The following is a 41,799-nucleotide window of genomic DNA, read 5'->3' on the forward strand; positions in this document are numbered from 1 at the left end:
TTCAGCTGACTGATACTAATAGGTCGAGGGCTTGACCAATAAAAAGACGATCAACAAAAATTCATGTGCAATTTTCAGAGAACAATCTGAAATCTGGTGATGATGGCATAGAGGAAACACTCCTTCCCATTCCGAACAGGACAGTTAAGCTCTATAGCGCCAATGGTACTGCACGGGAGACTGTGTGGGAGAGTAGGACGTTGCCAGGTGAGTAATGAAAGAGATAGTTTAATTACTATCTCTTTTTTCTTTATTTAAAAATAAATTCTTTATGCCGCCAGATAAGATTTTGCAGTGTTTTATTCCTATTAATTTTGCGTATAAAAAAATAATTGGACTTCTTAATCTACCTCTAGAACAGCCAATTACTATAGGAAGCTTTCCGTTATTTGATAGAAGTAATAGATTTGCTTTTATATAATTTCTATTTCTATATAAACTTATTAATATTATAGGTATAGCTAATGGATAAAAACGTTTTATTCTCATATGATTATATTCATTTATTACTGGAATGTTATATTGAAATAATTTCATATTATTAAATTCAGATCTTGTTCTTACGTCTATAGTAATTTCATTAGTTATATCTTTAAATTTAATAAACATCTAAATTGTCTCCTTGAATTGAAATTATATTTTGTTTTAGTTTATTATATTCTTTAAAGTATATTGAATAATAAAAATACTAATAAATATTTATAAGCAAGTATTATTTTTATATGTGAAAGATAGAAGTAATTATTATTAAAGCAATAGAAGAAATTTATAGGTTTTTAATGCTTAATATTTGATTTATAATATTCTTTTAGGAGGAGAGAAAAATATGTGTAGATCGATAGATAATTTAAAAGGAAAAGTTGTTAAACATTTTAAGGGAAAATTATATTTAGTGATGGATGTTGCAAAACATTCTGAAACAATGGAAGAATTAGTTGTGTATAAAGCTTTATATGGTGAATTTGGGATATTTGTTAGACCATTAGATATGTTTTTAAGTGAAGTAGATAGAAATAAATATCCTGATTGCAAACAAAAATATAGATTCCAAGAAATTAATGATGAGGATATCAATAAGATAAAAGAAAGTTTAATTTAATACATTATTATTAATAAATCGTTTATATAATTAACTAATAATATAATATTTAATAAAGTGTTGATAATGTAAAAATACAGTATTATATTTGTTTTTTAATTCTAAAAGGATTTTTTGCGTGGTATCATATAAGATAAGTAGAAGAAATCAAATGATTAGGAGGTAACAATGGGAAAGGAATATACTTTTGATCATTGTAATCAAGGAAAACCAATATGTGCGAGAAATATATCAATATTTTCTTCACTATCTGATTTAGAGTTAGCAAATATAATTAAATTAGTAATTAAACGAGAATATATAAAAGGTGAGGTACTTTGCAGAGAAGGTGAAGTGTCTGATAACCTATTTCTTATAAGAGATGGAAAAATTAAAATTTCAAAGGTAACTAAAAGTGGTAAGGAACAAATATTACATATTTTAACTAAAGGAGACTTCTTTGGTGAGGCAAATTTATTTGATGATAAAGAAAGTACTTTTACAGCAACTGCAATAAGTAATGCAAAAGTAGGTACATTATCAAAATCTAATTTAGAGCAAATATTAAAGATGAATCCTCAAATATCAATGAAAATTTTAAAAGAGTTATCTCATAAGCTTGCAGAAACAGAAGAGTTAGCAAAGTTTCTTGCAACTAAAGATGTAGATGCTAGAATAGCAAGTATGCTTTTAGAGTTTTCTAATAAATTCGGGAAATTAGTTGATGGAAAAATGCATATTGATCTTCCTTTAAATAGAGAAGATATGGCTAATTATTGTGGGGTTACTAGAGAAACTATAAGTAGAAAGTTATCTAAATTCGAGAATGAAAATATAATTGAATTAAAAGGAAATAAAGTAGTAATAATAAAAGACATGGATTTAATTAAAGATTTGTCTGAATAAAATATAATTATATTTATATAATGAAGTTAGTTTTAATGAACTAGCTTTTTTTTATTGCAATTATTTATTTTAAAAATAAAAGTTTTTGATTTAAATCATATTACTTTAATAAGATTTAAATTAAAATTAGGTTAGTTTGAAGCGAGAGATATTTATAAATAGTGAGGAGAGATTTTTATGAGTAAATTAAATAAAGAACAAAAATTAGGAGAAATAGTAGCTGAATTCCCAGGAGCTGCAAGAATTTTTAATGAAAAAGGAATAGATTACTGCTGTCATGGAGATGTAACTCTTGAAAAGGCATTAGTAGATAAGGATATAGAAGTAGCAAGTTTTGTAGATAGAATAAATAAAGAATATGATGAATTTTTAAATTCAAAGGAAGAATATATTGATTGGAGAAAAGAAGATCCAAATAAGTTAATAGACAATATAGTTAATGTACATCATGCTTTTACATTTAGAGAACTTTTAGAAATAGATCAATTATTATTAAAGATATTAAAAGTACATTATCATCATAGTGGAGAAGAATTAAAGACAGTTCATAGATTATTTGGAGCATTAAAGGTAGAGCTTGAAGAACATCTGATAAAAGAAGAAGAAGAATTATTCCCAATGATAAGAGAATACACTAAGAATCCATCTAAGGAATTAAGAGATTCAATCATGAAATTCATTGGTGTAACTGAAAATGAACATACAGGGGCTGGTCATATACTTCAAGATCTTTATAGAGAAACAAATGGATATAAGACACCAGAATGGGCTTGTACAACATTTAAATTAGTGTATAAGAAATTAGATGCATTAGAAAAAGATTTATTTGTTCATATACACAAAGAAAATAGCATTTTATTTAAAGAATTTTAATTTTAAGAGGTATTAAATATGAAGCAAGAAAGAATTGATGAATTAACAAACGTATTAAGAAAGTTAAATACAGCTAATATATCACCTGAGTTAAGAAGAGAAGCGCTAGAAATAGTTAAAAATATAGACCCTGTGGAATTATCTATAGCTGAACAAAAGCTAGTTGATGAAGGAATGAATCCTAATGATTTAAGACATTTATGTGATATACACATGGAAGTTTTAAAGGATGAACTTGAAAAAATAAAAAATAGCTTAGAAGTTGGACATGTTGTTAATACACTTATAGTAGAACATGATAAAATATTAGAATTTTTAACTAGATTAGAAGAGTTAAATAGTGAAGTTCAAAAGTTAGATTCTCTAAAGGGTAATGAACAATATATTGATGAATTAAAGGCTACTATAGATAATATAATAGCAGCTGAACCACATCATAAGAGAGAAGAAGATGTTTTATTCAAAGAATTAGAAAACAATGAAATTACTGGTCCAACTAGAATTATGAGAATGGAACATGATGATTTAAGAGCTAAGAAAAGAGAAATTAGAGAATTATTAAATTGTATAGAATACGTTCCATTTGATGATTTTCAAGAAAGGCTACAAGATTTAACATCTTATTTAATATTTAATTTAAGAGACCATATATTTAAAGAAAACACAATTTTATATCCTACAGCATTAGAAAGCTTAAAAGATATAGAACTTTGGGAAGATATGAAAAAAAGATGCGATGAAATAGGATATTGTAGCTTTACTCCAAAAGAAATAATTTAGTAAATATGGAAATTAAAGATGATTTGTAATAGAATTTTTAATAAACATTAAACAGTAACAAATGTTACAGAAGAATTTATGTTATGAGAGTATACTGAGTATTGTAAGCAAGTGCTTACAAAATCTAAAGATAAAAACATAAATATAAGAATATAAAAATCATCTATAATTATAAATTTTAATAATTGAATATAGGAGGAATTTAAAATGTCAATGTTTTGTTATCAATGCCAAGAAACTGCAGGATGCAAAGGTTGTACTGTAGTAGGTGTTTGTGGTAAAAATGAAGAAGTAGCAAAGATTCAAGACCTTTTAATTTTTGTAACAAAAGGATTAGCTACAGTATCAAATGAAGGTAGAAAAGTAGGAGTTATCGATAAGAGAGTTGATAGATACATAACAGAAAACCTATTTGTAACAATAACAAATGCTAACTTCGATTTTAAAGCAATCGAAAATAGAGTTAAAGAAACTTTAGTTTTAAGAGAAGAATTAAAGAAAAAGGTACAAGCTGCTGGCGGAAACCCTGTAGGAGATGACTTCCATGGATGTGCAACTTGGACTGCAACTACAGAAGAAGAAATGATGGAAAAGGCTTCAAGCGTAGGAGTTCTTTCAACAGAAAACGAAGATATAAGAAGCTTAAGAGAACTTATAGTATACGGATTAAAAGGTATGTCAGCATACATGAAGCATGCTATGAACTTAGGGTATAATAATGAAGATATACACGGATTTATGGCAAAAGCTTTAGTTCAAACTTTAAATGATTCATTAACTGCTGATGAATTAACAGCATTAGCTTTAGAAACTGGTAAGTTTGGTGTTGATGGTATGAGTTTATTAGATTCAGCAAACACAGGAACTTATGGACATCCAGAAATAACTAAAGTTGATATCGGAGTTAGAAACAATCCTGGTATATTAATCTCAGGACACGACTTAAGAGATTTACAAATGTTATTAGAACAAACTAAGGGAACTGGAGTAGATGTTTATACTCACGGTGAAATGTTAGCTGGACAATACTACCCAGAATTTAAGAAATATGATCACTTTGCAGGAAACTACGGAAACGCTTGGTGGTTACAAAACAAAGAATTTGAATCATTTAATGGACCAATCCTTATGACAACTAACTGTATTACACCAGTTAAGGATTCATACAAAGATAGAATGTTCACAACTGGAACAGTTGGATATGAAGGATGTGCTCATATAGAAGCGGATGAAAATGGAAACAAGGACTTCTCACAAATAATAGAACTTGCTAAGAAGTGCCAAGCTCCAACTCAAATAGAAGAAGGAGAAATTGTTGGTGGATTCGCTCACAACCAAGTTTTAGCTTTAGCTGATCAAGTTGTTGATGCTGTTAAGAGCGGAGCAATAAAGAGATTCTTCGTAATGGCAGGATGTGATGGTAGAGCTAAATCAAGAAACTACTACACTGAATTTGCAGAAAAATTACCAAAGGATACTGTAATTCTTACTGCAGGATGTGCTAAATACAAATATAACAAATTAGATCTTGGTGATATCAATGGAATTCCAAGAGTATTAGATGCAGGACAATGTAATGACTCATACTCATTAGTAGTAATAGCATTAAAACTTGCTGAAGTATTTGGATTAGACGATATAAATAAATTACCATTATCATTCAATATAGCTTGGTATGAACAAAAAGCTGTAATAGTATTATTATCATTATTACACTTAGGTGTTAAGAACATACACTTAGGACCAACTCTACCAGCATTCCTTTCACCAAACGTAGCTAAAGTATTAGTTGAAAACTTCGGTATTGGTGGAATCACAAACGTAGAAGATGACATGAAAATGTTCTTTGAAATGTAATTTAAACTAAATTATTCATCTAAACAACCGTATAGACATATAAATATAGATTATGAGATAGCATGTTTAACATGCTATCTTTTTTATAACCTATATTTATTATTTTCACATTCAAGGAGGAAACATCTAAATATTTTAGCCATAATTTTGTTTTTATTAAATATCATTTCAGGATGCCATTGAATACCAAGTTTAAAAGAACCATCTATATTTTCAACTGCTTCTATAACATTATCATCAGATATTGCAGCTACTTTAAGACCTTTACCTAATTTTTTTATACATTGATGGTGATAAGAATTTACTAAAATATTTTTTCCAACTATTTTAATTAAATTTGTATCTTCTTTTATAGTTACTTTATGAGTAACTTCATATTCTAATGCATTTTGATTATGCTTAATAAAACTTCCTTGTATTAGTGAAATATCTTGATATAGTGTTCCACCATGAGCAACGTTTAATATCTGGTTTCCTCTACAAATACCAAGAATAGGCTTATCTAACTTTTCAAATTCTTTTATTAGGTTAATTTCAAATTCATCTCTTTCGTTAAGAGTTTTTCCAAGTTTTAAGCTAGGATTTTCAAAGTAATTTAGAGGATTTATATCATAACCACCAGAAAGTAATAAACCATCTAAAAGTCTAGCATAATTTTTTATTATTTCTATATTATTGGTTATTGGAAGAACAAAAGGTATACCATCTGAATAAATAATAGCATTAATGTAGTTTTCATTTAGTGAAATAATTCTTCTACCTAAAAACCTTTCTGAGCTATCAAGTGTAAGAGATGCAGATATACCTATAATTGGTCTAATATTCATTTTATACTCCTCCTTAGTTAGTGATAGTCACTATATTTATATGCTAAATAAAGTGGTTATGATAAAGCTAGATGTTATATAAGTAAAATACGTATAAAAAAATAAATATATAAAAAAATATTCGAATAATACTTGATTTAAATTAAATATTATATTAAAATTTCCATATAAGGGTTATAAAAACGAGAAATATCGAATATTAACTTAAGATAAGCTTCTTATGTTAGGAGGATTTTGAATGAATTATGATGTAATAATAGTAGGAGCAGGACCAGCGGGTATTTTTACTGCACTAGAATTAAATAAGAGAGAACCAAATAAGAGGGTACTAATAATAGAAGCAGGTACAAGTATAGATAAAAGACATTGTCCTAAGAAAAAAACTAATAAATGTGTTTCATGTAAACCATACTGTCATATAACAACAGGTTTTTCAGGGGCTGGGGCATTCTCTGATGGGAAGTTATCATTAAATTATGAAGTAGGCGGAGATTTACCAGAACTTATAGGTAGCAAAGTAGTTCAAGAATACATAGATTATACAGATAAGATATATCTTGAATTTGGTGCAGATAGCAGAGTAGAGGGGCTAGATAATTTAGAAGCTGTAAAAGAAATTAGAAGAAAAGCTATTGAAGCAAATCTAAAGCTTGTTGATTGTCCTATAAGACATTTAGGAACAGAGAAGGCACAAGAGATTTACTTAAAGATACAGCAACACTTATTAGATAATGGAATAGAAATGAAATTTAATACTTTAGTAGAAGATTTAATAATAGAGAATGGAAGAATTAAAGGTGTTAAAATATTAGATTCAATAACTAAGAAGGAATGTGAAGAGCTTTATTCAGATTCTGTTGTTGTTGCAACGGGAAGAAAAGGTGCTGATTGGCTTAATGATATGTGTATAAATCATAATATAGAACATAAAGCAGGTACTGTAGATATTGGTGTTCGTGTTGAGCTTAGAAATGAAGTTATGGAAAGTGTAAACAAGACTTTATATGAATCAAAGCTTATTGGTTATCCAGCTCCATTTAAGGATAAAGTAAGAACATTCTGTCAAAATCCAGGGGGATTTGTTTCACAAGAAAATTATGATAACAATATGGCAATAGTAAATGGACATTCATATAAAGATATAAAGTCAGATAATACTAATCTTGCTATACTTAGTTCACATAACTTTGAAGAGCCTTTTAATCAACCTATAGAGTATGGAAAAAAGGTTGCAGAGCTTGTAAATATGCTTGGTAATGGAAGTATATTAGTTCAAAGATATGGTGACATATTAGCAGGAAAGAGAACTTGGCAAAAAGAGCTTGATAGATCAAATGTAAAGCATACTCTTCCAGATGCAGTAGCAGGTGATTTAACATCAGCTATGCCATATAGAACAATGACTAATATAATAAACTTTATAGAGGCATTAAATGTAGTAGTTCCTGGTTTTGCAAGTGAAGAGACACTTTTATATGGACCAGAAATTAAATTTTATAGTAATAAGGTTATAATAGATAAGAATTTTGAGACAAGCATTAATGGGTTATACTGTCTAGGAGATTCTAGTGGTTGGACTAGAGGTCTTATGATGGCTTCAGCTATGGGTGTAATGATGGGAGAAAAGTTAGCATAAAAAATATATAGTATTGAGAATATTATTTGAAAAGATTTAGAATTATTTTCTAAGTCTTTTTATTTGTAAAAATATAAGAGATAAAAGAACTGCGCTAAAGTTATTTAATAAGTGTAACTTTAGCGCAGTCTTTTTTAAGCATGTAATTTAGGGATTAAATCTATATAAATTTATATTTAATAAAGGGGGCACAAATTTATATATTTTTTTGTTCCGTTCTATGGTTTAATCATAATACTATGAAATATTAAATGCAAAGAATGTAAATTTTAAAAAAGTAAATATTAAAGATAAAAAAATAAATAATATAAAGGAAATAGATTGATTAAATAATAAAATATCAAGAAAATACTATATTTATTAAATGCGATTGTTATAAAAGCTTTGTAAGTAAAAGCTTTGTTACATATTTTGAATTTATTTTAAGAAAAAAATTTAAACATAGATTGAGATATAGCCCTTAAGTTAGTATTTAAGCCAATTTTATCAATAATAAGTATTATTAATTTTTGAATGCAAATAATAGTTTAGCCATATATGTAACATAAAATATTTATATTTTAAGCAAAAAAATACCAATTAGGCTTATGGAGTTTAAAAAATTAAATTTTTAAAATAACAAATGTATATTTATTATAACTTTAATAAATATAAGAAAATGCATATCAAGCAATAGAATTTTATTTTATATATAGGATAAACTAAGCAATGAGATATTAGACAAATATATATAAATAATACAAATATAAATAAAAATTTATATAATATCTTTATTTTATTAACAATTTAATTATTATACTTTGTTATAATTGTATAATTATACAGATAAATTTATAAAATTAATGAGGAAATATAAATGAAAAAGAAGAAATTAAGCTTCCCAACAGCATTTACGGTATTATTTATTGTATTAATTCTATCAGCAGTTTTAACTTATATAGTTCCTGCTGGGTCATATGCTAAGCTAGCTTATAATAAAGAAGATAATAACTTCACGATAACTATGCCTGATGGGAAAACAAGTGCTAAACCAGCAACACAACAAACTTTAGATCAATTAGGAATAAAAATAGGGCTAAATAAATTTGTTGATGAAAGTATAAATAAGCCTGTAGCTATACCAAATACATATGAAAGGGTAAAACAAAAGCCACAGGGTATAAAAGAGGTTATAGAAGCACCAATACAAGGTACATATGACACTATCGATATAATAATGTTTATATTAATTATAGGTGGAGTAATCGGAATTTTAAATGCAACAGGAACATTTAATGCAGGTATTGCTAGCCTTTCAAAAGCTACTAAAGGAAAAGAATATATATTAATTATATTATTAAATGTTTTAATAGTAATTGGTGGTACAACTTTTGGTCTTGCAGAAGAAACTATAGCACTTTATCCTATATTAATGCCGATATTCTTAATTGCAGGATATGATGCGATAGTGTGTATAGCAACTATATATATGGGTTCATCTATAGGAAGTATGTTCTCAACAGTAAACCCATTTTCATCAGTTATAGCATCAAATTCAGCAGGTATTAATTTTACAGAAGGATTATCATTTAGAATAATTGGATTAGTAATAGCAACAATTATAACTTTAGTTTACATAATCAAATATGCTAATAAAGTAAAGAATGACCCAAGTAAATCACTTATATATGATCAAAAGCAAGAAATTGAAAAGAGATTTTTAAATGAATCAATAAAAGATGTTCCTAAATTTACATTTAGATTAAAATTAATGCTTATTATATTTGCATTAGCTTTTGTTGTAATGGTATACGGTGTTTCAATGAAGGGATGGTGGTTCACAGAAATGACTGCATTATTCCTTATTGTTGGTATAATACTTGGATTTATATCAGATTTAAATGAGAAAGAATTTGTAAATAATTTTGTAGCTGGAGCAGGTGACTTAGTAGGAGTTGCACTTGTAATAGGAGTTGCAAGATCTATAAATTTAATTCTTGAAAATGGTCAAATTTCAGATACTTTACTTAATTATTTCTCATTATTAGTTAATAATATGAATGGTTCAATATTTATAATACTAATGCTTGTAATATTTATTATATTAGGATTCTTTATTCCATCTTCTTCAGGTCTTGCAGTATTATCTATTCCTATTATGGCACCACTTGCAGATACAGTAGGACTTCCAAGAGATGTAATAGTAAGTGCATATCAATTTGGTCAAGGATTAATATCATTTATAACTCCAACAGGTCTTATATTAGCAACATTAGCTATGGTTGATGTTACTTATAATAAGTGGCTTAAATTTATAATGCCATTAATGATTATTGTAGCAGTATTTGCAGCAGCATTATTGTTAGTTCAAGTACATTTTTAAAAAAACAAAAACTCATCATCTTATTTTTAAGATGATGAGTTTTTATTTTAAGCTTTTTTACTCTTAACTATTATATTTAAGAATGAAGCTGAAACAATTACTATGTATCCAATTACTGAAAAAATATCTGGAATTTCATTAAATAATATAAATCCATATACAGCAGCTATTATTAGAGAAATATAATCAAACATAGATATTTCAGATGCTGGAGCATTTCTATAGGCAAGAGTTAAAAATACTTGTCCAAGAACAAAACAAAGACCAGCAATTATAAGATATATTATATTTGATAGAGTAAGTGCCGATGTATTAAAAAACATAAATGGAGCACAAACTATTGTTGCAATTCCTGTAAAAGATAAAATAACAGTAAAGAAATCTTCTTTATCTCCAATAACTCTAATCATAGTATATGCAAGACCAGCGGAAGCTGCAGCTACTATTCCCATAAGTGATGGGATTACTGAAGAATTAAAATGAGGTTTAATTACTAATAAACTACCACAAAAAGCTAAAAGCAAGAATATTAATTGCTTTCCTGTAATCTTTTCCTTTAAATAAAGGAATGAGAAAATTATTGTAAAGAATGGGCTTAATTTATTTAACATGGTTGCATCAGATAATAATAAATGATCTAAAGAAAAATAAAATGCACATATAGATATAGTACCCATTAAGCCTCTTAAAAATAGGTATTTTCTATTGCCTTTATGTCCTAAAAATAATGCCTTTCTTTTAATTATAATTATGCAAACTATTACTGTTGCAACAACATTTGTTAAGAATGTCTTTTGATAAGGAGTAACTCCAGAGGCTAGTTTACCAAATACATTCATAGTAGTAAAAAAGAAAGCGGATAATACCATAAATAATATAGCTTTTCCTTTATTACTAAGTAATTTAGACAAATCACATGACCTCCTAACTAAAAATATTTTCAGTTTTATATAAATTATACATTTGTATAAAGCTAAAACTAAATAATATTGTACATTAATAATAAAGAAAAGTTAAGTAGGTGTAGAAATACAAATAAATAGTATAAAAAATATAAAATTATATATAAATTAAAAGAAAAATAAAAAATAAATAAATATAAATCTAAAAATATAAATATACAAAAATATTTTATTTCTTATATCTTTTCATGTTATTAAACTGATATAGACTTTCTTTAACCTTAATACCAAAAAAATTAAAATTTAAAATAAAAAGTAAAATAAGTAATTTGATTTAAAATTGTACTTTTAAAAAAATTTTTGTTTACATTTTATTAACTATTGACATAATTTATTAAATAATGGAAAATAGTTAATAGCTAAAAATTAGAATATTTTGGTTAACTTAAGCAGATGGGCGGCTAGACTACCCATTTGCTTTTTTATTTATAAAGGGAGGGAAAATATGAAAGAAATAATTAGAGATAAGAAATTTATTAAAACTATGCTAACTCTAGCATTACCAATAACTTTACAAAGTTTTATTACATCTTCATTAAATTTAGTTGATAACTTAATGATTGGTAAGCTAGGAGAAGAGGCTATTGCATCAGTTGGACTTGCTAACCAATATTTCTTTATTTTTATGTTAGTTTTAACTGGGATCAATGCTGGTGCTAGTGTATTTATGGCACAATATTGGGGAAAAAGAGATGAAAAAAACATAAAAAGTATGCTAGGACTTAATATATTTGTTAGTTTTATAGCAACTATAATATTTGGAGTAGGAGCATTCTTTTTTGCAGATAAAATAATGATGATTTTATCAAAAGATCCAAATGTTATAGCTCTTGGTTCATCATATCTTAAGATAGTATCAATTAGTTACATATTTACTAATCTAACTATGGCATTTTCATCAGCTTTAAGAAGTACAGAACAACCTAGAATAACTATGTATGCAAGTTTAATTGGGGTTTTAAGTAATGCATTTTTAAACTGGGTATTTATTTTTGGAAATTTAGGAATGCCGAGTATGGGGGTAAACGGGGCAGCACTTGCAACTATGTTAGCTCGTGGAATAGAGATGACATTTATAATAAGCATTATCTATATACAAAAAAATAAGGTTGCAGCAAAACTAAAAGAAATGATTGATTTTGATAAGAATTTTATTAAAAGATACTTTAGCGCAGCAACTCCAACAATATTAAATGAACTTATTTGGTCTTGTGGAATGACTGCATTTTCAATCGCTTATGCACAAATTGGGACAAGCGCTGTAGCAACTATGCAGATAGCAACAACTTTAAATAATATGTTTATGGTTCTTTGTATAGGACTTGCAACAGCTGCATCAATTATGGTTGGAAATAAAATTGGAGCAGGAGAAAACGAAGTTGCAATTGATTATTCTAAAAAGCTTGGATTATTATCACCAATAATAGGGTTATCTATAGGTCTAGCAATATGGTTGTCAGCTAAATTTATAATTGCACCATTTAATGTAAGTATGGAAACTTATAATGATACAATGAAAATACTTTATATTATGGGGTTATTTTGTCCAATAAGATTCTTTAATGTAGTGATGATAGTTGGAGTATTTAGAGGTGGTGGAGATACTACTTATTCAATGTTAGTACAAGCAGGAACGATTTGGGGATTTGCAGTACCAATAGCATTTTTAGGTGCTACTATTTTAAATTTACCTGTAACATTTGTATATTTCTTAATTTGCTTAGAAGAAATAGTTAAAATAATATTTGAATTTACAAGATTAAAATCAGGAAAATGGGTTAGAGTATTAGTTTAATAGAATTTATTTTGTAAATTATAAAAAGAGTAGTATCTTAATTAAGGTACTACTCTTTATTATATTGAATTTTATTATATAAACATTTAATAATTATATATACCATTTGGTGTTGAAATTACTATTTTAGCACCAGGTTCTACTTGTTGTAAAAATTCTTTCATAAATGATGGTGGTATTTCTACACAACCGGCTGTACTATGACTACTACCAGCTATACAGTGAAAATGTATTCCCCAACCTCTATAGGCTGTTTTTCTATTCATATTAAAGTTTATTGCTATTCCATATTTATATGCTCCAGGCTTATCGATTATAGCCTCTCCTCCATCAGTAGACCAGCTTTTGCCTGTAACACGTCTATCTTGCAATGTATTAAAGTACTTTGAGTTAGAATCACCTACCCACCAGTGATTAGGAGTTAATTGTGTATATTGCATTTTAGTTCCTGGATTAGGGGCCACACCAAATAACTGACCAAAGTCATAAACTCCAGTTGGTGTTGTACGATCACCTTCTCTTCTTGTGGTTGGATTACCTAATCCGTTATATCCTATATAACCATTAACATCAAATACCTTACTCCATTTACCCTTAGAATCTTTTTGGTGAAATTGAACTACTGCATTAGTACCAGTTGCTTGGACAGTGACCAATTGATTTGTTTGTTTAGATACTTTAAGTTTAGATACCCAATCAGTTTGATTTATATTAGAATTATTTTTTATAGTTGTATCTGTTTTAACGGTGTTATGCACTTCAGTGGTATTATATATTTTATTTGAAGTTAAGTATCTACTTGCAACATATCCTTCTGAATTTCCATATTTGATTTTAGACCAATCTCCTGTTTCTTGTAAAATTTCTACCTTTGTTCCATTAGGTAATATAGCTTTTATCCCATAATTTGTTCCTTTACCACTTCTGACATTAAGGTTACTTGCTGTTACATAAGCTACTTTTATTGGGGTTGGTTTTGAAGTCTTTTTGGAAGTTGTATTTATATTATTCTTATTAGTTAATTTTATAGAATTCTTGTTTGTATTCTTTGTAGTTACTATATTAGTTTTAGTCGTTTTTTCTTGAATTGGATTTGAGTTAGGTGAAATTTTTAGATATTGTTTTGAAACATACCCTTTTTTGCCGTTATATTCTATGTATGCCCAATCTCCATTTAATGTAATTACTTTAACTTTGCTACCTTTTTTTATAGTTCCTATAATTGAACTTTTTACAGAAGCAGTTTTTCTAAAATTCAAGTTGCTTGCCGTTACAGTTGCATTATAGTTACTTGTATTTGAAGTATTTTCTTTAGTTTGTACTCTATTAGGTGTTATTCTTTTAGATTGTACTTTTTTTGTTTGGATACTTTTAGATTTTATGTTTTTTGTTGTTGAGGTACAATTTAATATTGATATGTAATCATTAGAAACATAGCCTATTTTTTTATTAAGTTTAATTTGACTCCATTTTGAATTGCTTTTTAATACTTCTAATTTCTGTCCTTTTCTTACAGTACCAATTATTTTTGATGATGTATTTTGTTTTTCTCTAATATTTAATACGCTAGCAGTTACTACTACCTTAGATGAAGCGTGGGCTACTATATCTTTAGAAGAGAGTAACGTGGATCCTAAAATTGTAGAAATAGATAGAGATAAGGTTATTAAACCTTTTAATAATTTTGATTTCATAATATTACTCCTTTATCTTAAGTTAATAATTGTAAGTTTATACATATAATATATTACATAACCAAGTAATTCCTTAAATAGAATTTTTAATAAATTAATTTTAAATTCACAATTTATTAAAATAAAGTTAATATATGGTTATATCTATAGTCCTGTTTAATATTTTTTTATAATAAGATAAAGAAATTAGATTTTAAATGATATTATAAAAATTTTCTTATAAATGAATAAATAAAAGAATTTTAGGCAAATATAATAATGTAATCAAGGAGTGAGAACTTGGACAATTGATTACAGGACACAGCTTATTTATTGGAAATAAGCCGTGTCTTTTCTTTTGTTTAGATTTTTATTGTTTAACGCATTTAAAGAATACGCCATCTTGAAGATATACAAGGTATCCATTTTGAATATATAGTTCATCAAAATCACTATTAGGATTAGTTGAGCTATTTATGTCTAAAGCTGTTATAGTATCTCCACTTAATCCTGTACCTTGTAATGAATTTAATTTATATCCATTGCAGAAAGATGTTTTAGAAATATTAGTTATCAAATATTTAGGATTTTCTATAGTAAAGTTAAATGAATTATTAGTATAACTATTTTTTCCTAAAACCAATGTTTTATTAAGTGGACTTGTATTGTTTGTACTTATTCTTGTATAACCAATAACCTCACTTATAACCCATGTTCCATAATAATCTTGCATATCATCAGTAGAAGATTGTTTATTATTTTGAGTTACTCTATCTTTAACTACTTTATTTTTACTAGGAGTACTGGTTTTTTTAGCTATTTCAGCTTGCTCTTTAGTTGGTGTAGTAGTTGGTTTTACTGCAGTTTTCTTATTGTTGCTTAGATTTGAAGTATTTGAACTTGAAGTAGTTGAGCTTGAGCTAATTGAATCTGTATTTTTAGATAAATTAGTATAACTTTTTTTAGAAGAAGTATCATCTGTTGATTTTTCTTCATTTATATCATTATTAGATATAGTTTCTTTTTTCGCAGAATTACTAGTAGTTGTATTATTTTCGTAATTATCTGTTTTATTTTTGTTATTTATAGAACTATCATCTTGTGATTTCTTATCATTAGAGTTATTTTTAGTTTGATCCTTTTTTATATTATCTTTAGAATCATTTGATTTAGAGTTATCTGATTTAGAATTGTTTTTTTCTGAATCATCACTTTTAGAAGTATCAACTTTATTATTTTGTTTTTTATTATCAGTAGTAGAATTATTAGCATTATCATTAATGTTACTATTTGATGAATCATCTTTTATTTGATATTGTTCAATTTGTGCATTATTAGAATCAACATCTGATGATTTACTTGCACAACCTGATACAGTCAGCATACTTCCTAAAATAAGTACCCCTATAATTAATTTATTCATAAATTTTATACCTCCATTATAAGAATAAATGCAAATACATTATAAATTATAAATATGAAAATATTTACCAAATGAATTGAATAAAGTGTAAAAAAATAATAATTTATTAAAATTTTGATTAATTAAAAAAGAAGGAAAAAATCCCTTCTTTTATTGTTGATCTTTAGGCAATTTTGAGACTATTATATCTCTAACTGTACTGTGTAATTCTGATATTTCTTCTTTTGAAAGCTTAGTTACATCGATAGGTTCATGTATATATACTTCTACATCAGATGCTTTGATTTTTCCACCATTAGCATCTAATAATTTATATGAACCATTTATAGTAACAGGTATTATTTTAACCTTTGATTTTAAAGCTAATTTAAAGCTACCTGCTTTGAAACTAGCTGTAGATTTTCCTTTGCTTCTAGTGCCTTCAGGGAAAATAAACATTGAATATCCAGACTTAAGAATTTGAATACCTTGTACAATTGCTTCAGCTGATTTTCTAATATTTTCTCTATCCATAAATACACAATGCATATATTTCATCCACATACTAACAAAAGGCCATTTTTCTAATTCTTTTTTTGCTATAAATCCTTGAGGTACATCTATTGTACTCATTATTAATGGTATATCAAAGTAACTTTGATGATTTGAAACAAATAAAACTGCCTCATCTCTTATAATATTTTCTCTTCCATGTACATTAATCTTAGCACCGCTAAACCACATAACATATTTTGCCCATGAATGAGTTATCTTAAAAATCGCATTAGTTCTTTCTTTATCTTTTCCTCTGATTTCTAAATATTTTATTCTGATTAGTGCAATAGGAGAAATAATTAAACTAAGAATTACTCCAGGATAAAAAAGTATTGATCTTAACATAATACAAATCCTTTCTAAACTTTAAATAAATTACATAGAAAAGTATATTATAAATTGTAAAAATTTAAAAGAACTAAAGAAAATAGAAATACATATATTTTAATTAAGATATAAAAAGTAGGTGATCTTATGAGTGATTTTTTAACAAATAAGCTTAATGTAGTTTTTATGGAAGGAGTTACATTAGATGAACCTATAATACCAAGATGTTATACACTTACACATTCAGATGAAACAGGAGATATGTTTTTAGATATAGGCCTAAAATTTGCATACAATAAAATAGGACCACTTAGGGATGAAGTCTTAGCTGAATGGACTAAAATAGGAAATAAATATATTTTAAAAATAGATTTATATATTGATCCTCCTTTAGGTCAATCTACTAGTGCAGAGAAGAGAAATGAGGTGTTTAGAAAACATCTTAAATCAGCAATAAAAAGCATTATTTATGGAGATAAGAGATTTTTTTATAAATATAGAGAATTAAAAGAATCTCCTATTATAGTATATTTTAATTCAAAACAAGATGCTTTTAATAAGATAGAATTCTGGGGAAAGGTTAAAGATTATATTGATAATTATATAGAAGATAAAAATAATATGAGTAAAAGAGATAATGATATTAGAGATGAAGTTTATAAAAATAACTATAAAGAGGCTATTATAGCGCTTTTAATACCTTATATAAATAGAGCTATATATTATGAAACAAAAAATAGAATTAACTTTACAAGAGAGGACGTAGACTTAGTAAGCGTAGAAAAATCAATTAGTAGCAGAAATAAAGATGATTACAATATAAGTATTCATGCATATTGCAAAGATGAGGGATATTTTAAAATAGATTTTATAATTATATCTAATAGAGTAGAGATAAAAAAAGTAGAAAAAATATAATGCTTTTGGGTAATAATACTTAATAAGATAGAGGTGAAAGAAATGAAAAAATCTTTTTCAATATTATTTATTAGTATTATTACCATTTTATTTTTAGGAATATTTATTTCTTCAAAAGAAAATTATTCAAAATTAAATAGAGAAGATGTATTAAAGTGTATAAATAGTGATTTAATAACTGTTAGTAATTTTAATAATAGCATACTAGTTAAACCAAAAGAGAGGGAAGCTATGGTTGGATATATATTTTATCCGCAAAATAATGTAGATGAAAATTCTTATATTCCTGTTATGGCTGAGATAGCGCAAAGAGGATTTAATGTATATATAATGAAAACACCACTTCATTTAAATTTAAATACAAATAAATTAGGAGAACAGATAATATATTGTAATCAACAGATACAAAAATGGATTGTATCAGGAGTGGAAGAAGGAGAGAAATCAGCTGAGGATTTTTATAATAGAATTAAAAAAAATAAAGATATTCAACTTGTATTATGTGGTAATACTGTATTAAACTTTAATATAGAGGATTATTATTGTAATAGATATTATAAGGAAGACATTTTAAAAAATAGTAAAGAGCTAATTAAAATGTTAACTGAATTAAAAGAATAAGAATAAATTTATTATATATTTTCAAAAATTTAAGATTAAATTAAGATTAGTAAATTAAACTATTATTTATAAAACATAGCTTATTAAAGGAGTTAGCAAATGGAATATATGCAAACTTATAATAGAGAAAAAGATAAAGAAAAGGATATATTAGGATTAACAGAACAAGAAGTAAAAGAAAGGGTTTTAAGAGGAGAAATAAACAAAATCCCTAAAGCTCCATCAAAAACTTTTCTTCAGATTTTAAGATCTAATTTTTTTACTAGATTTAATGCTTTAAATGTTATACTTGCAGTTGCAGTTATCATTGCAGGATCACCTAAGAATGCTATATTTGCAGGTGTAATAATAGTCAATAGTTTAATTGGAGTTATCCAAGAAGTAAAAGCAAAAAATATAATAGAAAAATTATCAGTAATTAGTGAAGCAAATTGTACTGTAATTAGAAATGGAGCTAAAAAAAGGATAGGTATAGAAGAGATTGTAAAAGATGATATAGTCTACATTACAACCGGAGATCAAATTTTGGCAGATGGTATTTTGGTTAATGGGAATGAACTTGAAATAGATGAATCAATGCTTACAGGGGAATCAGATCCTATTTATAAGAAAAAAGAGGATGATATTTTTTCGGGTAGTTTTGTTGTAGCTGGAGAAGGATATATGAAAGTTACAAAGGTTGGAGCTAATACATATTCTTCAAAACTTGCAGATGAAGCAAGAAAATTTAAAGTAACAAATTCAGAATTACAAAATTCACTAGATAAGATATTAAAGATATTACTTTTCTTAATAGTTCCTATAGGAATAATACTTGCAGTAACTCAACTTGTATTTATAAAATCTAGTTGGCAAGATGCTGTAATTGGTATTGTATCAGGAATAATAGGTATGGTACCAGAAGGTTTAGTATTGCTTACAAGTGCAACATTTATAGTTGCAATAATAAAGCTATCTGAATATGATACTTTGGTTCAAGAACTATCAGCAACTGAGGTATTAGCAAGAGTAGATGTATTATGTGTGGATAAAACAGGAACAATAACAGAGGGAGCTTTAAAGTTAATAGATGTATTAAATTTATCAGGTTATGAAGATAAACAAATTGATGATATATTGGCATCTATAGCACATAATTTACCTAGTAAAAATCCAACACAACAAGCAGTTTTAGATAAATATACGAAAGATTCAAATATTGAAATAGTAGAAAAAATCCCTTTTTCATCAAAGAGAAAATGGGGTGGAATAGTAACTAAAGATAGAGGAACTTGGGTGTTTGGTGCTCCAGAAATAATAATGGGAGATAAATATCTAGAAGTTAAAGATAAGGTTGAAAATGAGGCTAAAAAAGGCAGAAGAGTTCTTATGCTTGCCAAATCAGACCTTAATTCATTAAAAGAAGAAAAACTTATACATATGGAAAAAGTGGCATTAGTTTTAATTGAAGATGTCATAAGAGAAGATGCTCCAAAAACTTTAGAATTCTTTAAAAATGAAGGTGTTAAGGTTAAGGTAATATCAGGAGATAATCCAGTAACAGTTTCTTCAGTAGCAAAGAGAGCTGGTGTAGAAGGAGCAGAAAATTATATAGATGCAAGACAGCTTCCAAGTGATATAGAAGAACTTAAAAAGGAAGTTGAAAAATATAGTGTGTTTGGAAGAGTTACTCCTCATCAAAAGAAATCACTTGTAGTTGCGCTTCAACAGAATAACCATACTGTTGCAATGACTGGTGATGGTGTTAATGATGTCTTAGCACTTAAAGAAGCAGATTGTGGGATAGCTATGGCAAATGGATCAGATGCAACAAAAGCAGTAGCACAACTTGTTCTTATGAAGTCAAACTTTAGTGCATTACCTAAGGTAGTTGCAGAAGGAAGACAACAAATAAATAACTTAGAAAGAGTAGCACAATTATTCTTAACAAAAACAACATATTCAATAATACTTGCAGTTGTATTTTCAATATTATTACTTCCATTTCCAATACAACCAATTCAACTTTCGTTAGTAGGGTCTTGTGCAATAGGAATACCAGCATTATTCTTAGCATTATTACCTAATACTCAAAGAGTTAAACATGGTTTCCTTGGAAGAATACTAACGGCAAGTATACCAAATGGTGTTTTGATATCCATATTTGTTTCAGCTACTTTTGTAATATCATATAAGTATGCAGGTACTCCAATTGAAACAGCAAGAACTCTTGCAGTTCTTATGCTTGCAGGAGTAAGTATGGTAATATTATTTAAAGTTGCATTACCTCTTACACCATTTAAGGTAGGCTTAGTATTTGCTATGATGGGAGTAGTTTTATTAGGGTTTATAACTCCGATAGGAAGATATATTTTCACTCTAAGTAAACTTACATTAATGCAATGGGGATTATCAATAATTACGATAGTTGCATCAGCACCCGTTTTAGCTATTGTAGTAAAATTAATTAGAGTTAGAAGAAATGTTGAACAATAAAATAATTTATATTTAAGAGGAGTAATTTTATACTCCTCTTTTATTTGGAATTATTTTACATAAAATAATTGACAGATATAATATATTATAATAAAATTAACTTGTTACGCTCTCATAGTTTAATGGATAGAATAGTCCCCTCCTAAGGGATAGATACAGGTTCGATTCCTGTTGGGAGTGCCACACAAAAAAACGACTTAAACATTAGTTTAAGTCGTTTTTTGTTTTACCTAAAGATTTATTTTAAATTTATCATGTATTTTAAAGAAATGATAAATTTAGCAAATAGATTACTTGTTTATTATTATTATGGAGCTTTCATATGTTAAATTTTAAACAATGAACTTAATTTTAGGATATAAATTTTTAGATAGATATATAAGAAAATTTCAAATTAAAACAAAATTATAAATTTTATTAAGTTAAAAAGTTATCAATATTTCTATGAAAAAAAGAATTTATAAATTAATAAATAAAGTACAAAATAAAGATTTTATATTCCATATTATTTAACTTTGTAAATTTAGCATGAATTCGTATTTAAAATACATTTTTTCGTATTATTGACTAAAAAATACTATGGAATTAAACTGAGTATGTGATGTGTGAAGAGAAAAAATAAATATTAATAATTTTTAGTTAAAAAGGAGGAATTTATATGGTAGCACCATTACAAGGTATTAAAGTTATCGATTGGACCCAAGTACAATCAGGTCCAGCATGTACTCAATTATTAGCATGGTTAGGAGCAGATGTTATTAAAATTGAACGTCCAGGAATAGGAGACCCAACACGTAGTGAACTTCTTGATATTCCAGATCAAGATGGATTATATTTTTTACAACTTAATAGTAATAAAAGATCAATAGAATTAGACCTTAAAACTGAAGAAGGAAAAGAAATTTTAAGAAAGCTTTTAAAGGATGCAGATATATTTGTTGAAAATGTGCATCCAGGAGCAGCAGATAAGTTAGGATTTTCTTGGGAAGAAGTGCATAAATTAAATCCTCGTCTTATTTACGGAACTATAAAAGGATTTAACCCAGATTCACCTTATGTAAATGTTAAGGCATTTGAACCAGTTGCACAATGTGCTGGTGGAGCTGCCGCTACAACTGGATGGTGGGATGGAGAAAAAAATATTCCAACTCAATCAGGTGCAGCACTTGGTGATAGTAACACAGGAATGCATTTAGTGATAGGTTTACTTGCAGCTTTAATGCAAAGAGAAAAAACTGGAGAAGGATGTTATGTATATCAATCAATGCAAGAAGCAGTTTTAAATTTATGTAGAGTAAAACTTCGTGATCAATTAATTTTAGAAAACACAGGTACTCTTAAACATTTCCCAGGATATCCTGAAGCAAAGATTGGAAACACAGTACCTCGTTATGGTAATGCTGAAGGTGGTCAAGTACTTGGATGGTGTTATAAGTGTAAAAATTGGGAAAATGATCCTAATGATTATGTTTATATTGTTATTCAAAATGAAGATAAACCATTTGTAGAAGCTTGCAAAGGCCTTGGAAAAGAAGAATGGATAACAGATCCTAAGTTCAATACTCCAGCAGCTCGTAACTTAGTTAAACAAGAAATTTATAAGGAAATTGAAAAATATACAATAACTAAGACTAAAGATGAAGTTGTAGAAGAATTAAGCAAATATGGAGTTCCTTGTGGACCAGTATTAAGTATGTATGAAATAGAAAGAGATGAATCTCTTCGTAAAGCAGGAACTATTGTAGAAGTAGATCAACCAGGTCGTGGAAAATATCTAACAATTGGTTGTCCACCTAAATTCTCAAACTTTACTCCAAATATAAAGAAAGCACCTCTTCTTGGTGAACATACAGATGAAATCTTAAAAGAACTTGGATATTCTGATGAAGATATAGTTAATTTCCATAGAAATCATGTTGTATGTAAGTAATTAATTTTAAGATAATTAACTGATTTAGAAAGATAAAAGGATTTGAATTTGGAGGTTATATAAATGAGTGAAAATAGTAATTTAACAGATGGAATGCATATTTTAGTTGAGGCTTTAAAAAAGAATGATATTGACACTATATATGGTTTAGTAGGTATTCCAGTAACAGATTTTGCAAGACAAGCTCAAAAAGAGGGTATTCGTTATATTGGATTTAAACATGAACAATCAGCGGGAAATGCAGCTGCTATAGCTGGATATCTAACTAAGAAGCCAGGAATTTGTTTAACTGTTTCAGCACCAGGATTTTTAAATGGATTAACTGCTCTTGCAAATGCAACAGTTAATGGATTCCCAATGATTCAAATAAGTGGTTCAAGTGATAGAGCTATAATTGATTTACAACAAGGTGATTATGAAGAATTAGACCAAATGAATATAGCTAAGCCTTTTGTAAAGGCATCATATAGAATTAATAAGCCAGAAGATATAGGAATTGGTTTAGCTAGAGCTATTCGTGCTGCAACATCAGGACGTCCAGGTGGAGTTTATTTAGATGTAACAACTGAATTACTTTCAAGTGTTATGGATAAGGATGAAGCAGAAAAGACATTATTTAAGGTTGAAGATATTGCACCTGCATCTATTCCTTCAACAGAGTCAGTTGATAAAGCTCTAAAATTACTTGCTAATGCAAAGAAACCTTTAATTATTTTAGGAAAAGGTGCAGCATACGCACAAGCTGATAAAGATATAAAAGACTTTGTAGAAAAGACAGGAATTCCTTTCTTACCAATGTCTATGGCGAAAGGTTTAATTCCTGATAATCACCCACAATGTGCAGCGGCTTCTCGTTCATTTGTATTAGAAAATGCAGATGTTGTAGTATTATTAGGCGCTCGTTTAAATTGGTTATTGCAACATGGTAAAGGAAAACGTTGGAACCCAGATGTTCGCTTTATTCAATTTGAAATAGATCCAAAAGAAATAGATAGCAACCGTCCAATTGAAGCTCCAGTAGTTGGAGATATAGTCTCTAGCATGAAGGTTGTTATGCAAAGATTACCAGAATTTAATATAAAGGCTGATAAGACTTGGATAAATGATATTCAAGAAACTAAGCAAAAGAATATAGAAAAGATGTCAGTAAAACTAAATACACAAACACAACCAATGAATTTCTTCAATGCTTTAAATGCTATTAAAGAAGTTGTTGATGAAAATAAGGATATCTATCTTACAAATGATGGAGCTAATACATTAGATGACACAAGAAATGTTGTAGATATGTATTACCCTCGTAGACGTCTAGATTGCGGAACTTGGGGAGTAATGGGGGTAGCATTAGGATTCTCTATAGGTGCTGCTGTTACAAGTGGAAAGCCAGTACTTGCAATAGAAGGAGATAGTGCATTTAGTTTTAATGGTATGGAAGTTAGTACTATATGCGAATACAATCTTCCAGTTACAGTTGTTGTATTTAATAATGGAGGAATTTATCGTGGAGACCATGTAAACTTAGGAGGTGGTTCAGATCCTTCACCAACAACACTTATTGCTTCAGCAAGATTTGATAAACTAGGAGAAGCTTTCGGTGCTAATGCTTATAATGTTAAAACACCTGAAGAATTAAAAGAAGCAGTTAAAAAAGGAATAAAATCATTAAAACCAACTGTCATTAACTGTATAATAGATACAGCAACAGGAACAGAAAGTGGTCATATTACATCTTTAAATCCTAAAAAAATGAATTAAAAATGGGTATTTTATAATTGGATGGAGTTGATAGTATGTTATATATAATGATTGAAGATATACTGCCCATTTTCGTGATTATGTTTTTAGGATTTTATTCAGGGAAGAGAAAAGTATTTACACAAGATAATGGTAGGGCATTTAATAAATTAGTTCTTAATTTCGCATTACCAGCAGATTTATTTGTATCAATAGTAAAAGCAAATAGACAAATGCTATTTGGAGATATTAAATTAACAATTATAAGTGTAGTTGTTATTGTAGGAGTTTTCATGTGGTCATTTTTTGGATGTTATAAATTCTTTAAGCATACCAGAGGAGAAGCTGCAATATGCGCATTAATTGCTGGTTCCCCAACTGTTGGATTCTTAGGATTTGCCGTCTTAGAACCAATATTTGGAGATTCAGCAAGCACTGGATTAGTAGTTGCAATAGTATCAATTGTTGTTAATGCTATAACTATTCCTATTGGATTATATTTACTTAACCCTGCAGGAAAAAAAGGAGCTGCAACAGATACAACAACTACACAATCAAGCAAAAATATTAGAAATGAAAATGAAATAGAAAGAGACTTTGATATATTTGAAGCATATGTAAAAAGATTTGAAAAGAATCCGCTTATAGGTGCTATAACTCAACCAGTTGCATGGGCACCTATATTAGCTGTAATTATTGTTTTACTTGGAATTAAATTCCCACCAATACTTTACCCAAGTTTTACACTTATAGGTAAAGCAACATCAGGGGTTGCGGTATTTGCAGCAGGACTAACTTTATCTGGATTAAAATTTGAATTCGATAAAGAAATTATATACAATACTTTTGTTAAATTAGTGCTTATGCCAGGAATATTATTAGTTGTAGGATTACTTGTAAAATTAAATCCAATTCAACTTCAAATGCTTGTTCTTGTTGGAGCTTTACCTCCTGCATTCTCAGGTATTATAATGAGTAGCCGTTATCAATTATACGTTCGTACAGGTACATCTTCATTAACTGTAAGTATGTTATTATTTATAATAGCTGCACCATTCTGGATTTGGTTAACAAGATTAGTTTCATAAAATATTATGTTATAGATTAAGTTAGTAAATTTAAATATACTAAAGTAAATTTAAATAAAGAGAGTGGAATTCTTATAAGAATTCCACTCTCTTTATTTGTATGTTTGTTCATTATTGTTGAATTTTTAGCATAAATTCTTAATAGATATTAGTTTAAATTTTATAAGTTAAATTAAAGCGAGGATATGTATGGGAATTCAATCTAAAATAATAAAAAAATTAATAAAAATAAAGGTGTATAAGTGTTTAAAAGATGAAATAATAATTGAAATGAAGTGTTTAAAGATGCTATCTGAAGAGCATAGATGTTATCAAGTATTTTTAGAACAAGCTCTTAAGAAATTAAATGGAGTAAAAGGCTTAGATGTTGATATAGTAAAAGGTCTTATAACAATAAAATATGATTCTAATAAGCAAAGTGAAGAGAATGTAATAAAATGGGCTTATAAAGTAAAAGATATTGGAATAGAAAATTTTGATTTAATAAAAGATCAAGGTAAAAGCAATTTGGATAATGTAATTAAAGTCATAGAAGATAAGCTTGATAAAGAACTTAAAGCATATTAAAGATATAGTTTATAAACCGTATAACAAAATTTTTATTATATATAATAAGATATGATGATATATATTTTTTTTAGTATATGATATAATTGAAAATAATATAATAAAATAACTAAATTTGTGAATTATGGGAGAGTGATAATTGTTGGACTCTAGTTATACGGGACAGGTAATTTTATTATTAGTGCTTCTTGTCTTGTCATCATTTTTTTCTATGTCAGAAACAGCACTTATGTCATTAAGTAAGATTAGAATAAGGCATATGGTTGAAGAAGGTGTAAAGGGAGCTAAACTCGTAGAAAAGTTGATAGAAGATCCAAATAAGCTTTTAGGAGCTATTTTAATAGGAAATAATATAGTAAATATAGGTGCATCATCTATAGCAACATCACTTGCTGTTAAGTTATCTGGAGGAAGTGATAGTGCAGTTATAGTTGTAACTGCAATAATGACAGTTTTAATCCTTATCTTTGGTGAAATTACACCTAAGTCTATAGCAAAGCAAAAGTCAGAGCAAGTTTCTTTAAAAGTTAGTAAACCTATAAAGTTATGCGTATTTATATTTAAGCCTTTTGTAGCAGTATTTACTATTATTTCATCAGTGTTTATTAGATTGTTTGGTGGTGATCCAAAAGCTACTGAACCATTTATAACAGAAGAAGAACTTAAGACTATGGTGGGTGTAAGTGAAGAAGAAGGTGTACTTGAAGATGTTGAAAAAGAAATGATCTTTAATGTTTTTGATTTTGCAGACCTTCAAGTTAAAGATGTAATGGTTCAAAGAGTAGATGTTACAGCAGTTGAGGTAAATGATTCATATGAAGACTTACTTAAGATTATAAAAGAAGACCAATATTCAAGAATTCCAGTTTATGATGACACAATAGATGATATAGTTGGGATACTTAATGTAAAAGATCTTATAATAGAAGGAGATAAGGGCGGAGATTTTAAGGTAACTGAATATATGCGTGAGCCTTTATATACATTCGAATTTAAAAAGATTACTGAACTTTTCAATGAGATGAAAAAGACTAGAAATCATATGGCAGTTGTACTTGATGAATATGGTGGAACTGTAGGTATAGTAACAATTGAAGACTTAGTTGAAGAGATTGTTGGAGATATTCAAGATGAATACGATAAAGAAAGAGATATGATTGAAGTTATAAAGGAAGATGAATATGTAGTTGAAGGAAGTGCAAGACTAGATGATGTAAGCGATCTTATAGGAGTTAACATGGAATCAGAAGAATTTGATTCTGTTGGAGGACTTATAATAGGTGCACTTGGAAGAATTCCTGAAAACAATGAAGAAGTAGTAATTGATAGAATTAAATTTGTTGTTGAAGAAGTTGAAAAAAATAGAATAATGAAAGTAAGAATATATACTTAAATTTAAAGGACGGCAAGGTGCTGTCCTTTAATTCTGTAATTTTATATTTAAAGTGGTGGTATTATGAATTACATAGATTTAGCAATAGATGAAGGAAAAAAGGCTTTAAAAATTGGAGAAATACCAGTTGGAGCAGTTATTGTAAAGAATAATAAGATTATTGGAAGAGGATATAATTTAAAAGAAAATAAAAAAAGTGTTATTGGACATGCAGAGATAATGGCTATAGAAGAGGCTTGTAATACAATTGGTGATTGGAGATTAAATGGTGCTGAAATGTATGTAACTCTAGAGCCTTGCCCAATGTGTACAAGTGCAATAATACAAAGTAGAATATCAAAACTTCATATAGGCACTTTTAATAAAGATATGGGCGCTTGTGGATCTGTTATTGATATTGCTAATAATAGATATTTAAACTCTCATATAAATATAAATTGGCTTTATAATGAGGAATGTAGCAAACTTATAACAGATTTTTTTAAAAAAAGAAGAAATGAGAAAAAGAGTATAAAAAGATAGTGGATAAACAATTGTTATATAATGTATTATAGAAAATATAAGGAGGTGTTGATATGAATAATCCAGTAGCATTTGATCTTTTTGGATTTGAGGTTATGTGGTATGGAATTTTAATAGGGTTTGGAATAGTTTTAGCATTTATATTAGCTTATAAAAATGCTAAGAAAAAAGGATTGAATTTTGATGTATTAATAGATATTTTCTTAGTTTCTTTTCCTTGTGCAATAATAGGGGCTAGAGCTTATTATGTAATATTTGAATGGAGTAATTATAAAGATGATTTATTAAGTATATTTAATATAAGACAAGGTGGCCTTGCTATTCATGGAGGTCTTATAGGAGCATTTTTAGCTGCATTTATATATACAAGAATTAAAAAAATAAAATTCTTAGCATATGCAGATTTAGTTGCACCATCAATCATATTAGCTCAAGCAGTTGGAAGATGGGGAAACTTTATGAATAGTGAAGCTCATGGTGATGTTGTATCTAAGGAATTTATATTAAAGTTTCCTAAGTTTATTCAAGATGGAATGTATATAAATGGACAATACTATAATCCAACATTTTTATATGAATCAATATGGGATATTTTAGTTTGTATAATATTAGTTGCTATATTATATAAAGTTAAAAAAGGATATGAAGGAGTAGTAATAAGTTCTTATATGATATTATATTCAATAGGAAGATTCTTTATTGAAGGACTTAGAACAGATAGTCTTATGTTTTTAGGGCTTAGAATGGCTCAACTTATCTCACTTGCAGGGATAATACTTGGTGTAATATTTATATTCATTATAGTAAAAAAGAATAAAAATAAAATTTAATTTCATAAAGCTCCTAAATATCTATAACTAGGTATTTAGGAGTTGTTTCATTATAATATAAATAAGAGGTGATTGTATGAAGGGAAATAAGTTTACATATGCACTAAGTATTATTGAAATAATTGGACTTATATCAATGATTTTTATACATAATAATGTGATTAGAATTGCTATATTTATATTTTTAATGCCAATAAGCTTAATAAATGCACAAATAAAGAAACAAATGTATTCAGATAATAAAAAACCTAAGGATGAGAACAATAAAAATTCAACTGATTTTAAAAAAGAGTAGCTTTAATAAGTTATTCTTTTTTTATTTAATTAGGATTTTATAAGTAGAAGATATTTAATTTGTATAATATATATTTTGTTAACTTAATGTTAATAAATATGAGTGTGGAAGTGTTTTAAAGTAGTAATATAGTATAATTTTTTTATAATATAGAAAAAAATAATTAGGGGATGAAAAGATGAAAAATAAAAAAATATCAAAACTATTGCTTATAAGTGGTGTAATATGCTCTTCTTTAGTTCTATCACCTATATCAGCAAGTTTTGCTACTTCACACACAAATAATAAGGCAAATGTTACTCAACAAGTTAAGAAAAATACTATAGGAACAGTTAGAGTAAAAACTGCACTTAATGTAAGAAGTAAAGCAACAACTAAATCAAGTGTTATAGGAACTTTAAGAAATAATGAAAAAGTAACTATACTAGGAATTCAAGGAAGCTTTTATAAAATTAGATACAAAGGAAAAACAGGTTATGTATCAAAAGAGTATGTATCAGTAGCTAATAATAAGTCAAATGCGAATAAAAAGACTAATTCTACTAAAAAAGTAGCTCCAAAGAAAGTTGTAAAAAAGAATAATAATAACAAACCTAAACAAGATGACAAAAAGATAACTTCAACACTTACAATTGGTACTGTAAATGTTAGTAGTTATTTAAATATAAGAAATGGAGCATCACCTGAAGCTGGTATTACAGGTTCTTTAGGAAAGAATCAAAAAGTAAGCATTATAGGACAATTAGGTAATTTCTTTAAAATAGATCTTAATGGAAAATTTGGGTACATATCAAAAGATTTTGTTTTATTAAAAAATAAATCTAATAATCCAATGAAAATGGTAAGAGTTAATGCAAAATCAGGTTTAAATATGAGAGCAGTAGCTAGTGCTAAAGGAAAAGTATTAAAAACTATTCCAGATAACGTAACATTGTCTGTTAAAGATAGTTCAAATAAATGGTTAAAAGTTAGTTATAACGGACATACTGGATGGATATCTAGTGATTATGCAACTGAATTATAATATTAAAGAGAATAATCCTTGAGGGTTATTCTCTTTAATATATATTATTGTATTTAAGTTTATATTTTTCTGGTAAGAATTAATTAATATCTTATTGAATTTAAAAAATATATATGGTATTATTGTGTTAGTATTCTGAATACATACGTTTTAGGATTAAAGAAAGGATACAACACATGTTTAATTGTGTTCCTTACTCATCAAAAAATCATGTGTATTTATGGTAGAATCAAGATATATAAAAGACATATGGAGAGATGTCCGAGTGGTCGAAGGAGCACGCTTGGAACGCGTGTGTAGGGGAAACTCTACCGTGGGTTCAAATCCCACTCTCTCCGCCAGAACCGTGCTAGATGGGGAGTTAGCGGTGCCCTGTAACCTGCAATCCGCTATAGCAGGATCGAATTCCTCGGGGAGGCTTTAGTTTGTATGGCCTGCCCTATGTAAGTGGTGTTGATGGCTGGGTCCCACGCAACGGGAGCCCATGAACCTTGTCAGGTCCGGAAGGAAGCAGCAATAAGTGGTCCCTTTCGTGTGCCGTGGATCAATCTGGCCTGAGCTAACTGCATAGGTAACGCATATAACCTACTGTCGAAGCGAGGTGCACGGTTTTTTAATGCTAATTTTGAATATTAAAGTACATATTCAATGAAATAATTATTTTGGTTACTCTTCAATAGGATTAACAATATAGGACAAAACAATAGGATAAGAAAGAGAGGGAGCTTTATAAATTAAAGAACCCTCTTTTTCTTTGTAAAAATAAAATAAATCTACACAAAATATAAGTTTATATTTTGTGTAGATTTATTTAAATTAGAAATATTTATATAAATTCTACTATCTTATCAAGTGATTGTCTTGTTTTTTCATGTTTAGGCCCATTTTTTCTATATCCGAATGCAACCATACAAGAAACACCAAAATGATTTTTATCTAAGATGCCTTTATCTTCAAGTAATTTTTCTACTTTATCTCTATCAAATCCTTCTATAGGGCATGAATCTATTCCTATTTGAGCAGCTGCTGTCATCATATTTGCAAGCGCTATATAAGTTTGTTTGCATCCCCAATCAAACACCGCTCTATCACTTTCTAATAATTTAAATTGTTCTTCTTGGAAGTCTTTATAGAATTTAGTCTTAATTTCAATTATATTATCAGATAATTTTTGAACATTTTTCATGAAGTCTGATATATATTTAGAATCATATTTTAAATCATTTATATTTCTAGATAATATTATTAAAAAATGACTTGCTGTAGATAATTGAGTTTGAGCACCCCAACAAAGAGGTTTAAGTTCTTCTCTTAATTTCATATCATTTATAACTAAAAACTTCCATGGTTCAAAACCACATGAACTAGGTGAAAGTCTAGCTGTTTCAAGTATAAATTTAAAATCATCATCAGATATCTTTTTTGATGAATCAAATTCCTTACAAGCAAATCTAAAGTTGTAAGCTTTTAAAATCTCATCTTTTATATTTTCCATAGTTTTACCACCTTTTAAATCAGTATTATTTATTATGTATCATAATATTATGTTCAAATTATTACAAGCAAATACTATTTTATAAAATATAAAATAAGTATTTAATTTAATACTAAAGGTTAAAAATTAAATGATAATATAAAGAAAGTTACATCATTATATTGGTTTTTATATAAAAATAAAAAAAGCTATCTCATAAATGAGATAGCTTAAGTTTGTTTTCTAATAAGATCTATGAATTCAAAAATTAATCCACTTTTTTCATCAGTTTTTTCATCAGACTTGTGGATAATTTCCCAATCATTCATATTAATCTGTGGAAAGAATGTATCAGCATCAAAATCTTTTTGTACTTTTGTTAAATATAATTTATCTGCATAAGGCATAAATAAATTATAAATTTCTCCTCCACCTATTATAAATACCTCTTCACTAGAATTTTTATAATTCTTTATAACTTCATCTATATCATGAATTATAGATACTTTATCAGAATCTACATTAAAGTTATTATCTCTAGTAAGAATTATGTGATGTCTATTTGGAAGTATTCCAGGAAGTGATTCAAATGTCTTTCTTCCCATAATCATTTTATGACCAGAAGTTATTTCTTTAAATCTCTTAAGGTCTTCTGAAATATGCCATAAAAGTGAATTATTTTTACCTATTGCATTATTGTTAGAAGTTGCAACTATCATTGATATCATTAAACTGATACCTCCATTTTTATTGCTGGATGATGTTTATAATTTTCTAATTTAATATCATCTGGTGTAAAATCATAAAAATCTTTAATTTCTGGATTTATCCAAAGCTTTGGAGCATCATAAGCCTCATCTTTTCTTGTTAATTGAAGTTTCATTCCTTCAACTTGGTTTTCATAGATATGAGCATTATTTATAACATGAGTGAATAATCCAGGTTTTAATCCTGTTACTTGTGATATAAGATGAACAAGAACTGCATATTGAGTAGTGTTAAATGGTACACCAAGTGGAATATCTCCTGAACGTTGTACAAGCATGCAGTTTAATCTACCATCTGTTACATCCCACATAGTTAGGAAACAACATGGATGAAGAGCACCTGTATCTAAATATGGTATTTGCCATAAATTAATCATCATTCTTCTATCTTGTGGATTATTTTTAAGTGTATCTATTAATTTATCTAATTGATCGAACTTTTTTACAACCCATCCATAAGATGTTCCTATTGTTCCATCTTCCATCATCCATTCATTCCAGATATTAACGTTCTGTTCTTGTAATTTTTTCACACTATTTGATTGATCTTTATATATCCATAAAAGTTCCTTAACAGCAGTTTTAAATGCAACAAATTTAGTTGTTAATATAGGAAATTCTTTTTCTAAGTCAAATTGCATTATTTGATGTGGAATTTTATATGTAGCAACTCCAGTTCTATTTTGGTCATAGTATCCATGATCTAAAATCTTTTCTACAATATTAAGATATTGTTTATCGTATAAACTCATTTAAAAATCTCCTCTCATTTTATATCATATTATTCTATCATATTATTTGTATGAAATAATTAAAAAATAAAAATTGTAAAAATATATAAGCATGAATTATTATCAGTGAAAGAGCTATTAAAGCTATTATTATATGAAATCTTTGAAAAAACTTAGATATAATCAACAAGAATTTTCTAACACTTGATAATGTATTACTTTTTAAAAATTTACTTTGAGCTTCGTTAACAATATCTATATGAATTTTATTTAATCCTTTATTTAATGTGCTTATTCCTTTTTGATTTAGGTTTTTAATTATAAATCTAAGGATAAATAGACCAATTGCTAATAATAATCCTATTTCAGCTATTGTTGCAATTGATTTTGAAAAATGTTTTAATGTTCTATGATCAAAGTTTATTAAGTAATTATTTGAAATTGAGTAATAAATAAATATAGCAGAGCATAGTGCAATTATGAGTCCTACTACAAAAAATATAAGATGGCTTTTTGCATAGGAAGTAATTTCTTTTTCACGTAAATCACCTCAAGTATTTTTATATGACTTATATTATCATTAAGTTATATGATTTTATTGTATGTAAACTGAATTTAAGGAAATATTATATTATTTAACATAAATAACATAATATTTTGTTGAAAAACTTAATAAAGGACAATAATTACTAATAGCTGTTTATCCGTAGTTTTATTAATATATTTATTGTATAATTAATTTACATTTACTTTAGAAAAAAGAGGTGAGAAAACCTTGGCATATACAGCGTTATATAGAGAATTTAGACCTAAAACATTTAAAGATGTAGTAGGTCAAGAACATATAACTACAACACTAAAAAATCAAATATTAAATGAAAGAATAGCACATGCATATCTTTTCTGTGGTACTAGAGGAACTGGTAAAACATCAACAGCTAAAGTATTTGCAAAAGCTTTAAATTGTCTTGATTTAAAAGATGGAGAGCCATGTAATGAATGTGATATGTGCAAAAAAATAAATGAAGGTCTTGCAATAGACGTTACAGAATTGGATGCAGCTTCAAATAATGGGGTAGATAAAATAAGGGATATTATAGATGATTCAAAGTATCCTCCTCAAGAAGCTAAATATAAAGTTTATATAATGGATGAAGTTCACATGCTTTCAACAGGAGCAGTTAATGCATTTTTAAAAACTTTAGAAGAGCCTCCAGCAAATGTAATATTTATTTTAGCAACAACAGATCCACAAAAACTTCCTATAACTATACTTTCAAGATGTCAAAGATTTGATTTTAAAAGAATTAATAATAAAGAAATCACAGCAAGGCTTAGAGAAGTTGTTGAAAATAAAGGAGTTTTTGCAGAAGATAAGAGTTTAGAGCTTATTGCAAGAGTATCAGATGGAGCAATGAGAGATTCACTTAGTATATTAGATCAAGCTATTGCAATGGGTGATGGAAATGTAGATTATGATGAACTAGTATCAATGCTTGGTTTAGTTACAAATGAATATCTATTTGAAATAACTTCAGCAACGATTGAAAGAAACATTGAAGAAGCCATGACTATAATTGATAAGATAGTTTATGCAGGTAAAGATATGTTTTTATTTATAAAGGATTTAATAGCTCATTATAGAAATCTTCTTATGGTTAAGGTTACAAATAATCCAGAAGAGGTTCTTGATATGTCTCTTGAAAATATCTCATTAATAAAAGAGCAAGCAGATAGAATAAGAGTTGAAGAAATAATGAGAAGTATAAGGATTCTTCAAGAAGCAGAAGCAAATGCTAAAATGTCAAAACAAGCAAGACTTTATTTAGAACTTGCGATAATTAAAATATGTAAAATTGAATATGATACATCAAATGAAGTTATCCTTGGTAGATTAAATAGATTAGAATCAGCTTTAAAATCAGGTAAGATAAAAGTTTCTTCTAATAACCAAGAAAAAGTTATAAGCAAAGAATCAGATATTAATACTTTAAAGAAACAAGTTACTACAAATAATGAAATTAGTAGTAGAGCCCAAGATAATAATATTAAACAAGATGAAAATCTTTCAACTGATGTAAGTCTTCAAAGTGTAAAAGTAGCTTGGAGAGATATGTTAGAAGAATTAAAAAATAGAAGAGCTATGATAATATATGCATCAATAACAACAGGGAAACCTGTTAGTTGTAAAGATGGAATTATAACTGTTGAATATACTGATGAATATTCATTTAATAAGGATAGATTAGAAAAACCTGATAATAATAAATTAGTAAATGAAGTATTCTCAAAAGTTTTAAGAAATAATGTGAGAGTTAGATTTGTAGTTTCTGATGAAAAAAAGGAAAATAGTAATCCAGAACAAGTTTTAAATGATGTCATTGGATCAGATTTTTTAGAAATTATTGATGAATAAAAGCTTATATTATTTGGTACACTAAATGATTAAAAATCATAGATTATATATTGAGTGTATAGTAAATACTAATAGTTTTTGTATAGTAAAGTTATAAAAAATACTATATAATTAGAGTTAGATTTTATTATTAAGGAGGACATATATATGGCAAGAGGTGGATTCCCAGGTGGTATGGGAGGAATGAATAACTTAATGAAACAAGCACAAAAAATGCAAAAGCAAATGGAGCAAATGCAAAAAGAGCTTGAAGAACAAGAATTTGTAGCATCAGTTGGAGGCGGAGCTGTAACTGTAACTGCAAATGGTAAAAAGGATATATTAGCTATTAACATAAAACCAGAAGTTGTTGATGAAGACGACGTAGAAATGTTAGAAGATTTAGTTTTAAGTGCAGTAAATGAAGCTTTAAGAAAAGCTGAAGAAGAAACTGCAAACAAGATGGGTAAAGTAACTGGTGGAATGAATATACCAGGATTATTCTAGTTAATTTTAGGGCCAACTATTTCTAGTTGGTCTTTTTTATATTAAAGATATTTATTATCTTATTTAATCTTTAGTAAGTTGTTAAATAACATAAACTATATTAAACTACTAATATAGTTTTTAGTTTTATACAAATGCTAAAATTAGAGTTGAAAGGAAGAGATTTATGGAATTTTATCCAGTTGCTATAGAAAAACTAATAGAGGAATTTGCTAAATTACCAAGCATAGGTCAAAAGACAGCGCAAAGATTAACATTACATGTATTAAACTTGCCAGAAGACGAAGTAAAAGAATTTGCAGATGCATTAGTAAAAGCTAGAGGAACGATTAAATATTGTTCAGTTTGTGGTAATTTTACTGATTCAGATCCTTGTGCTATATGTTCAAATCCTAACAGAGATAAGGGTGTTATATGTGTTGTTGAACAACCAAAGGATATAATGACTATGGAAAAAGTAAAAGAATTTAATGGAGTTTATCATGTGCTTCATGGAAATCTTTCTCCAATGCAAGGTAGAGGTCCACAAGATATAAGAATAAGAGAATTAGTTTCTAGAATGAAAGAAGATATAAAGGAAGTAATTATAGCTACAAACCCTAACATAGAAGGCGAAGCTACAGCTATGTATATTGCAAAAATCCTTAAACCTTTAGATATTAAGGTAACAAGAATTGCAGCAGGTATACCAGTAGGTGGAGATTTAGAATATGCAGATGAAGTAACTTTATCAAAAGCATTAGAAGGAAGAACTGTAATATAAAAAAGAAGGACTCAAAAATGAGTCCTTAATATAGATGGGAGTTAGAAGTTTTGTTTGAGAATGAGTGAAAAGCTTCTTATAGTAATAATATATGGCTTCCTATTAAAAAAGGTTACTAAATTTTATTTTCAATAGCTTGTATACTAAAGTTAGTTTTTGGAAAATATTTAACTATAAATATATTTGGAGGATTTTATGATGAATAAAAATTTTATAGTTGAATATCTTAAAAGTGTAATAGGTTATAGAAGTGAAAAGAAAGCGCTTTTAATGGCTATTGAGAGTGCTAAAGCTAAGATGGAAATTACAAACTGTGTATTTGAAAATGTAGAAGATCCATTCCTTATAGAGGTTGCTATATTTGAAGAGCAAGCTGCTAGAAAAAGATACGAATATTTAATTAATCAAGCTAAGAAAAAGAATATTGCAGTTAATAATAGATATATAATAAATAAAGATATAAGATTTGCAGAGTAAGGGGGATAGGCTATGGATATTGAATTGCTTATATATGGGATTATTGGATTAGTAGTTTTGTATGTTCTTATAAAACTATTAAAATGGCCAATTAAGTTACTGATAAATGGAATATGCGGAGTTATATTGTTATACATAGTAAATTTTATAGGTGCAAGTTTTGGATTATATATAACAATTAATATTATTACAGCATTAATCGCAGGGATATTTGGAATACCAGGAGTTGCTGCTCTTATATTATTTCAATTATTCTTATAAAAAAAACCAAGCTAAGATTTATTTAGCTTGGTTCTTTTTATTTATGAAAATATTTTGATAATGTTAAGGAATTATTAAGGAAAAGATTGAGTTTATATTAAGATTTATAATTTAAACTAAAATTATAATAATTTAGGGGGATAGTAAATGAATGTTTTAGAAGTTAAAAATCTTAGAAAAGTTATTGGCAAAAGAGAAATAATAAAAGATTTAAATTTCACAGTTAAGGAAGGGGAAATATACGGATTTTTAGGGCCCAATGGGGCTGGTAAAACAACAACAATTAGAATGTTAGTTGGACTTATATCTCAAACATCAGGGGAAGTTAAGATATGTGGAGTAAACCTTAGAAAAAACAAAGAGAAGGCATTAAAAAATGTAGGGGCTGTAGTTGAAAACCCTGAACTTTATAAGTATCTTTCAGGAAGAGAAAACTTAATGCAAATTGCAAGAATAAGAAAGGTATCAAAACAAGAAGTTGAAGAACTAATAAAACTTGTAGGCTTACAAGATAGAATAGATGATAAAGTTAGAAAATATTCTCTTGGAATGAAACAAAGACTAGGGCTTGCAGCTGCTCTTATTGGAAATCCAAAGCTTTTAATATTAGATGAACCTACTAATGGACTTGATCCATCAGGAATTATAGATTTTAGAAATATAGTAAAAAGTCTTGCAAGAAAAAATAATATGGCTGTATTTGTATCTTCACATATATTAAGCGAAGTTCAGCAACTTTGCGATAAAGTAGCATTTATAAATGAAGGTATTATAAAAGCAGAGGAAGAGATGGAAAAAGCTATATATGGTACAGAAAGAGAAAGCTTAACACTTATGACAAATGATGATGAAGAAAAAGTATTTAAAGCATTAAGAAATCAACCATTTGTATTAACTTCAAGTAAATTAGGAAATGGAATAAATATAGTTATAGACTCTGGAACAGCTCCACAGCTTATAAAAGCTTTAGTTAAAGAAGATGTTTTAGTAGAAGAGATATTTAAAAATAGAGAAGGACTAGAGCAAAGATATATGGAGTTAGTTGAAGGAGGTATAAGATAATGATATTTACTTTAGTAAAAAACGAACTTATTAAAGTCCTAAAAAGGGGCAAGACTTGGGTTGTATTTGGATTATTTGCTTTAGCTATTATAGGATTTATATCTATAGCAAAAGTAGATGCAAAAGATATAGCTTATAATCAATCACCTCAAGGACAAATTGAAAACTTAACTAATACTTTAAATTGGAGAAAAGATGATTTAAAACGTAATGAAGATTATCTAAAAGAACTTGAAAATGATAAATCAGCTAATAAAACTACAATACAAGATACTAAAAATAGTATTGAGTATATGAAACAAGATATAAAATCATTAGAAAATAATATAAAAGAGCAAGAAAAGCTTTTAAATCAAGATAAGTCTGATTGGAAAAGTATATTAAAATCAAAAAATGATAATTTAAAAAGTGAATTAGAAAAAGCTAAATTAGAAGATAGCAATAATAAAGAATATATAAATAGCGTTACAGAGGAAATAGAAAGAAATAATTATTTCTTAGATAATAACATAGAACCAATACAAGAGTGGGATTTTTATCCTAGTAATGTAGGAATAAAAATTATGAGGGTATTTGGAATGATAATGTTAGCAGCTGGTATTGCAGTATTTATGAGTGATATAGTTTCAGGGGAATGTACTCCTGCTACGTTTAAATTCTTATTAGTTCAACCTATTTCAAGAGGTAAGGTTATGTTATCTAAATTTATAGCTATAGTAATAACTGTAGTAGGTATGATATGCGGATTAGAAGTAGTGGCATTTGGTATAATTGGAGCTATAACAGGCTTTGATGCAGCGAAAATGCCAGTTGAATTAGGCTTAAAATATAAGATTAATAAGGAAATATTAATGCAACAAGGTTATAAACAATTAGATTTAGTTGCAAACTCAGGATATAATTCAACAATGGGAGATTACGTATTAAAAAGCTTTTTATTGCAAATATTATTTATAATTGCATGCTGTGCATTTATATTTATGATTTCAGCTTTATTTAAGAGTAATATGATAACAATGGCAGTTTCAGTAATTATTTCAGTTGCAGCTACTATGTTGCCTGTGATGAGCGAAAAAATAGGAGAATATGCTCATCTTATATTCTTAAATTATGGTAACACTCCAGATGTAATAGAAGGTTCTATAGCAACAACTTATTTAAATCCTAATTTTACGCCTAAACTTGGAATTATTTTAATGATTGGAACAATAATAGTTTCATATATAATAGCTAATATAGTATTTAGCAAGAGAGATATGCTTGTATAGTATATTTCATTTAAAAGATTAGAGTATATACTCTAATCTTTTTTGTTTATAATTTTTATAAGTATTAATATAAATACTATAAGTGGAGAATATTTATATTTATTTGGTATAATTATTATATAAATCAAAAGAGGAGTGTTTTTATGTCAGCAGGAATTGCAGTAAATTGTGGAGATTGTCCAGAAAAGAAAAGCGGAAATTGTGATGGAAAGGATCTACAATGTGTATGTTTTAAATGTCCAAGAAAATTAAGTGAGTGTATAGTTACTAAATATTGTAGAGAAACTGAGTCTGTATTATATTTTGGGCCTGAATATTAATTTAAAGGAGATGAATTAAAGCTTATGAGAGAAGAAAAATTAAATGAGCTTAAAAGTCATATTTTAAATATTTCTAAGATGAATTCAGCATTAGAACTTATATATTGGGATATGCAGACTAAAATGCCTAAGAAAGCTATAGAGCAACGTTCAAGTATCATAGAATACTTATCAGGGGAAGTCTTTAAGATGACTACATCAGATGAACTAGGAAAAATCCTAGATTATTTTGTTGGTAATATAGAAGGACTATCAGAAAGTGATAAGGCTATAATAAAATATGCTAAAAAAGAATATGATGAAACTAAAAAAATTCCAGAAGATAGATATAGAGAATTTGTAGTAGCACAAGCATTATCAGAAAGTGCATGGGAAGAAGCTAAAGAAAAAAAGGACTTTGAAATATTTAAACCACATTTAAAAAAGATGATAGATTTTCAAAGAGAGTTTGTTGAGTATTGGGGATATAAAGATAATAAGTATGATACGCTTTTAGATAAATATGAAGAAGGCTTAACGGTAAAAAAATTAGATAAAATATTTGATGAGCTTAAAAATGGTATTATAAAGATATTAGATAAAATAGAGAAAAGCAATAAAAAGATTAATAGAGATTTCTTGTTTGGGAATTTTGATAAAAAATCTCAAGAAAAAGTTGCAGTATTTATTCTAAATAAAATGGGATATGATTTTAAAGCTGGAAGACTTGATGAAAGTATTCATCCATTTACAATAAGCTTTGGAAATAAAGATGTAAGAATTACAACAAATTACGATAATATGGATTTTACATCAGCTTTATTTAGTTCTATACATGAAGGTGGTCATGGAATATTTGATCAAAATGTTCCAGAAGAATTACAAGGAACAGGTCTAGATGCATCTCTTTCAATGAGTATTCATGAATCACAATCAAGATTTTATGAAAATATCATAGGAAGAAGCAAAGAATTTTGGGAATATTTCTTCCCATTTGTAAAATATGAATTTAAAGAATTTAATGATGTGGAATTAGAAGAATTTTATGAGGCAATAAATTATGTTAAGCCATCTCTTATAAGAACAGAGGCTGATGAGTTAACTTATAGCCTTCATATAATAATTAGATATGAAATAGAAAAGGCTCTTATAAATGGAGACTTAGATATTGATGATGTAAAAGAAGAGTGGAATAAAAAATATAAACAATATCTAGGTGTAGAACCTAAAGATGATAGTGAAGGAATATTACAAGATGTACATTGGTCAGATGGTTCTTTTGGATATTTCCCAAGCTATGCATTAGGAAATCTTTATGGAGCCCAAATGCTTCACACAATGAAAAAAGAATATAAAGGTATGTGT

Annotated in this window: 38 protein-coding genes, 2 tRNA genes, 1 rRNA gene and 1 other RNA gene; 33 read left to right on the forward strand and 9 right to left on the reverse strand. The window is 27.6% G+C overall.

Going from position 1 to position 41,799, the window contains the following annotated elements; all coding sequences use genetic code 11:
- The first annotated feature begins 92 nt into the window (after positions 1 to 92).
- Positions 93 to 209: ribosomal RNA gene (gene rrf / locus SPJ33_RS00280) — 5S ribosomal RNA — on the forward strand.
- A gap of 19 nt (positions 210 to 228) precedes the next feature.
- Here the strand turns inward: rrf and SPJ33_RS00285 are convergent.
- Positions 229 to 609 (reverse strand): hypothetical protein, encoded by a 381-nt coding sequence (locus SPJ33_RS00285; protein ID WP_321115965.1) that lies wholly within the window; start codon positions 607 to 609, stop codon positions 229 to 231.
- Between the two features lie 217 nt (positions 610 to 826).
- Between SPJ33_RS00285 and SPJ33_RS00290 the strand changes: the two genes are divergently transcribed.
- The 5 genes from SPJ33_RS00290 to hcp all read left to right on the forward strand — a co-directional run bounded on the left by SPJ33_RS00290 (position 827) and on the right by hcp (position 5,494).
- Entirely contained in the window at positions 827 to 1,099 is a 273-nt protein-coding gene (locus SPJ33_RS00290) for a DUF1653 domain-containing protein (protein ID WP_321115966.1), read from the forward strand.
- 168 nt (positions 1,100 to 1,267) lie between these two features.
- Positions 1,268 to 1,984, forward strand: coding sequence for a Crp/Fnr family transcriptional regulator (locus SPJ33_RS00295; protein WP_321115967.1), 717 nt, complete (start codon positions 1,268 to 1,270; stop codon positions 1,982 to 1,984).
- 177 nt (positions 1,985 to 2,161) lie between these two features.
- On the forward strand, positions 2,162 to 2,857 hold the full coding sequence (gene ric, locus SPJ33_RS00300; protein WP_321115968.1) for an iron-sulfur cluster repair di-iron protein: 696 nt from the start codon (positions 2,162 to 2,164) through the stop codon (positions 2,855 to 2,857).
- 18 nt (positions 2,858 to 2,875) lie between these two features.
- Complete coding sequence (locus SPJ33_RS00305) at positions 2,876 to 3,637, forward strand: DUF438 domain-containing protein (protein ID WP_321115969.1); 762 nt, start codon at positions 2,876 to 2,878, stop codon at positions 3,635 to 3,637.
- A 207-nt stretch (positions 3,638 to 3,844) separates the two neighbouring features.
- Positions 3,845 to 5,494, forward strand: a complete 1,650-nt coding sequence (hcp, locus tag SPJ33_RS00310; protein ID WP_321115970.1) for a hydroxylamine reductase — start codon at positions 3,845 to 3,847, stop codon at positions 5,492 to 5,494.
- An 83-nt stretch (positions 5,495 to 5,577) separates the two neighbouring features.
- On the opposite strand, the gene SPJ33_RS00315 is transcribed toward hcp, so the two are convergent.
- Positions 5,578 to 6,321 carry a gamma-glutamyl-gamma-aminobutyrate hydrolase family protein gene (locus tag SPJ33_RS00315; RefSeq protein ID WP_321115971.1) on the reverse strand — a complete coding sequence of 248 codons (744 nt, stop codon included), beginning with the start codon at positions 6,319 to 6,321 and terminating at the stop codon, positions 5,578 to 5,580.
- 238 nt (positions 6,322 to 6,559) lie between these two features.
- Between SPJ33_RS00315 and SPJ33_RS00320 the strand changes: the two genes are divergently transcribed.
- Positions 6,560 to 7,957 (forward strand): NAD(P)/FAD-dependent oxidoreductase, encoded by a 1,398-nt coding sequence (locus SPJ33_RS00320; RefSeq protein ID WP_321115972.1) that lies wholly within the window; start codon positions 6,560 to 6,562, stop codon positions 7,955 to 7,957.
- 856 nt (positions 7,958 to 8,813) lie between these two features.
- On the forward strand, positions 8,814 to 10,319 hold the full coding sequence (locus SPJ33_RS00325) for a YfcC family protein (protein ID WP_321115973.1): 1,506 nt from the start codon (positions 8,814 to 8,816) through the stop codon (positions 10,317 to 10,319).
- Between the two features lie 47 nt (positions 10,320 to 10,366).
- Here the strand turns inward: SPJ33_RS00325 and SPJ33_RS00330 are convergent, their stop codons facing one another.
- The gene (locus tag SPJ33_RS00330) at positions 10,367 to 11,230 is read right to left on the reverse strand and encodes a DMT family transporter (RefSeq protein ID WP_321115974.1); all 864 of its coding nucleotides are present in this window, start codon (positions 11,228 to 11,230) and stop codon (positions 10,367 to 10,369) included.
- Between the two features lie 496 nt (positions 11,231 to 11,726).
- Between SPJ33_RS00330 and SPJ33_RS00335 the strand changes: the two genes are divergently transcribed.
- Positions 11,727 to 13,076: an MATE family efflux transporter gene (locus SPJ33_RS00335; protein ID WP_321115975.1), complete on the forward strand. Its 1,350-nt coding sequence runs from the start codon at positions 11,727 to 11,729 to the stop codon at positions 13,074 to 13,076.
- A gap of 86 nt (positions 13,077 to 13,162) precedes the next feature.
- Here SPJ33_RS00335 and SPJ33_RS00340 read toward each other — a convergent pair whose 3' ends face one another.
- The 3 genes from SPJ33_RS00340 to SPJ33_RS00350 form a co-directional block, all read right to left on the reverse strand.
- The gene (locus tag SPJ33_RS00340) at positions 13,163 to 14,770 is read right to left on the reverse strand and encodes an SH3 domain-containing protein (protein WP_321115976.1); all 1,608 of its coding nucleotides are present in this window, start codon (positions 14,768 to 14,770) and stop codon (positions 13,163 to 13,165) included.
- A 349-nt stretch (positions 14,771 to 15,119) separates the two neighbouring features.
- Positions 15,120 to 16,172 carry a hypothetical protein gene (locus SPJ33_RS00345; RefSeq protein WP_321115977.1) on the reverse strand — a complete coding sequence of 351 codons (1,053 nt, stop codon included), beginning with the start codon at positions 16,170 to 16,172 and terminating at the stop codon, positions 15,120 to 15,122.
- A 150-nt stretch (positions 16,173 to 16,322) separates the two neighbouring features.
- A complete protein-coding gene (locus SPJ33_RS00350; protein ID WP_321115978.1) occupies positions 16,323 to 17,051 on the reverse strand; it encodes a lysophospholipid acyltransferase family protein in 729 nt (242 codons plus the stop codon).
- A 129-nt stretch (positions 17,052 to 17,180) separates the two neighbouring features.
- Here SPJ33_RS00350 and SPJ33_RS00355 point away from each other — a divergent pair, with 129 nt between their 5' ends.
- The 15 genes from SPJ33_RS00355 to ffs all read left to right on the forward strand — a co-directional run bounded on the left by SPJ33_RS00355 (position 17,181) and on the right by ffs (position 31,039).
- Entirely contained in the window at positions 17,181 to 17,951 is a 771-nt protein-coding gene (locus SPJ33_RS00355; protein WP_321115979.1) for a staygreen family protein, read from the forward strand.
- Between the two features lie 42 nt (positions 17,952 to 17,993).
- Entirely contained in the window at positions 17,994 to 18,572 is a 579-nt protein-coding gene (locus SPJ33_RS00360) for an alpha/beta hydrolase (RefSeq protein ID WP_321115980.1), read from the forward strand.
- Between the two features lie 99 nt (positions 18,573 to 18,671).
- Positions 18,672 to 21,047 (forward strand): cation-translocating P-type ATPase, encoded by a 2,376-nt coding sequence (locus tag SPJ33_RS00365; RefSeq protein WP_414627188.1) that lies wholly within the window; start codon positions 18,672 to 18,674, stop codon positions 21,045 to 21,047.
- Positions 21,048 to 21,155: 108 nt separating this feature from the next.
- A tRNA-Arg gene (locus SPJ33_RS00370) sits at positions 21,156 to 21,230 on the forward strand.
- Between the two features lie 475 nt (positions 21,231 to 21,705).
- Positions 21,706 to 22,977, forward strand: a complete 1,272-nt coding sequence (gene frc / locus SPJ33_RS00375) for a formyl-CoA transferase (protein ID WP_321115981.1) — start codon at positions 21,706 to 21,708, stop codon at positions 22,975 to 22,977.
- A 63-nt stretch (positions 22,978 to 23,040) separates the two neighbouring features.
- Positions 23,041 to 24,732, forward strand: a complete 1,692-nt coding sequence (gene oxc, locus SPJ33_RS00380) for an oxalyl-CoA decarboxylase (protein WP_321115982.1) — start codon at positions 23,041 to 23,043, stop codon at positions 24,730 to 24,732.
- Positions 24,733 to 24,767: 35 nt separating this feature from the next.
- Positions 24,768 to 25,799 (forward strand): AEC family transporter, encoded by a 1,032-nt coding sequence (locus tag SPJ33_RS00385; protein ID WP_321115983.1) that lies wholly within the window; start codon positions 24,768 to 24,770, stop codon positions 25,797 to 25,799.
- Between the two features lie 189 nt (positions 25,800 to 25,988).
- The gene (locus tag SPJ33_RS00390; protein ID WP_321115984.1) at positions 25,989 to 26,366 is read left to right on the forward strand and encodes a hypothetical protein; all 378 of its coding nucleotides are present in this window, start codon (positions 25,989 to 25,991) and stop codon (positions 26,364 to 26,366) included.
- 142 nt (positions 26,367 to 26,508) lie between these two features.
- Positions 26,509 to 27,759: a hemolysin family protein gene (locus SPJ33_RS00395; protein ID WP_321116003.1), complete on the forward strand. Its 1,251-nt coding sequence runs from the start codon at positions 26,509 to 26,511 to the stop codon at positions 27,757 to 27,759.
- Positions 27,760 to 27,822: 63 nt separating this feature from the next.
- Positions 27,823 to 28,281, forward strand: a complete 459-nt coding sequence (locus SPJ33_RS00400) for a nucleoside deaminase (RefSeq protein WP_414627189.1) — start codon at positions 27,823 to 27,825, stop codon at positions 28,279 to 28,281.
- Between the two features lie 53 nt (positions 28,282 to 28,334).
- Complete coding sequence (gene lgt, locus SPJ33_RS00405) at positions 28,335 to 29,111, forward strand: prolipoprotein diacylglyceryl transferase (RefSeq protein ID WP_321115985.1); 777 nt, start codon at positions 28,335 to 28,337, stop codon at positions 29,109 to 29,111.
- A gap of 76 nt (positions 29,112 to 29,187) precedes the next feature.
- Entirely contained in the window at positions 29,188 to 29,406 is a 219-nt protein-coding gene (locus tag SPJ33_RS00410; protein WP_321115987.1) for a hypothetical protein, read from the forward strand.
- Positions 29,407 to 29,584: 178 nt separating this feature from the next.
- Complete coding sequence (locus SPJ33_RS00415; RefSeq protein ID WP_321115988.1) at positions 29,585 to 30,430, forward strand: SH3 domain-containing protein; 846 nt, start codon at positions 29,585 to 29,587, stop codon at positions 30,428 to 30,430.
- Positions 30,431 to 30,681: 251 nt separating this feature from the next.
- Positions 30,682 to 30,771, forward strand: a tRNA-Ser gene (locus SPJ33_RS00420).
- 3 nt (positions 30,772 to 30,774) lie between these two features.
- An RNA gene (ffs, locus tag SPJ33_RS00425) (signal recognition particle sRNA large type) lies at positions 30,775 to 31,039 on the forward strand.
- Between the two features lie 217 nt (positions 31,040 to 31,256).
- On the opposite strand, the gene SPJ33_RS00430 is transcribed toward ffs, so the two are convergent.
- From SPJ33_RS00430 to SPJ33_RS00440, 3 genes are all read right to left on the reverse strand, one after another.
- On the reverse strand, positions 31,257 to 31,925 hold the full coding sequence (locus SPJ33_RS00430; protein ID WP_321115989.1) for an NAD(P)H-dependent oxidoreductase: 669 nt from the start codon (positions 31,923 to 31,925) through the stop codon (positions 31,257 to 31,259).
- A 209-nt stretch (positions 31,926 to 32,134) separates the two neighbouring features.
- On the reverse strand, positions 32,135 to 32,632 hold the full coding sequence (locus SPJ33_RS00435) for a dihydrofolate reductase (protein ID WP_321115990.1): 498 nt from the start codon (positions 32,630 to 32,632) through the stop codon (positions 32,135 to 32,137).
- Entirely contained in the window at positions 32,632 to 33,423 is a 792-nt protein-coding gene (locus SPJ33_RS00440) for a thymidylate synthase (protein WP_321115991.1), read from the reverse strand. The genes SPJ33_RS00435 and SPJ33_RS00440 overlap by 1 nt, the downstream gene beginning before the upstream one ends.
- Positions 33,424 to 34,177: 754 nt before the next feature.
- On the opposite strand from SPJ33_RS00440, the gene dnaX reads away from it, so the two are divergent.
- The 9 genes from dnaX to SPJ33_RS00485 form a co-directional block, all read left to right on the forward strand.
- A complete protein-coding gene (dnaX, locus tag SPJ33_RS00445; RefSeq protein ID WP_321115992.1) occupies positions 34,178 to 35,818 on the forward strand; it encodes a DNA polymerase III subunit gamma/tau in 1,641 nt (546 codons plus the stop codon).
- A 147-nt stretch (positions 35,819 to 35,965) separates the two neighbouring features.
- Complete coding sequence (locus SPJ33_RS00450; RefSeq protein ID WP_321115993.1) at positions 35,966 to 36,304, forward strand: YbaB/EbfC family nucleoid-associated protein; 339 nt, start codon at positions 35,966 to 35,968, stop codon at positions 36,302 to 36,304.
- 166 nt (positions 36,305 to 36,470) lie between these two features.
- Complete coding sequence (recR, locus tag SPJ33_RS00455; RefSeq protein WP_321115994.1) at positions 36,471 to 37,067, forward strand: recombination mediator RecR; 597 nt, start codon at positions 36,471 to 36,473, stop codon at positions 37,065 to 37,067.
- A 195-nt stretch (positions 37,068 to 37,262) separates the two neighbouring features.
- A complete protein-coding gene (locus SPJ33_RS00460; RefSeq protein ID WP_321115995.1) occupies positions 37,263 to 37,544 on the forward strand; it encodes a DUF2508 family protein in 282 nt (93 codons plus the stop codon).
- A gap of 12 nt (positions 37,545 to 37,556) precedes the next feature.
- Positions 37,557 to 37,805, forward strand: coding sequence for a pro-sigmaK processing inhibitor BofA family protein (locus SPJ33_RS00465; RefSeq protein WP_321115997.1), 249 nt, complete (start codon positions 37,557 to 37,559; stop codon positions 37,803 to 37,805).
- Between the two features lie 147 nt (positions 37,806 to 37,952).
- A complete protein-coding gene (locus tag SPJ33_RS00470) occupies positions 37,953 to 38,867 on the forward strand; it encodes an ABC transporter ATP-binding protein (RefSeq protein ID WP_321115998.1) in 915 nt (304 codons plus the stop codon).
- Complete coding sequence (locus tag SPJ33_RS00475) at positions 38,867 to 40,135, forward strand: ABC transporter permease subunit (RefSeq protein ID WP_321115999.1); 1,269 nt, start codon at positions 38,867 to 38,869, stop codon at positions 40,133 to 40,135. Before SPJ33_RS00470 ends, SPJ33_RS00475 begins: the two co-directional genes overlap by 1 nt.
- A 143-nt stretch (positions 40,136 to 40,278) precedes the next feature.
- Positions 40,279 to 40,455 (forward strand): hypothetical protein, encoded by a 177-nt coding sequence (locus SPJ33_RS00480; RefSeq protein ID WP_321116000.1) that lies wholly within the window; start codon positions 40,279 to 40,281, stop codon positions 40,453 to 40,455.
- Positions 40,456 to 40,479: 24 nt separating this feature from the next.
- Positions 40,480 to 41,799 (forward strand): carboxypeptidase M32 (locus SPJ33_RS00485; RefSeq protein ID WP_321116001.1); only part of this gene is annotated, 1,320 nt, incomplete at its 3' end.

This window comes from Clostridium sp. (genome assembly GCF_034179595.1).
Taxonomy (GTDB): Bacteria; Bacillota; Clostridia; order Clostridiales; family Clostridiaceae; genus Clostridium.

What these genes read in the sequence shown, in the direction of transcription:
- SPJ33_RS00285 (WP_321115965.1), bottom strand. Translation starts at nt 609, where the DNA reads ATGTTTATTAAATTTAAAGATATAACTAATGAAATTACTATAGACGTA.
- SPJ33_RS00290 (WP_321115966.1), top strand. Translation starts at nt 827, where the DNA reads ATGTGTAGATCGATAGATAATTTAAAAGGAAAAGTTGTTAAACATTTT.
- SPJ33_RS00295 (WP_321115967.1), top strand. Translation starts at nt 1,268, where the DNA reads ATGGGAAAGGAATATACTTTTGATCATTGTAATCAAGGAAAACCAATA.
- ric (WP_321115968.1), top strand. Translation starts at nt 2,162, where the DNA reads ATGAGTAAATTAAATAAAGAACAAAAATTAGGAGAAATAGTAGCTGAA.
- SPJ33_RS00305 (WP_321115969.1), top strand. Translation starts at nt 2,876, where the DNA reads ATGAAGCAAGAAAGAATTGATGAATTAACAAACGTATTAAGAAAGTTA.
- hcp (WP_321115970.1), top strand. Translation starts at nt 3,845, where the DNA reads ATGTCAATGTTTTGTTATCAATGCCAAGAAACTGCAGGATGCAAAGGT.
- SPJ33_RS00315 (WP_321115971.1), bottom strand. Translation starts at nt 6,321, where the DNA reads ATGAATATTAGACCAATTATAGGTATATCTGCATCTCTTACACTTGAT.
- SPJ33_RS00320 (WP_321115972.1), top strand. Translation starts at nt 6,560, where the DNA reads ATGAATTATGATGTAATAATAGTAGGAGCAGGACCAGCGGGTATTTTT.
- SPJ33_RS00325 (WP_321115973.1), top strand. Translation starts at nt 8,814, where the DNA reads ATGAAAAAGAAGAAATTAAGCTTCCCAACAGCATTTACGGTATTATTT.
- SPJ33_RS00335 (WP_321115975.1), top strand. Translation starts at nt 11,727, where the DNA reads ATGAAAGAAATAATTAGAGATAAGAAATTTATTAAAACTATGCTAACT.
- SPJ33_RS00340 (WP_321115976.1), bottom strand. Translation starts at nt 14,770, where the DNA reads ATGAAATCAAAATTATTAAAAGGTTTAATAACCTTATCTCTATCTATT.
- SPJ33_RS00345 (WP_321115977.1), bottom strand. Translation starts at nt 16,172, where the DNA reads ATGAATAAATTAATTATAGGGGTACTTATTTTAGGAAGTATGCTGACT.
- SPJ33_RS00350 (WP_321115978.1), bottom strand. Translation starts at nt 17,051, where the DNA reads ATGTTAAGATCAATACTTTTTTATCCTGGAGTAATTCTTAGTTTAATT.
- SPJ33_RS00355 (WP_321115979.1), top strand. Translation starts at nt 17,181, where the DNA reads ATGAGTGATTTTTTAACAAATAAGCTTAATGTAGTTTTTATGGAAGGA.
- SPJ33_RS00360 (WP_321115980.1), top strand. Translation starts at nt 17,994, where the DNA reads ATGAAAAAATCTTTTTCAATATTATTTATTAGTATTATTACCATTTTA.
- SPJ33_RS00365 (WP_414627188.1), top strand. Translation starts at nt 18,672, where the DNA reads ATGGAATATATGCAAACTTATAATAGAGAAAAAGATAAAGAAAAGGAT.
- frc (WP_321115981.1), top strand. Translation starts at nt 21,706, where the DNA reads ATGGTAGCACCATTACAAGGTATTAAAGTTATCGATTGGACCCAAGTA.
- oxc (WP_321115982.1), top strand. Translation starts at nt 23,041, where the DNA reads ATGAGTGAAAATAGTAATTTAACAGATGGAATGCATATTTTAGTTGAG.
- SPJ33_RS00385 (WP_321115983.1), top strand. Translation starts at nt 24,768, where the DNA reads ATGTTATATATAATGATTGAAGATATACTGCCCATTTTCGTGATTATG.
- SPJ33_RS00390 (WP_321115984.1), top strand. Translation starts at nt 25,989, where the DNA reads ATGGGAATTCAATCTAAAATAATAAAAAAATTAATAAAAATAAAGGTG.
- SPJ33_RS00400 (WP_414627189.1), top strand. Translation starts at nt 27,823, where the DNA reads ATGAATTACATAGATTTAGCAATAGATGAAGGAAAAAAGGCTTTAAAA.
- lgt (WP_321115985.1), top strand. Translation starts at nt 28,335, where the DNA reads ATGAATAATCCAGTAGCATTTGATCTTTTTGGATTTGAGGTTATGTGG.
- SPJ33_RS00410 (WP_321115987.1), top strand. Translation starts at nt 29,188, where the DNA reads ATGAAGGGAAATAAGTTTACATATGCACTAAGTATTATTGAAATAATT.
- SPJ33_RS00415 (WP_321115988.1), top strand. Translation starts at nt 29,585, where the DNA reads ATGAAAAATAAAAAAATATCAAAACTATTGCTTATAAGTGGTGTAATA.
- SPJ33_RS00430 (WP_321115989.1), bottom strand. Translation starts at nt 31,925, where the DNA reads ATGGAAAATATAAAAGATGAGATTTTAAAAGCTTACAACTTTAGATTT.
- SPJ33_RS00435 (WP_321115990.1), bottom strand. Translation starts at nt 32,632, where the DNA reads ATGATATCAATGATAGTTGCAACTTCTAACAATAATGCAATAGGTAAA.
- SPJ33_RS00440 (WP_321115991.1), bottom strand. Translation starts at nt 33,423, where the DNA reads ATGAGTTTATACGATAAACAATATCTTAATATTGTAGAAAAGATTTTA.
- SPJ33_RS00450 (WP_321115993.1), top strand. Translation starts at nt 35,966, where the DNA reads ATGGCAAGAGGTGGATTCCCAGGTGGTATGGGAGGAATGAATAACTTA.
- recR (WP_321115994.1), top strand. Translation starts at nt 36,471, where the DNA reads ATGGAATTTTATCCAGTTGCTATAGAAAAACTAATAGAGGAATTTGCT.
- SPJ33_RS00460 (WP_321115995.1), top strand. Translation starts at nt 37,263, where the DNA reads ATGATGAATAAAAATTTTATAGTTGAATATCTTAAAAGTGTAATAGGT.
- SPJ33_RS00465 (WP_321115997.1), top strand. Translation starts at nt 37,557, where the DNA reads ATGGATATTGAATTGCTTATATATGGGATTATTGGATTAGTAGTTTTG.
- SPJ33_RS00470 (WP_321115998.1), top strand. Translation starts at nt 37,953, where the DNA reads ATGAATGTTTTAGAAGTTAAAAATCTTAGAAAAGTTATTGGCAAAAGA.
- SPJ33_RS00475 (WP_321115999.1), top strand. Translation starts at nt 38,867, where the DNA reads ATGATATTTACTTTAGTAAAAAACGAACTTATTAAAGTCCTAAAAAGG.
- SPJ33_RS00480 (WP_321116000.1), top strand. Translation starts at nt 40,279, where the DNA reads ATGTCAGCAGGAATTGCAGTAAATTGTGGAGATTGTCCAGAAAAGAAA.